This window comes from Nocardiopsis sp. N85 (assembly GCF_028882275.1).
In the GTDB taxonomy this organism is placed as follows: Bacteria; Actinomycetota; Actinomycetes; order Streptosporangiales; family Streptosporangiaceae; genus Nocardiopsis; species Nocardiopsis lambiniae.
The window spans coordinates 1-57671 of record NZ_JARBUT010000018.1; the positions used below are offsets into that span (position 1 = coordinate 1).

54 protein-coding genes (1 of these 54 running past the window's edge) are annotated in these 57671 nt (G+C 71.3%); 27 read left to right on the forward strand and 27 right to left on the reverse strand.

Features of this window, described 5'->3' with window-relative positions; all coding sequences use genetic code 11:
• Positions 1-128 precede the first annotated feature (128 nt).
• On the reverse strand, positions 129-1076 hold the full coding sequence (ctaC, locus tag PWG71_RS21735) for an aa3-type cytochrome oxidase subunit II (protein ID WP_446725075.1): 948 nt from the start codon (positions 1074-1076) through the stop codon (positions 129-131).
• 460 nt (positions 1077-1536) lie between these two features.
• Here ctaC and PWG71_RS21740 point away from each other — a divergent pair, with 460 nt between their 5' ends.
• Complete coding sequence (locus PWG71_RS21740) at positions 1537-1779, forward strand: sulfurtransferase TusA family protein (RefSeq protein ID WP_397221850.1); 243 nt, start codon at positions 1537-1539, stop codon at positions 1777-1779.
• 149 nt (positions 1780-1928) lie between these two features.
• On the opposite strand, the gene rpsD is transcribed toward PWG71_RS21740, so the two are convergent.
• The 7 genes from rpsD to PWG71_RS21775 all read right to left on the reverse strand — a co-directional run bounded on the left by rpsD (position 1929) and on the right by PWG71_RS21775 (position 7945).
• On the reverse strand, positions 1929-2540 hold the full coding sequence (gene rpsD / locus PWG71_RS21745; RefSeq protein ID WP_274811782.1) for a 30S ribosomal protein S4: 612 nt from the start codon (positions 2538-2540) through the stop codon (positions 1929-1931).
• A gap of 301 nt (positions 2541-2841) precedes the next feature.
• The gene (locus PWG71_RS21750) at positions 2842-3813 is read right to left on the reverse strand and encodes a carbohydrate kinase family protein (protein ID WP_274811783.1); all 972 of its coding nucleotides are present in this window, start codon (positions 3811-3813) and stop codon (positions 2842-2844) included.
• 277 nt (positions 3814-4090) lie between these two features.
• Complete coding sequence (locus PWG71_RS21755; RefSeq protein ID WP_274811784.1) at positions 4091-4438, reverse strand: HesB/IscA family protein; 348 nt, start codon at positions 4436-4438, stop codon at positions 4091-4093.
• Positions 4439-5129: 691 nt separating this feature from the next.
• A complete protein-coding gene (gene pspAB, locus PWG71_RS21760) occupies positions 5130-5726 on the reverse strand; it encodes a PspA-associated protein PspAB (protein ID WP_274811785.1) in 597 nt (198 codons plus the stop codon).
• 31 nt (positions 5727-5757) lie between these two features.
• Positions 5758-6678, reverse strand: a complete 921-nt coding sequence (gene htpX / locus PWG71_RS21765; protein WP_274811786.1) for a zinc metalloprotease HtpX — start codon at positions 6676-6678, stop codon at positions 5758-5760.
• A gap of 227 nt (positions 6679-6905) precedes the next feature.
• Positions 6906-7184 (reverse strand): PspA-associated protein PspAA, encoded by a 279-nt coding sequence (gene pspAA / locus PWG71_RS21770; protein WP_274811787.1) that lies wholly within the window; start codon positions 7182-7184, stop codon positions 6906-6908.
• Positions 7181-7945, reverse strand: coding sequence for a PspA/IM30 family protein (locus PWG71_RS21775; protein ID WP_274811788.1), 765 nt, complete (start codon positions 7943-7945; stop codon positions 7181-7183). Before PWG71_RS21775 ends, pspAA begins: the two co-directional genes overlap by 4 nt.
• Positions 7946-8062: 117 nt before the next feature.
• Here PWG71_RS21775 and PWG71_RS21780 point away from each other — a divergent pair, with 117 nt between their 5' ends.
• Entirely contained in the window at positions 8063-8707 is a 645-nt protein-coding gene (locus PWG71_RS21780) for a DUF3043 domain-containing protein (RefSeq protein ID WP_342455998.1), read from the forward strand.
• Between the two features lie 160 nt (positions 8708-8867).
• Entirely contained in the window at positions 8868-9872 is a 1005-nt protein-coding gene (locus PWG71_RS21785; RefSeq protein WP_274811790.1) for an aldo/keto reductase family protein, read from the forward strand.
• Positions 9873-10066: 194 nt separating this feature from the next.
• Here the strand turns inward: PWG71_RS21785 and PWG71_RS21790 are convergent, their stop codons facing one another.
• Positions 10067-10273, reverse strand: a complete 207-nt coding sequence (locus PWG71_RS21790; RefSeq protein WP_274811791.1) for a hypothetical protein — start codon at positions 10271-10273, stop codon at positions 10067-10069.
• 212 nt (positions 10274-10485) lie between these two features.
• Between PWG71_RS21790 and PWG71_RS21795 the strand changes: the two genes are divergently transcribed.
• The 10 genes from PWG71_RS21795 to PWG71_RS21840 all read left to right on the forward strand — a co-directional run bounded on the left by PWG71_RS21795 (position 10486) and on the right by PWG71_RS21840 (position 22130).
• Positions 10486-11475, forward strand: coding sequence for a bifunctional adenosylcobinamide kinase/adenosylcobinamide-phosphate guanylyltransferase (locus tag PWG71_RS21795; RefSeq protein ID WP_274811887.1), 990 nt, complete (start codon positions 10486-10488; stop codon positions 11473-11475).
• Positions 11472-12260 (forward strand): adenosylcobinamide-GDP ribazoletransferase, encoded by a 789-nt coding sequence (locus tag PWG71_RS21800; RefSeq protein ID WP_274811792.1) that lies wholly within the window; start codon positions 11472-11474, stop codon positions 12258-12260. The genes PWG71_RS21795 and PWG71_RS21800 overlap by 4 nt, the downstream gene beginning before the upstream one ends.
• A 299-nt stretch (positions 12261-12559) precedes the next feature.
• The gene (locus tag PWG71_RS21805) at positions 12560-14074 is read left to right on the forward strand and encodes a leucyl aminopeptidase (protein WP_274811793.1); all 1515 of its coding nucleotides are present in this window, start codon (positions 12560-12562) and stop codon (positions 14072-14074) included.
• Positions 14075-14203: 129 nt separating this feature from the next.
• Positions 14204-15580, forward strand: coding sequence for a dihydrolipoyl dehydrogenase (gene lpdA / locus PWG71_RS21810; RefSeq protein WP_274811794.1), 1377 nt, complete (start codon positions 14204-14206; stop codon positions 15578-15580).
• Positions 15581-15684: 104 nt separating this feature from the next.
• The gene (gene sucB / locus PWG71_RS21815) at positions 15685-17457 is read left to right on the forward strand and encodes a 2-oxoglutarate dehydrogenase, E2 component, dihydrolipoamide succinyltransferase (RefSeq protein WP_274811795.1); all 1773 of its coding nucleotides are present in this window, start codon (positions 15685-15687) and stop codon (positions 17455-17457) included.
• Between the two features lie 142 nt (positions 17458-17599).
• Positions 17600-18187 carry an NADPH-dependent FMN reductase gene (locus tag PWG71_RS21820; RefSeq protein WP_274811796.1) on the forward strand — a complete coding sequence of 196 codons (588 nt, stop codon included), beginning with the start codon at positions 17600-17602 and terminating at the stop codon, positions 18185-18187.
• A gap of 317 nt (positions 18188-18504) precedes the next feature.
• Positions 18505-19437, forward strand: coding sequence for a TIGR01777 family oxidoreductase (locus PWG71_RS21825; RefSeq protein ID WP_274811797.1), 933 nt, complete (start codon positions 18505-18507; stop codon positions 19435-19437).
• A gap of 9 nt (positions 19438-19446) precedes the next feature.
• Entirely contained in the window at positions 19447-20154 is a 708-nt protein-coding gene (gene lipB / locus PWG71_RS21830; RefSeq protein WP_274811798.1) for a lipoyl(octanoyl) transferase LipB, read from the forward strand.
• An 85-nt stretch (positions 20155-20239) separates the two neighbouring features.
• Positions 20240-21187, forward strand: a complete 948-nt coding sequence (lipA, locus tag PWG71_RS21835; RefSeq protein WP_274811799.1) for a lipoyl synthase — start codon at positions 20240-20242, stop codon at positions 21185-21187.
• 223 nt (positions 21188-21410) lie between these two features.
• Entirely contained in the window at positions 21411-22130 is a 720-nt protein-coding gene (locus tag PWG71_RS21840) for a DUF4191 domain-containing protein (RefSeq protein ID WP_274811800.1), read from the forward strand.
• An 80-nt stretch (positions 22131-22210) separates the two neighbouring features.
• On the opposite strand, the gene PWG71_RS21845 is transcribed toward PWG71_RS21840, so the two are convergent.
• From PWG71_RS21845 to PWG71_RS21865, 5 genes are all read right to left on the reverse strand, one after another.
• Positions 22211-22444, reverse strand: coding sequence for a helix-turn-helix domain-containing protein (locus tag PWG71_RS21845; protein WP_274811801.1), 234 nt, complete (start codon positions 22442-22444; stop codon positions 22211-22213).
• Positions 22444-23097 (reverse strand): DUF2975 domain-containing protein, encoded by a 654-nt coding sequence (locus tag PWG71_RS21850; protein WP_274811802.1) that lies wholly within the window; start codon positions 23095-23097, stop codon positions 22444-22446. The genes PWG71_RS21845 and PWG71_RS21850 overlap by 1 nt, the downstream gene beginning before the upstream one ends.
• A 136-nt stretch (positions 23098-23233) precedes the next feature.
• Positions 23234-24640 (reverse strand): LCP family protein, encoded by a 1407-nt coding sequence (locus PWG71_RS21855; protein WP_274811803.1) that lies wholly within the window; start codon positions 24638-24640, stop codon positions 23234-23236.
• Between the two features lie 221 nt (positions 24641-24861).
• Positions 24862-26286, reverse strand: coding sequence for an LCP family protein (locus tag PWG71_RS21860; RefSeq protein WP_274811804.1), 1425 nt, complete (start codon positions 26284-26286; stop codon positions 24862-24864).
• A gap of 152 nt (positions 26287-26438) precedes the next feature.
• Positions 26439-26909, reverse strand: coding sequence for an RDD family protein (locus PWG71_RS21865; protein WP_274811805.1), 471 nt, complete (start codon positions 26907-26909; stop codon positions 26439-26441).
• 399 nt (positions 26910-27308) lie between these two features.
• Here PWG71_RS21865 and glnA point away from each other — a divergent pair, with 399 nt between their 5' ends.
• Both glnA and PWG71_RS21875 read left to right on the forward strand, forming a co-directional pair.
• Positions 27309-28733, forward strand: coding sequence for a type I glutamate--ammonia ligase (gene glnA / locus PWG71_RS21870; RefSeq protein WP_274811806.1), 1425 nt, complete (start codon positions 27309-27311; stop codon positions 28731-28733).
• Between the two features lie 216 nt (positions 28734-28949).
• Positions 28950-31979, forward strand: a complete 3030-nt coding sequence (locus PWG71_RS21875) for a bifunctional [glutamine synthetase] adenylyltransferase/[glutamine synthetase]-adenylyl-L-tyrosine phosphorylase (protein ID WP_274811807.1) — start codon at positions 28950-28952, stop codon at positions 31977-31979.
• On the opposite strand, the gene PWG71_RS21880 is transcribed toward PWG71_RS21875, so the two are convergent.
• A complete protein-coding gene (locus PWG71_RS21880; RefSeq protein WP_274811808.1) occupies positions 31967-33076 on the reverse strand; it encodes a sensor histidine kinase in 1110 nt (369 codons plus the stop codon). The genes PWG71_RS21875 and PWG71_RS21880 overlap by 13 nt on opposite strands.
• Entirely contained in the window at positions 33073-33747 is a 675-nt protein-coding gene (locus PWG71_RS21885; RefSeq protein WP_274811809.1) for a response regulator transcription factor, read from the reverse strand. Before PWG71_RS21885 ends, PWG71_RS21880 begins: the two co-directional genes overlap by 4 nt.
• A gap of 170 nt (positions 33748-33917) precedes the next feature.
• Between PWG71_RS21885 and PWG71_RS21890 the strand changes: the two genes are divergently transcribed.
• A complete protein-coding gene (locus PWG71_RS21890; protein WP_274811810.1) occupies positions 33918-34517 on the forward strand; it encodes a D-alanyl-D-alanine carboxypeptidase family protein in 600 nt (199 codons plus the stop codon).
• 102 nt (positions 34518-34619) lie between these two features.
• Here PWG71_RS21890 and PWG71_RS21895 read toward each other — a convergent pair whose 3' ends face one another.
• From PWG71_RS21895 to PWG71_RS21905, 3 genes are all read right to left on the reverse strand, one after another.
• On the reverse strand, positions 34620-36419 hold the full coding sequence (locus PWG71_RS21895; RefSeq protein ID WP_274811811.1) for a carbohydrate-binding module family 20 domain-containing protein: 1800 nt from the start codon (positions 36417-36419) through the stop codon (positions 34620-34622).
• A gap of 366 nt (positions 36420-36785) precedes the next feature.
• Positions 36786-37127, reverse strand: a complete 342-nt coding sequence (locus PWG71_RS21900) for a hypothetical protein (RefSeq protein WP_274811812.1) — start codon at positions 37125-37127, stop codon at positions 36786-36788.
• Positions 37128-37200: 73 nt separating this feature from the next.
• Complete coding sequence (locus tag PWG71_RS21905; RefSeq protein WP_274811813.1) at positions 37201-37848, reverse strand: hypothetical protein; 648 nt, start codon at positions 37846-37848, stop codon at positions 37201-37203.
• Positions 37849-38111: 263 nt separating this feature from the next.
• Here PWG71_RS21905 and PWG71_RS21910 point away from each other — a divergent pair, with 263 nt between their 5' ends.
• The 3 genes from PWG71_RS21910 to PWG71_RS21920 all read left to right on the forward strand — a co-directional run bounded on the left by PWG71_RS21910 (position 38112) and on the right by PWG71_RS21920 (position 41926).
• Positions 38112-38300 (forward strand): hypothetical protein, encoded by a 189-nt coding sequence (locus PWG71_RS21910; RefSeq protein ID WP_274811814.1) that lies wholly within the window; start codon positions 38112-38114, stop codon positions 38298-38300.
• A 361-nt stretch (positions 38301-38661) separates the two neighbouring features.
• The gene (locus PWG71_RS21915) at positions 38662-38868 is read left to right on the forward strand and encodes a hypothetical protein (protein ID WP_274811815.1); all 207 of its coding nucleotides are present in this window, start codon (positions 38662-38664) and stop codon (positions 38866-38868) included.
• 67 nt (positions 38869-38935) lie between these two features.
• Positions 38936-41926: a helix-turn-helix transcriptional regulator gene (locus PWG71_RS21920; RefSeq protein WP_342455999.1), complete on the forward strand. Its 2991-nt coding sequence runs from the start codon at positions 38936-38938 to the stop codon at positions 41924-41926.
• Between the two features lie 108 nt (positions 41927-42034).
• Here PWG71_RS21920 and PWG71_RS21925 read toward each other — a convergent pair whose 3' ends face one another.
• The 3 genes from PWG71_RS21925 to PWG71_RS21935 all read right to left on the reverse strand — a co-directional run bounded on the left by PWG71_RS21925 (position 42035) and on the right by PWG71_RS21935 (position 45406).
• Positions 42035-42943: a hypothetical protein gene (locus tag PWG71_RS21925; protein ID WP_274811817.1), complete on the reverse strand. Its 909-nt coding sequence runs from the start codon at positions 42941-42943 to the stop codon at positions 42035-42037.
• Positions 42940-43527: an RNA polymerase sigma factor gene (locus PWG71_RS21930; RefSeq protein WP_274811818.1), complete on the reverse strand. Its 588-nt coding sequence runs from the start codon at positions 43525-43527 to the stop codon at positions 42940-42942. Before PWG71_RS21930 ends, PWG71_RS21925 begins: the two co-directional genes overlap by 4 nt.
• A 100-nt stretch (positions 43528-43627) precedes the next feature.
• Positions 43628-45406, reverse strand: coding sequence for an NAD+ synthase (locus PWG71_RS21935; RefSeq protein ID WP_274811819.1), 1779 nt, complete (start codon positions 45404-45406; stop codon positions 43628-43630).
• A gap of 244 nt (positions 45407-45650) precedes the next feature.
• Here PWG71_RS21935 and PWG71_RS21940 point away from each other — a divergent pair, with 244 nt between their 5' ends.
• Complete coding sequence (locus PWG71_RS21940) at positions 45651-47012, forward strand: glutamine synthetase family protein (RefSeq protein ID WP_274811820.1); 1362 nt, start codon at positions 45651-45653, stop codon at positions 47010-47012.
• A gap of 131 nt (positions 47013-47143) precedes the next feature.
• Here PWG71_RS21940 and PWG71_RS21945 read toward each other — a convergent pair whose 3' ends face one another.
• Positions 47144-47641, reverse strand: a complete 498-nt coding sequence (locus PWG71_RS21945) for a hypothetical protein (RefSeq protein WP_274811821.1) — start codon at positions 47639-47641, stop codon at positions 47144-47146.
• A 272-nt stretch (positions 47642-47913) separates the two neighbouring features.
• On the opposite strand from PWG71_RS21945, the gene PWG71_RS21950 reads away from it, so the two are divergent.
• The 4 genes from PWG71_RS21950 (at position 47914) to PWG71_RS21965 (ending at position 50551) form a co-directional block, all read left to right on the forward strand.
• Positions 47914-48768, forward strand: coding sequence for a Rieske 2Fe-2S domain-containing protein (locus PWG71_RS21950; protein WP_274811822.1), 855 nt, complete (start codon positions 47914-47916; stop codon positions 48766-48768).
• A 204-nt stretch (positions 48769-48972) separates the two neighbouring features.
• Positions 48973-49296: an ArsR/SmtB family transcription factor gene (locus PWG71_RS21955; RefSeq protein WP_274811823.1), complete on the forward strand. Its 324-nt coding sequence runs from the start codon at positions 48973-48975 to the stop codon at positions 49294-49296.
• Positions 49296-49556 carry a hypothetical protein gene (locus PWG71_RS21960; protein WP_274811824.1) on the forward strand — a complete coding sequence of 87 codons (261 nt, stop codon included), beginning with the start codon at positions 49296-49298 and terminating at the stop codon, positions 49554-49556. Before PWG71_RS21955 ends, PWG71_RS21960 begins: the two co-directional genes overlap by 1 nt.
• A gap of 5 nt (positions 49557-49561) precedes the next feature.
• Complete coding sequence (locus PWG71_RS21965; RefSeq protein WP_274811825.1) at positions 49562-50551, forward strand: NAD(P)-dependent alcohol dehydrogenase; 990 nt, start codon at positions 49562-49564, stop codon at positions 50549-50551.
• Positions 50552-50793: 242 nt separating this feature from the next.
• On the opposite strand, the gene PWG71_RS21970 is transcribed toward PWG71_RS21965, so the two are convergent.
• The 4 genes from PWG71_RS21970 to PWG71_RS21985 form a co-directional block, all read right to left on the reverse strand.
• Positions 50794-51003: a response regulator transcription factor gene (locus PWG71_RS21970; RefSeq protein ID WP_446725076.1), complete on the reverse strand. Its 210-nt coding sequence runs from the start codon at positions 51001-51003 to the stop codon at positions 50794-50796.
• A gap of 63 nt (positions 51004-51066) precedes the next feature.
• Positions 51067-52245 carry a globin domain-containing protein gene (locus PWG71_RS21975; RefSeq protein WP_274811888.1) on the reverse strand — a complete coding sequence of 393 codons (1179 nt, stop codon included), beginning with the start codon at positions 52243-52245 and terminating at the stop codon, positions 51067-51069.
• 226 nt (positions 52246-52471) lie between these two features.
• A complete protein-coding gene (locus PWG71_RS21980) occupies positions 52472-52927 on the reverse strand; it encodes an RrF2 family transcriptional regulator (RefSeq protein WP_274811826.1) in 456 nt (151 codons plus the stop codon).
• 96 nt (positions 52928-53023) lie between these two features.
• On the reverse strand, positions 53024-54625 hold the full coding sequence (locus PWG71_RS21985; RefSeq protein WP_274811827.1) for an MFS transporter: 1602 nt from the start codon (positions 54623-54625) through the stop codon (positions 53024-53026).
• Between the two features lie 409 nt (positions 54626-55034).
• On the opposite strand from PWG71_RS21985, the gene panB reads away from it, so the two are divergent.
• The 3 genes from panB to PWG71_RS22000 form a co-directional block, all read left to right on the forward strand.
• Positions 55035-55880: a 3-methyl-2-oxobutanoate hydroxymethyltransferase gene (gene panB, locus PWG71_RS21990; protein WP_274811828.1), complete on the forward strand. Its 846-nt coding sequence runs from the start codon at positions 55035-55037 to the stop codon at positions 55878-55880.
• Positions 55881-56022: 142 nt separating this feature from the next.
• A complete protein-coding gene (locus tag PWG71_RS21995; RefSeq protein WP_274811829.1) occupies positions 56023-56913 on the forward strand; it encodes a sulfurtransferase in 891 nt (296 codons plus the stop codon).
• 314 nt (positions 56914-57227) lie between these two features.
• Positions 57228-57671: the start of an LLM class F420-dependent oxidoreductase gene (locus PWG71_RS22000; RefSeq protein WP_274811830.1), read on the forward strand. 603 nt of this gene lie beyond the right edge of the window; only the first 444 of its 1047 coding nucleotides appear in the window; the start codon lies at positions 57228-57230; its stop codon lies beyond the right edge, outside the window.

Below are 57671 nucleotides of genomic sequence, written 5' to 3' on the forward strand. Positions count from 1 at the left end.
CGAGGTGATCAGGTACATGTACCCGATGACCTTGTGGTCGGTCGACGTCAGCCAGCTGACGATCTTCGAGCCCTTGTGGGTCGTCGCCCCCTGGCCTTCGGTGTGTGTCGGGGTGGTGGTCGTGCTCATTACTCGTTGGTCTCCTCGGCCTCGTCGGCGCCGGAGCCCGTGCCTTCGGCATTGGAACCCTCGGCGCCGGTGTCCTCGCCGGAGTCCGGGGTGTCGGGGGTCTCGGCGGCCTCGGTCTCGGCGGCCTCGGTCGCCTGCTCCTGCTCGGTGGCCCAGGACTCGTAGTCGCCCTCGGACAGGACCTGGACGTTGAAGAGCATGCGGGTGTGGTCCACACCGCACAGCTCGGCGCATCGGCCGATGTACTCACCGGCGGTGTCGTCACCCAGGTTCACCTGGAACGCGTTGTCCCGGCCGGGGATGACGTCCATCTTGAACCCGAACTCCGGGACCCAGAACGAGTGGATGACGTCCGGGGAGTGGAGGTCGAAGTGGACGACCGCGTTCTCCGGAAGCACCAGGGTGGCCTGGGTGGAGGGGTCGGCGGTGCCGTCCGGGTTGGGGATGCCCACCTCGGAGAACAGCACCTGCCCGCCCTCCTCCTTGGGGGCGTCCAGGTAGTTGAACTGCCAGGCCCACTGGAAGGCGACGACCTCGACGTGGACGTCGGCCTCCTGCTCGGTGTCCAGCAGGTAGTTCTGATCGCGCGCGGTGAAGTAGAAGAGCACCGCGACCACGACGATCGGAAGAACGGTGTAGAGCGCCTCGATGGGCATGTTGTAGCGCACCTGGGGCGGCAGCTGCTCAGAGCGCTTGCGGTGGAAGATGACCGACCAGATGATCAGTCCCCACACGAGAATGCCGACCGCGAAAGCCGCCACCCAGGAACCCTGCCAGAGCGAGAGAACACGCTCGGCCTGCTCGGTGATCGGCTCCGGCATGCCCAAACGAGTGAGCTCGTTCGACGCGCAGCCGGTCGCGGCCAGCCCCAACACGGCGAGCGCGGCGCCGCGTGGTGCCCATCGGCGCAGACTTGAACGCCGATTTTCTTGGCGGGTCGGACTCACGGATTGCCTTCCCAGCGGTGTAGCCCGTGGATCTCCACGGGCGGCCTAAGTATCCAAAGCTTGTCAGGGGGAAACATTATCGCGAACCGCCCAGGGTCCCGTTCATGGGCTTGCCTGGTCAGCGTGTTGCCGAAGGCCCGTGTACGGGACACTCGGTGGTCCGTGGAGCCGGGCCCGTCGGCCCCGTCGGGGATGACCCCTCCCGGCGGACGGCGAGGCGCGGCCCGGCGTTCCCCCGGGCCCTCCTCCATGAGGTCGCCGACCCGCCTGAGCGGGTCCCGGGCGGTGCCCGCGTCCACTGCGGGGGCGGCCCGGAGGCGTCTCACGAGGAGAGAACAAGGTGAGCGTATCGCTGGGTTCACGACACCCTTAACCGGGTTCGCCTTACCGCGCGGGACGGGTCAAGATTGGGACACGGAACGACAACGCACAGGGGGTTCCCGTGTCCGATCGACGGCCGATCCCGCGGCCGACGGCGCCGTCGGTGATCGTGGAGGCGGTGGGCCGCAAGTGCCCGATCCCGATCATCTGGGTGGCCCGGCGGCTGCACGAAGTGCCCATCGGAGGGGTCATCGCGGTCACCGCGGACGACCCCGCCGCCAAGGCGGACATCCCGGCATGGTGCCGGATGAAGATGCACGAATTCGTCGCGGAGGTGCCCCTCGCCCGGGGTAGCGCGTTTCACATCCGCCGCATGTACTGAGCCGTTCCCGGTTCCGGTTCCGTTGGCGTAACGATTAGGACACGCCGAATTCCGGGATGACGCGGACACGGCGAAGGCCGCGCGGACACGGGGTCCACGCGGCCTTCGCGTGCTCGCACGGGACACCCGCGAGGGCGTCCACGGGGGTGCTAGCGGGCGTAGAACTCGACGACGAGCTGCTCGTCGAAGGGCACCGGGATCTGCTCACGCTTGGGGCGGTCGACGACCGCGATGCGCAGGTCCTTGTGGCTGACCGCCAGGTAACCGGCGATCTTGTCGTCGGCGTGGACGCCCTCGGCGGCCTCGACGAACGGCACCATGCTGCGGGACTTCTCCCGCACCGCGATGATCTGGCCCGGCTTGACCTGGTACGACGGGATGTCGACCTTCTTGCCGTCCACGGTGACGTGACCGTGGTTGATGAACTGACGCGCGGCGTAGATCGACGCGGCGAGACCGGCGCGCAGAACGACCGTGGCCAGACGCAGCTCCAGCTCGGCGAGCATCTCCTCACCGGTGCGGCCGGTGCGCTTCTTGGCGTTCTCGTAGATCCTGAGCAGCTGCTTCTCGGTCAGGTCGTAGTACCAGCGCACCTTCTGCTTCTCGGCCTGGCGAACGGCGAAGTCGCTGCTGTTGCGGCGAACGCGACGGCCGTGCTCACCGGGCGGGTAGGGGCGCTTCTCGAAGTAGCTGACCGCCTTACGGGTCAGCGGCATTCCGGCGCGCCGCGACAACCGCACCTTGGGTCCGGTGTAGCGCATGCAATGTCCTTTCACGGGGAATGCGGGGAATCCCAGGTAAGGCTGACCTAGAACTGGGAGGCGTCCCGTGGACGCCCGGGCTCCGGGCACGTCCGTCGGACGTGGACCGGAGCGGGTTCCCCACCGTCGCGGTGACCCTGCGCTGACGGTTCGGGCGATACACCGACACGCGTTTCAGCGCATCGGCGGGCACGGAGGATCCACCGAACGAGGCGGTGGGGATCCGTGCGAATCGTGTCCCGGGCACGCGAGTGCTCGGGACACGGGGTCACGACGATCTACTCTACGGGGTCCGGACGACCTAGACGAACGGGCGGACCTCAGCGGCGACCTCCGCACCGTAGGAACGCTCCAAACGCTCCAACAGGGAGGCGCCGGTGAGCATGTACTCCTGAGGGCCGTCGACCTCCAGGCAGTGGACGGCGGTGGCGTTGCCCACCTGGGCGGCGCGCTCCAGGGCCAGGCCCCAGGAGTGGGCGGCCAGGAAGCCGGCGCGGAAGGCGTCGCCCATGCCGGTGGGGTCGACCAGGTCGCCGACGGCGGCGGCGGGCACGTGGACGCTCGGCTCGCCCTCGCGGTCGATCCGGGCGCCCTTGGCGCCGAGGGTCGTGATGCGGGTGCCGACCTTGGTCAGGACCTCGGTGTCGGACCAGCCGGTCTTCTGCTCGGCCAGAGCCTTCTCGTACTCGTTGGTGAAGAGGAAGGTCGCCCCCTCGATGAGGGTGCGCACCTGCGGCCCCTCCATCCGGGCGAGCTGCTGGGAGGGGTCGGCGGCGAAGGCGATGCCCCGGGCCCGGCACTCCTCGCTGTGGCGGACCATGGCGGCCGGGTCGTCGGCGCCGATGAGCACCAGGTCCAGTCCGCCCAGGCGATCGGCGATCGGCTGGAGCTCGATGTTGCGGGCCTCGGCCATGGCGCCGGCGTAGAACGACGCGATCTGGTTCTGGTCGCGGTCGGTGGTGCAGATGAACCGGGCGGTGTGCCGAAGCTCGGAGATGTAGACGTGGGAGGTGTCCACGCCGTGGCGGTCCAGCCAGGCGCGGTAGTCCTCGAAGTCGGCACCGGCCGCGCCGACCAGGACCGGGGACAGCCCGAACCCGCCCAGTCCGAAGCAGATGTTGGCGGCGACGCCGCCGCGTCGGACGTCCAGCTCGTCGATGAGGAAGGAGAGGGACAACTGCTGGATCTGCTCGGGGATGATCTGCTCCGCGAACCGCCCCTCGAAGGACATCAGGTGATCGGTGGCGATGGATCCGGCAACCGCGATACGCACGGGACGGGGGCTCCTTGCTCGGGACGCACCGGTCGGGGACCGGACGTGGTTCCGGGCACGTCGACGACGCGCCCGCTCGGACCGACCCAGGGTATCCGGCCCCTCACTCCCGCCGGAAGGAGGGACCGCGCCCGGGCACGACGAAGGGAGGGCGGACCGGGTCCGCCCTCCCTCACGGGCCCACCGGCCGGCCGCGGGCCGGCCGCGGTGGGCCGGGGGCGTGTCCTGCGCGGACGCCCACCCCGCCGCACGACGGGGGACCTCCACGGAGAGCGCCCTAGTTGAACGAGTCGCCGCAGGCGCAGGAACCGGTGGCGTTGGGGTTGTCGATGGTGAAGCCCTGCTTCTCGATGGTGTCGACGAAGTCGATGGTCGCGCCGATGAGGTAAGGGGAGCTCATCCGGTCGGTGACGACCTCGACGCCGCCGAAGTCGGTGACGACGTCGCCGTCGAGCTCGCGCTCGTCGAAGTAGAGCTGGTAGCGCAGACCGGAACAACCGCCGGGCTGGACCGCGACGCGAAGGCGCAGGTCGTCCCGGCCCTCCTGCTCAAGCAGAGCCCGGATCTTGTTGGACGCGTCGTCCGTGAGGTTGATCCCCTCGGTGGTCTCGCTCTGAACCGTCATCGTGTAAAGCTCCTCATGGAAAGGGGTTGCGGCCCGCTTGCGCCCGCGGCCCCGGACTGGCCCCGTCCTAAGAACGGATGTCCTCTTCAACGGATGCCAACGCCCGGCGCCGGCGCCGCATTCCAACGCGCCGCCACCGTGTCCGTCCGACCTCGCGGACCCTGGCGAGGGTCCGGTACGGGCTGACTTGCGCGTGTTCCACCAGGGTACCCATCCGGCCCGGCCACCACACCGCGCGTCGGGGCCGATCAGCGCGCCCGGCGGACCACGCCGGCGGCCGGAGAGCGCGGTTCCTCGGCGGGGCGTTCCATCGCCGCCGCCACCGATCCGGCCGGCTCGGCGAGGACGTGGGTCTCGGTGCTCCCCGAGGCGGCGGCCCGTGCCGGGAGCGAGGTCGACCCCGTCGGCTTCCACCGGGGCTCCGCCGTCCCAAGAGGGGATCGGCGGAGGCGGCGCCCTGGGCGGCGAGCAGCCCGGTGCCGGCGTCGTTGGCGGAACCGACACCCGGGCCGACCACGACGGTGCGGGCGCCGTCGGCCCGGGCGGCCTCCGAGGCGCTCAGGGTTCCGGCGAACGTGTCCGGTGCGATCACGATGCGCACGTGCTCGGTGTGCTGCGTCACGTGGCCCGGCACCAGGGTTCGGTATCAAAAAAATTCACATTATGGATTTTTAATTCCATTATGTGAAAATCAGAGACCGGGTGCCCCGTACACCGGGAACCAACGCGACCGATCGGCCTCCATCGGCAGGTCCCCGCCGATGGCCGCCTCCGCCTGGAGCTCCAGGGCGTTGTCCCGCCGCTGCCCCGGCAGCGGTGCGAACGGGTAGAAGGTACCGCGCTTGTAGAGGTAGACCAGGGCCAGCGAACGTCGCCCATCGGTGAACCCCAGCAGCGAGCACAGCAGCGAGGGCCCGTACCCGTTCTCCTCCAGGGTGGAGTTGACCGCGTGGAGTGAGGTGACCAGCCCCGTGATGTCGGGATCGGTCACCTCGCCCTGTTCCGCCGGCGGGTGGTCGGAGCGCACCACCAGCCACGTGTACCCGTACTCGTCGGTGACCTGACCGACCGGCGGCCCGTCCCCGACGTCGAGGAGCGCGGTGATGTCCTTCTCCAGATCCGCGAAGGCCGCGCCCTCCGCCGAGCGGAAGGCCACCGACCCGGTCCCGGTCGGCCGGAATCCGGCCGAGGCGCGCAGGGTGACCGCGGCCGACGGCAGCCCGAACAGGGCGTCCAGGTCGGGCTCGACCGGCTCGGATCGGCCCAGCAGGGCCCGCCAGAAACTCACGATGTCTCGACTCCCATCGGGATCGTTGTGCTCAGGCCCCCCGGCCCAACTGGCGGGAGATCTCCGAGAGCTGCTCCAACCGCTTCTCCACCGGGGGGTGGGTGGCGATCAGGCTGTTCAGACTGAACCCCTTGGCGAAGGCGGGGGCGAAGAAGAAGGCGTTGAACGGTTCCACCTGCCGCAGGTCCCGGCTCGGGATGCGGGCCATGTCGCCGGTGATCTTGGTGAGGGCGCTGCCCAGCGCCGACGGGCGGCCGGTGAGGTGGGCGGCGGCGCGGTCGGCCGCCAGCTCCCGGTAGCGCGACAGCGCCCGGGTGAGAAGGAAGCTCAGCCCCCAGGCGATGGCGCTGACCACTACCACCAGCAGGGCGACCACGGCCGGGGCGGGTCCGTTGTTGTTGCCACCGCGGCTCGCGCCGGCGAAGACGGCGAAGCGCAGTCCGGCCTGGGTGAGGAACCCGGCGACGATGCCCAGGAACCCGGCGACCGTCATGACCGTGACGTCGCGGTGCGCGACGTGGGACAGCTCGTGGGCCAGGACCGCCTCCAGCTCCGGTCCCTCCAACCGACGCAGCAGCCCGGTGGTGACGCACACGACGGCGGTCTTCTGGCTGTGCCCGGTGGCGAAGGCGTTGGGGACGTCGGTGTCGGCGATGCCGACCCGGGGCTTGGGCATGTCGGCCATGGCGCACAGCCGGTCGATGAGGGCGTGCAGCTGGGGGGCCTGCTGGGGGGTGACCTCCTTGGCGCCCATCGCGAACATGGCGATCTTGTCGGAGGAGAAGTAGCTGAACAGCGCGAACGCGGCCACGATGATCAGGACCAGCCAGATGTTCAGCCCCACCGCGACGAGACCGACGATGAACGCCACGTACACCAGGACCAGCAGGAACATGGTGAGGGCCATCCGACCCGTCAGTCCTCGGTCCGGTGCGAATCTGGAACCCGCCATGCGTTACGTCCTCCCCTGGTCGGGACGATTCGGAGTCTAGTTCGCGAAGGTGAGAAAAGGGTGAAGAGAAGACGTGAACACGCCGGGGCCGCCACGACGCGGAAAGGTCGTGGCGGCCCCGGTGCGATGTGCGCGCGCAGGAACCGGGCCGGTCCCGCCCGGACGGTGGAGGCGGGCCCGGTCGGTCGGTCCGGGTACGGGGGTCGGACCGCGGGGGTCCGGGTCCCCTAGCCCGGGATGAGGCCGTCGTCCTGCAACATCTGACGGACCTCGTCCATGCCGGCTTCGGCGTGCGGAAGGATGAACTGCGAGGGCTCCAGCGCGTCGGGCGGCAGCGGTGTGCCGTGCTCGCGCACCTTGGCCAGCAGGTCGTGCAGCGCCTTGCGGAAGGTGTCCTCGTCGCCCGCCTCGATCGCCGACTCCAGGGCGGAGTCGAAGGAGTTGAGCAGGTCGAGGTCGGCGTCGGTGAGGTCGAGCTGTCCCTCACCCATGATGCGGACGATCACGCGCCCTCCCCACGACCGGTGGTGCCGTTGCCCCGCTCGATCTGCGGGGTGGCGCTGCCGCCGCCCAGCTCCATCCTCATCCGTTCCAGTTCGGCCTCGACACCGGTGGTGCTGGCCATGCGGTCGAGCTCGGCCTGGATGTCGTCGCGGGGACCGGAGCCGGTGACGTCGTCGAGCGCGCCGGAGGCGAGCAGTTCGTCGACGGCCCCGGCACGGGCCTGGAGCTCCGCGGTCTTGTCCTCGGCCCGCTGTATCGCCATGCCGACATCGCCCATCTCCTCGGAGATGCCGGTGAAGGCCTCGCTGATCTGGGTCTGGGCCTGGGCCGCGGTGTAGGTGGCCTTGATGGTCTCCTTGCGGGTGCGGAACGCGTCCACCTTGGCCTGGAGGCGCTGGGCCGCCAAGGTGAGCTTCTGCTCCTCGCCCTGGAGGTTGGAGTGCTGCTGACGCAGGTCGTCGATCTGCTGGCTGAGACCGGAGCGACGGGTCAGGGCCTCGCGGGCGAGGTCCTCCCGCCCCTGCGTCAGGGCGGCACGGCCCTGGTTCTCAAGCTTGGAGGACTGCTGCTCCAACTGCTGTATCTGCAATTCGACCCGCTTGCGGGAGGTCGCGACGTCGGCCACACCACGTCGGACCTTCTGCAGGAGTTCGAGTTGTTTCTGGTACGAGTAGTCGAGGGTCTCCCTGGGGTCCTCGACCGAGTCCAAGGCCTTGTTGGCCTTGGACTTGAAGATCATCGAAAGTCGCTGAAACACGCTCATCGGCGTGGCCGTCCCCTTCTCGGTGCGTACATCGGCTGTTCCCAGCGGGCGCTTCGCCCAACCCTACGCGGTCTGGCCCGCGGTCGCCATAAAGCTGTGACCGGCTACCCTGTGGGTGTGTTCCGACGTCGCTCCGCTTCCGCAGACACGGATTCGCAGTCCACCGAATCCGCCAGCCCCGAGGCCTCTGAGGCCACCCAACCTAAGGGATATACCCCCAAGAAGGGTGTCCCCACCCCAAAGCGCAGGGAATCAGAGCCCAACCCGCGCAAACCGATCAAGGCCCCGGAGACCCGCAAAGAGGCCTACCAGGCTTACCGCGCCCGTCTCGATCGTCAACGAGGCGTGAGCAAGGTCAGTTCCGGGGGCCTGAAGGGCGTTCCGCAGGACGAGGCCCGGTTCTACCGCCCGGCCGACCTCGGCCCGGCCCGCCGGTACGCCCGTGACCTGGTCGACTCGCGCCGTTCGGCCAGCGAGTTCTTCCTGCCGTTCTCGATCGGCATCATCATGTTGCTCTTCATCCCCAACCCGATCTTCCAGATCGGCGTCGCCTACGTCGCGTGGCCGCTGATGATGGTGACGCTGGTGGCCGAGGGCGTCTTCACCTCGCGGCGGGTCAAGCGCCTGACCGCCGAGCACTACCCGAACGACGATCTGCTGCGCGGCATCGGCTGGTACGCGACCATGCGCCAGCTCCAGTTCCGCCGGCTGCGTCTGCCCAAGCCCAAGGTGAAGGTCGGCGAGGCGCCCGTCCCGCACTGACCACGGGTGTTCGCATCCCCCTACGGCCACCCGGGGCCGGCGCCGAGCGCCGGCCCCCGACCTTTTCCCGGCTTCCCGGCCCGCCGGAGGCACGGGAGCGTTCCCAACGCGATCGGACGAACCTCGCGAACGGACACGATCTCCCACTAGAGTGCTCGCCATGGACTTTCGCCATCTGGGCACGAGCGGTCTCGTCGTCAGCGAGATCGCCTACGGCAACTGGATCACGCACGGTTCCCAGGTCGAGGAGGACGCGGCGGTCGCCTGCGTTCGCGCCGCCCTGGACGCCGGCATCACCACGTTCGACACCGCGGACGTCTACGCCCGCGGCAAGGCCGAGGAGGTCCTCGGCCGGGCGCTGAAGGGCGAGCGCCGGGACGGTCTGGAGATCTTCTCCAAGGTCTACTGGCCGATGGGCCCGGGCAAGAACGACCGGGGCCTGTCCCGCAAGCACATCATCCGCGGCGTGGAGGACACCCTGCGCCGCCTGGGCACCGACTACCTGGACCTGTACCAGGCCCACCGGTTCGACCACGGGGCCCCGCTGGAGGAGACCCTGCGCGCCTTCGAGGACCTGGTCCGCCAGGGCAAGGTGCTGCACGTGGGCGTCTCCGAGTGGAACGCCGAACAGATCGAGCGGGCCCTGAAGATCGCCGACGAGTCCGGGTTCGACCGCATCGTCTCCAACCAGCCGCAGTACAACATGCTGTGGCGGGTCATCGAGTCGGAGGTCGTCCCCCTGTCCCGCCGCGAGGGTCTGGGCCAGGTCGTGTGGTCGCCCATCGCCGGCGGCATCCTCACCGGCAAGTACAAGCCGGGCGCGCCGCTGCCCGAGGGCACCCGGGCCACGGACCCCGACAGCAAGCACTTCATCGCCGACCGCGTCGACGACCGGGAGCTGCTGGAGCGGGTGCAGAACCTGGCCCCGATCGCCGCCGAGGCGGGTCTGAGCCTGCCCCAGCTCGCGGTCGCCTGGGTGTTGCAGAACGACAACGTGTCCACCGCCATCATCGGCGCCTCCCGGCCCGAACAGGTGCAGGACAACGTCAAGGCGGCCGGGGTGACGCTGGACGCCGAACTGCTCGCCCGGATCGACGAGGTCCTCGGTGACAGCGTCGACCGCGACCCGACGCTCACCCGCAGCCCCGAGGACATCCGCGCCTGAGGCCTGTTCTTCGTGTGCTCTTCCGTGGCCTGAGGTCGCGAGGCCGCCCACGGGGTTCTGGAGGCCGGCGGAGTGACCGTCCGAGGAACGAGGACGTTCACGCAGCGGCCGAAGGTTCCCGTTCCACGGGCACCCGAGACGACACGCGAGCACGAAGCCCCGGCCCTCTCGGAGGGCCGGGGCTTCGTGTCATCTCATTCGGCGGGCTCCAGGGACATCGTGTAGACCTTCTGGTCGTCCTCCAGCAGGACGACCCGGTCCACCCCGCCCTCGGTGAGCTCCTGCCAGTTCTCGCCGAGCCAGCTCTCGGCGTCCCCGCGCGAGGTGAACGACTCGGAGGGGAGGTCCCCCGCGAGCGCGTCGGCACCGTCGGCCTCGTGGTACCGCCAGGTCCACGCCATCGTCGAACGCCCTTTCCGTCGAGGAAGGTCGCGGCCTACGGGTCGCCGCGATCCCGTGCCGAGCTTAACCAAGCCTGGGCGGGGCATGCGGTTTACTTCTTCAGGTGCGAATCCGATTCTCGGGAACGGCGGGCCACGCCGGTTGGCCCGCCCCTCAGTGCACCTGCTCCTCCTGCAACAAGGCCCAGGGGGAACGCCGGCTGCCCTTGCGCGTGACCGTCGACGACCGGTTCCGGCTGCGCGAGAACGGCGCCGTGGGCCCGGTACCCCGGGAGTACTCGGTCAGCCGGACCTCCGACGGCGTCCTGGTCGAGAGCGCCGGCGGCGGGCGTCTGCTCTACGCCCGTTCCGTCCCCGGGCCGCTGCCCGCGGTGCCGCCGGTGGAGGCCGCCTCGGCCGGTCACGGGTTCGCCTCGGCCCCGCCCCAGCGGGTGGACATGGTCATCGTGGACGCGGCCCAGCGCCCGGAGACCATCGGCGAACTGCGCCGCAGCGGCGTGATCGGGGTGACCACCGCCGTCGTGGCGGTCGGGGGCGACCATCGGGTCCGATCCCCGCAGGAGTTCGCGCGGCGGGCCCTCCTGTGGGGCGCGTTCGCCCCAGGGGACGGTCACGTCATGTCGTGTCCGCCGGCGGTGTGGCCCGGGTCCCGGCCGCACGGCCCGCACCGGGTGCTCATCACGGGCGGGGCCCGCTCGGGCAAGTCCGTCGAGGCCGAACTGCGCCTGCTCACCGAACCGCAGGTGTCCTACGTGGCGACCGGGGAACCCTCGGACCCCGGCCGCGACGCCGAATGGGCGGAACGGGTGTCCGCGCACGTCGCCCGAAGACCCTGGTGGTGGACGACCGAGGAGACCCGTGATCTGTCCTCGCTGCTCGAACGGAGCCGGGGCGCGGTCCTCATCGACTGTCTGGGCACCTGGCTGACCGCGATCATGGGGAAGCACGGCCTGTGGGAGGAGGACCCGCCGGTCGACGCCGAGGAACGGGTCGAGGCCGAGGTCCACTCCCTGTTGGAGGCCTGGCGGGCCACCCGGGCCTACGTGGTGGCCGTGACCAACGAGGTCGGTTCGGGCGTGGTGCCCGCGACCCGGTCGGGCCGCCTGTTCCGCGATCACCTGGGACGGCTCAACCAGTGGGTGGGGGCCGAGTCGGAGGAGGTCGTCCTGGTCACGGCCGGCCGTGTACTGGAGTTGCCGTGAGGGGTGCCGTCGGTGCCGGGGCCCGTCTGGCGGTGGGGACGCTCACGGTGTTCCCGGTCCGGGTGGAGCGGGTGGATCGCGTCACGGCCGGGTCGGCGATGCTGTGGGCGCCCGGGGTGGGGGCCCTGCTGGGGGCGCTGACCGGTGCGGTGGCGGTGCTCGGGACGTGGTCGGGACTGCCGACCGCGCTGGCCGCGCTGCTGGGGGTGGGCGCGGCCGCGCTGCTCACCCGGGGGCTGCACCTGGACGGGTTGGCCGATCTGGCCGACGGTCTGGGCAGTGCCCGGCCGGCCGAGGGGGCGCTGGAGGTGATGCGCCGTTCCGACATCGGGCCGTTCGGTGTGATCACCCTGCTCGTGGTGCTGGGCGCGCAGACGCTGGCCCTGGGCGGGTTGGCGGAGGCCTCTCCGTGGGCGGCCCTGGCGGGCGCGACGGTGGCGGGCGCCGCGGGACGGTTGGCGATCACGTGGGCGTGCACGCCCGGGGTGCCCGCGGCACGGCCGGAGGGACTGGGCGCGTTGGTGGCCGGGACGGTCCCGGTGGCGGGCGCCGTGGCGGCGAGCGCGGGCGCGGTGGCACTGTGCGCCCTGGGACTGGTCCGCTCCCCCGGTTTCGCGGTGGCCTGCGCGGTGGCGCTCGCGGTCGGTTCGACGGCGGCGGTCCTGTTGCGACGGCGTGCCGTGCGCCGGTTGGGCGGTGTCACCGGGGACGTGCTGGGCGCGTTGTCCGAGACGGGGGCGACGGCGACGCTGATCGTGGCCGCGGGGGCCGTCGCGTGGGTGTGAGTCCGGAGGCGGCGCCCCACCGGGCTTTTTGTACCGATGGGTAGCATCAGCACGCGCACAATGTAGCCATCATCACATTTCTTCACACGAGGTTTCACCGATACCCACCTCGGGCACCGCGCCGCCCTCCCCGCGCCCCCGTGCGACACCTCCGGTCGGCGTCCAGAGGCGCCCTCTCGGCCCGGCCGGACCGGGGCCGATCCCGGACACCCCCGGAGTCCGCGCCGCACCCGGGGGCGCTCTCGCACCCCGGGGTGCCACGTCACCGAGCGGAGCACGAGGCGACTAGCATCGTGGATGTGAGCACGACGTTGTCAGTACACACGGAGTCCCCCAGTTCGCTCGACGCCGACGCCCTCGTCGTCGGTTACCACTCCGGGGGCGACGCCCCGGAACCCGCGTCGGGCGCTCATGACGTCGACGCCGCCTTCTCCGGCGGCCTCGCCCGGACCCTGTCGCTCCTGGGAGCGAGCGGCGCCGCCGAGGAGGTGCGCACCCTCGCCTCCCTCGGAGCCGTCACGGCCCCGGTGATCGTCACGGTCGGTCTCGGCCCCGCGCCCGCCGACGGTCCGGTCGACCCCGACGTCCTCGCCCGCGCCGCGGGCGCGGCCCTGCGCGCCCTCAACGCCCGACCGGAGGGTGCCGGGCGCGTCATCCTGGCCCTGCCCTCCGACACCGCCGCCGAGGCCGGAGCCGTCGCGGTCGGCGCCCGCCTGGGCACCTACTCCTTCGACCGGTACCGCACCGGTGAGAAGGCCGAGAAGAAGGCCGCCCGCCCCGACGTCGAACTGCTCCTCGTGAGCGGTGCCGAGGACGCCCCGGCCGCCGTCGAGCGCGCCGCCGTCCTGGCCGACGCGGTCGACCTGACCCGCGACCTGGTCAACACCGCGCCCTCGGACCTGGTCCCCGAGGACCTGGCCGCGGCCGCCCAGGAGATCGCCAAGCAGGCCGGTCTGGACATCGAGGTCCTCGACGAGCAGGCGCTCGCCGAGGGCGGCTACGGCGGCCTGACCGGTGTCGGCCAGGGTTCGGCCAACCCGCCGCGCCTGGTCCGCCTGTCCCACACCCACCCGGAGGCCACCCGCACGATCGCCTTCGTCGGCAAGGGCATCACCTTCGACTCCGGCGGCCTGTCCCTCAAGCCGGCCGGCGGCATGGACGCGATGAAATCCGACATGGCCGGCGCCGCCTCCGTGCTCGCCGCCATGCGGGCCATCTCCTCCCTGGGCCTGAAGGTCGATGTCGTCGGTTACCTGGCCGTCGCCGAGAACATGCCCAGCGGCAACGCCCAGCGTCCCTCCGACGTCCTGAGCATCTACGGCGGCAAGACCGTCGAGGTCCTCAACACCGACGCCGAGGGCCGCCTGGTCATGGCCGACGCCCTGGTCCGCGCCCAGGAGGACGACCCCGACCTGGTCGTGGACATCGCCACGCTGACCGGCGCCCAGATGGTCGCGCTCGGCACCCGCGTGTTCGCGGTCATGGCCAACGACGACGACGCGCGCGAGCGGATCGTCGCCGCGGCCGGCGAGGAGGGCGAGGCCGCCTGGCCGATGCCCCTGCCCGCCGAGCTGCGCGCCGGCCTGGACTCCTCGGTCGCCGACATCGCCAACGTGGCGGGCGAACGCTGGGGCGGCATGCTCTCCGCCGGTGTCTTCCTCAAGGAGTTCATCGGCGAGAACGTCACGTGGGCCCACCTGGACATCGCCGGCCCGTCCTTCAACCAGGGCGGACCGCACGGGTACACCCCCAAGGGCGGCACCGGCGCCGGCACCCGGACCCTGATCCGGATCGCCGAGACCTACGCCGAATAGTTCCACCCCGGGGCGGGCGGCGCTCCATGAGCCCGCGCCGCCCGCCCCGACCGCGGACCCCGCAGGGACTCCCCGATCCGCGGTCCCACCACCTGAATCACCAGCCACCACAACAAGGAGTTCGTTCCCGTGAGTGAGAGCGGCGGCACCTTCGACCTCGTCGTCCTTGGCGGCGGCAGCGGCGGCTACGCGGCGGCACTGCGCGCCGCGGAGCTCGACATGAGCGTCGTGCTGATCGAAAAGGACAAGCTCGGCGGCACCTGCCTGCACCGTGGCTGCATCCCCACCAAGGCCCTCCTGCACTCGGCCGAGGTCGCCGACTCCGCCAAGGAGAGCGAGAACTTCGGTGTCAAGGCCACCTTCGAGGGCATCGACATCGAGGCCGTGCACAAGTACAAGGACAAGGTGATCAACGGCCTGTACAAGGGCCTCAGCGGGCTGATCAAGTCCCGCAAGATCACCGTCGTCGAGGGCGAGGGCCGCCTCACCGGCAAGGACGAGGTCACCGTCGGCGACGCCGTCTACAAGGGTGGGAACATCCTCCTCGCCACCGGCTCCAAGCCCAAGACCCTGGGCCTGGACATCGACGGCGAGAAGGTCATGACCAGCGACCAGGCCCTGGGCCTGGACCACGTCCCCGCCTCCGTGATCGTCCTGGGCGGCGGCGTCATCGGCGTGGAGTTCGCCAGCGTGTGGCGCTCCTACGGCGCCGAGGTCACCATCGTCGAGGCCCTGCCGCACCTGGTCCCGGTCGAGGAGGAGTCCAGCTCCAAGCTGCTGGAGCGCGCCTTCCGCAAGCGCGGCATCAAGTACGAGCTGGGCACCCCCTTCGAGTCGGTCAAGACCACCGACTCCGGTGTCACCGTCACCCTCAAGGGCGGCAAGACCCTCGAAGCCGAGGTGCTGCTGGTCGCCATCGGCCGCGGCCCCGTCTCCGAGGGCCTGGGCTACGAGGAGCAGGGGATCACCCTGGACCGCGGCTTCGTCACCGTGGACGAGAACCTGCACACCGGCGTCGGGAACATCTACGCCGCCGGCGACCTGATCCCCACCCTCCAGCTGGCCCACGTCGGCTTCGCCGAGGGCATCTTCGTCGCCGAGCACATCGCCGGTCTCAACCCGGCCGCCATCGACTACGACGGCGTCCCCCGCGTGACCTACTGCGAGCCCGAGGTCGCCTCCGTGGGCCTGACCACCAAGGCCGCCGAGGAGCGCGGTCTGGAGGTCGTCGAGATGAACTACAACCTGGCGGGCAACGGCAAGAGCCAGATCCTCCAGACCCAGGGCGCCGTCAAGGTCATCGCCGAGAAGGACGGCCCCGTGCTGGGCGTCCACATGGTGGGCAGCCGCGTCGGCGAACTCATCGCCGAGGGGCAGCTCATCTACAACTGGGAGGCCCTGCCCTCCGAGGTGGCCCAGCTCATCCACCCGCACCCGAGCCAATCGGAGGCGCTGGGCGAAGCGCATCTCGCGCTGGCGGGCAAGCCGCTCCACGTCCACGACTGACCGCACCCGGGGGCGGGCCCACGGCCCGCCCCCGTCGCCGTACGACCGCGCTGCCCATCAACGGGATCGGGCAGAACACCGCGCCCATATCCAACGAGGAACCCATGCCGACATCCGTTTCCATGCCCGCCCTGGGTGAGAGCGTCACCGAGGGAACCGTGACCCAGTGGCTGAAGAACGTGGGCGACACCGTCGAGGTCGACGAGCCGCTCCTTGAGGTGTCCACCGACAAGGTGGACACCGAGATCCCGTCCCCGGTCGCGGGCGTGCTCACCAAGATCCTCGTCCAGGAGGACGAGACCGTGGAGATCGGCGCGGAGATCGCCGTCATCGGCGGTGAGGGCGAGGACGCCGAGGCCCCGGCCCCCGCCGCCGAGGAGGAGCAGGCCGAGCCCGAGCCGCAGCCCGAACCCGAGCAGAAGGCCGCCGAGCCCGAACCCGAACCCGAGCCGGACCCCGAGGCCGCCGCCCCCGACGCCCCGGTCGCCACCGGACCCGAGACCTCGGTGACCATGCCGGCCCTGGGTGAGAGCGTCACCGAGGGTACTGTCACCCAGTGGCTGAAGAACGTGGGCGACGCCGTCGAGGTCGACGAGCCGCTCCTTGAGGTCTCCACCGACAAGGTGGACACCGAGATCCCGTCCCCGGTCGCGGGCGTGCTCACCCAGATCCTCGTCCAGGAGGACGAGACCGTGGAGATCGGTGCCCGGATCGCCGTCATCGGCGGTGAGGGCGGCGAGGGGGCCGCTCCCTCCGAGACCCCGGCCGAACCGCCGACCCCCACCACCTCGGAAGCGGCGACCACGGCCAAGGCCGCCGAGCCCGAGCCCGAGCCCGCACCGAAGCCCACCCCTGAGCCGGCGCCCGCCGCCCACGGCACCGGGGACGAGAGCCCCTCGGTGGACATCGGGACCCTGAGCGGGACCGGCCCCTCGGGGACCGACGCCGGCGTCGAGGGTTACGTGACCCCGCTGGTCCGCAAGCTCGCCGCCGAACACCGCGTGGACCTGGGCCGGGTGCGCGGCACCGGCGTCGGCGGTCGCATCCGCAAGCAGGACGTGCTCAAGGCCGCGGAGGAGCTCAAGGCCGCCTCCGCGCGCGCCGCCGCTCCCACCACGCCGTCCTCGGCTCCGCGCGAGCAGGCCGATGACGACCTCGCGCTGCGCGGTCGTACCGAGAAGCTGAGCCGGCTGCGTCGGTACATCGCCGACAGCATGGTGGAGTCCCTGCACGTCTCGGCGACGACCACCCAGGTCACCGAGGTGGACGTCACCAAGATCGCGCGACTGCGCGAGCGGGCCGCCGAGCACGGCGGATCGGCCCCGGACTTCTTCGCCTTCTTCGCCCTGGCCACCGTGGAGGCGCTGCGCGCCCACCCCAAGCTCAACGCGGTGATCGACGCGGACGGGCAGGAGGTGACCTACCACGACGTCGAGAACCTGGGCGTGTCGGTGGACACGGAGCGCGGTCTGCTCGTCCCGGTGGTCAAGGACGCGGGCAAGCTGAACCTCGGCGGTCTGGCCGGCAGCATCGCCGACCTGACCGAGCGGGCCCACACCGGCCGGCTGGGCCCGGACGAGCTGGGCGGGGGCACGTTCACCCTCACCGAGACCGGTGGTTCCGGGGCGCTGTTCGGCACCCCGATCATCAACCAGCCCCAGGTCGCGATCCTGGGCACCGGCGCGGTCGTCAAGCGGCCGGTCGTGGTCGAGGACCCGGCCATGGGCGGTGAGGTGATCGCCGTGCGTTCGATGGTGTACCTGTCGCTGGCCGTCGACCACCGTCTGATCGACGGGGCCGACGCCGGCCGCTTCCTCCAGGCGGTGAAGAGCCGGCTGGAGGAGGGCGAGTTCGAGACCGAGATCGGTCTGGGCTGAGTCGCCGCCGCATCACGCCGAAGGGCCGGACGCCGTACGGTGTCCGGCCCTTCGGCGTCGGTGAGATCACATCCACTTGACCTCTACCGCTGTTGAGGTCTTAGCGTTGGTGCATCTACAGCACGGCACGAGGACCTCATACATGGACAACCTTCGGATCGCGGTGATCCTGGGCACGAACCGGAACGGACGCACGGGGCCGGCGGTCTCCCGCTGGTTCGTGGACCTGGCCCGGACCCGGGCGGACATGGAGATCGACGTCCTGGACGTCGCCGACCTCGCCGACCTGGCCGACCTGGCCGCCGAAGAACGGTACGGACACGGGCACGGCGCCCCGTTGGCGGACTTCGGCCCCCGGGTGGCGGCGGCCGACGGGTTCGTGGTGCTCACCCCCGAGTACAACCACGGATACCCGGGACCGCTCAAGAGCGCGATCGACTCGGCCCGCCGGGAGTGGTTCGGCAAGGCGGCGGGGTTCGTCTCCTACGGAGGGATGTCGGGCGGCCTGCGCGCGATCGAACAGTTACGGCTGGTCTTCTCCGAGCTGCACGTGGCGACGATCCGGGACACGGTGAGCCTGCACAACGCGAGCGCGATGTTCGCCGATGACGGGTCCCCCACCGGAGACCTCTCGGGGGCCGAGTCCGCGGTGAAGCTCCTGTTGGACGAACTGCGCTGGTGGGCCCTGGCCCTGCGCGAGGCCCGCGAACGACGCTCCTACCCCGCCTGAGGCGCGCGGAGGGGCCGGGAACGGTGGACGGGGCGGCGCCTCACGGCACCGCCCCGTCTTTCTACCCCACCAATCACCATCCCCTGATGATCCCCATCATCAAAGGTCTGTTGGGTGGACGCGACAGCCAGCCCGACAGCGCGTCGCCCACGGTAGCCCCGCACTGACGCGGAGTTCCATGTCCCACGTTCAAAGTAGAAGACCCCGGGCCCGCTCCGCAGGACTTTGGCGAAAAACCCCGAGAAAAAAATCCCGGCGCACCGGCAAGGGCACCCCGGCACCCGGTACTCGCTCCCGTGGGGGGTAGACACCAGAGCATGAAAGTGGCGATCACGGGCACTTCGGGACTCGTCGGCAGGGTACTGGTCGAGTCGTTGCTCGCCGACGGGCACACGGTCGTGCGCATGGTGCGGCACGCGCCCCGACCCGTCTACCGTTCACGGCTGGAGGAGGCGGAGTGGCGTCCGGAACAGGGGCGCGTGGACACCGTGGCCCTGCACGGGGCCGACGCCGTGGTGCACCTGGCCGGCGCGCCGTTGGGCCCCTCCCTGTGGACCCGGCAGCGGCGGGCGCTCATCCGCCGCAGCAGGGTGCGCGGAACCAGGACCCTGGCCAAGGCCCTGGCCGGGATGGACACCCCTCCCCCACGGCTGCTGACCGCCTCCGGGATGCAGTACTACGGGGACACCGGCGGCCGGGTGGTCACCGAGGCGGATCCGCCGGGCGCCGGCTTCCTGGCGGACATCTGCCGGGACTGGGAGGGGGCGGCCGCCCCCGCGGTGGCCGCCGGCATCCCCACCGCCCACCTGCGGTTGGCGGTGGTGCTGGACCGCTCCGGCGGCTACCTCAGATCGGTGCTGCCGCTGTACCGGGCGGGACTGGGCGGCCGGATCGGATCGGGGGCCCAGTACATGACGTGGATCGCGATGCGCGACGCCGTGGGCGTGATCCGGTTCCTGCTGGAGCGCCCCGGGATCACCGGTCCGATCAACACCTGCGCGCCCGAACCGGTGAGCAACGCCGCCTTCACCGAGGCGCTGGCGGGCGTCCTGGACCGGCCGGCGATCCTCCGGGTGCCGGCGACGGCGCTGCGGGCGACCCTGGGCGACTACGCGGAGGAGACCGCCCTCCTCGATCTGAGGGGGCGTCCGGAACGTCTGCTCCAGGCGGGTTATTCCTTCACACTTCCCACCATCGACAGTGCGCTATCCGACATCCTGGCCAGACCGGTGTCCTCGCCCGGCGCGTAAAGTGAGTGTGTGAGTGATCTCGTTTACGCATGGCTCGGCGACACCCCCGTCCCTTACCACCAGGGCTGGGACCTGCAAAAGCGGCTCCACGAGCGCCGCGTCGCCGACGAGGTGGCCGACACCGTCCTGCTCTTGGAGCACGAACCGGTGTACACGGCGGGCAAGCGCACCGGGAAGTGGGATCGTCCCATGTCCGACCCCGGCGCGCCGGTCGTGGACATCGACAGGGGCGGCAAGATCACCTGGCACGGACCCGGCCAGCTCACGGTGTACCCCATCGTGCGGCTGTCGGACCCCATCGACGTGATCGCCTACGTCCGGATGCTGGAGGAGGCGATCCTCCGCACCATCGCGGAGTACGGCCTCACCGGCCGGCGGGTCGAGGGGCGCACCGGGGTGTGGCTGGACGCCGACCCCGAGCGCGGCCTCGCCGAACGCAAGATCGCCGCGATCGGCTGCCGGATCGCCCGCGGGGTCGGGATGCACGGGCTCGCCGTGAACTGCAACAATGACATGTCGTGGTTCGACCGGATCGTCCCCTGCGGTATCTCCGACGCCGGGGTCACCTCGCTCACCGCCGAACTCGGCCGTGACGTCACGGTCGCCGATGCGCGGCCGCTGATGGAACGCCACCTGGCGGACGTCTTCGGTGCGAAGGAGTACGGCCACATCGACGGCGCCGGACTGTTGGCCGGTCCCGTCACCGCCCGAGGATGACACACCACACCATGAGCCGGTCCCCGCACCCCGCCCTCACGAAGGGCATCCGGGTCCGCGGGGCACAGAAGGGAACGGGTTCACGTTGACCATCGCTCCTGAGGGTCGCCGCCTGCTGCGCGTGGAGGCGCGCAACAGTGAGACCCCCATCGAGAAGAAGCCGCCGTGGATCAAGATCAAGGCGCACATGGGGCCCGAGTACACCGAGCTGCGCTCACTGGTGAAGACCGAGGGTCTGCACACGGTGTGCCAGGAGGCCGGCTGCCCCAACATCTACGAGTGCTGGGAGGACCGCGAGGCCACCTTCCTCATCGGCGGCGACCAGTGCACCCGTCGCTGTGACTTCTGCCAGATCGCCACCGGCAAGCCCAGCGCGCTGGACCGCATGGAGCCGACCAAGGTCGCCGAGTCGGTCAAGACCATGGAGCTGCGCTACGCCACCATCACCGGCGTGGCCCGGGACGACCTGGAGGACGGCGGCGCCTGGCTGTACGCCGAGACGGTCCGCAAGATCCACGAGCTGAACCCGGGCACCGGCGTCGAGTTGCTCATCCCGGACTTCAACGCCGACCCCGACCAGTTGGCCGAGGTCTTCGGGTCCCGCCCGGAGGTGCTGGCGCACAACGTGGAGACGGTGCCGCGGATCTTCAAGCGCATCCGCCCCGGCTTCCGCTACGAGCGCTCCCTGGAGGTCATCACCAAGGCGCGCGAGGACGGTCTGGTCACCAAGTCGAACCTGATCCTGGGCATGGGCGAGACCCGTGAGGAGATCGGCGAGGCGATGCGCGACCTGCACGAGGCCGGCTGCGACCTGCTGACCATCACCCAGTACCTGCGTCCCTCCAAGCTGCACCACCCGATCGACCGGTGGGTCAAGCCGCAGGAGTTCGTGGAGCTGGGCGAGGAGGCCGAGGAGATCGGCTTCGCCGGGGTCATGTCCGGTCCGCTGGTGCGCTCCTCCTACCGCGCCGGACGCCTGTACCAGCAGGCGCGTGAGAAGCGTGACGCCGAGGCCGCCGCACTGACGAAGTAGCACGTAACGGGCTTTCCGCCCGAGTCGTGACCAAGCTGGAACGGTGGCCCCAGGGCCACCGTTCCGCGCACCCGGGTCCCGACGCATATCCTGGTGGTCCGGAGGCGCCCGAAAGTGGCGCCGGAGGGCGCCGCACGAGGTCGACCGCGTAGAAGGAGGCAAGGCAGCTTCGGGATCTCCGTCCCCGCCGACCGTACGTCGGTGCGCGCTGCCTGAGAGCACGATGGCGAAAAAGGGTTCCGAGAGCACAGCACCCGCAGAGGGCAAAGAGAAGAAGGAGCCCGGTCGGCTCAAGCAGATCGGCATGGTCGCCAAGGTCGTCCATCGCCAGAGCCCCCGCAGCATTCCGCTCGCCGCCGGCGTGGCGGCCGTCATCCTCGCGGTGTTCGTCGGCATCGGCATCTGGACCGGCTCCTGGATCCTGTGGCCGCTGACCGGCCTGCCGATCGCCCTGCTGGTCGGTTTCATCATCTTCACCCGTTCGGCACAGCGCGTGCAGTACCAGATCCTGGACGGCCAGCTGGGCGCGGGCGCGGCGATCCTGGACAACATGCGCGGCAACTGGGTGACCGAGTTCGCCGTGAACGCCAACCGCCAGCAGGACGTGGTGCACCGTGTGGTGGGCCGCCCCGGCATCATCCTGATCGGCGAGGGCGAGCCCGGCCGGCTCAAGTCGCTCATCGCCGCCGAGAAGAAGCGCGTCTCCCGGGTGGCCTACGACATCCCCATCTACGACTACAAGGTGGGCAACGGCGAGGATCAGATCCCGCTGTCCAAGTTGCAGCGCACGCTGGTCAAGCTGCCGCGCAACCTGGACAAGAAGGAGGTCACACAGCTCAACTACCGGCTGCGAGCGCTGCCCGCCAAGATGCAGATGCCCAAGGGCCCGCTGCCCAAGAACGCCAAGATGCCCCGCGGCATGCGCGGTCAGATGGGCGGCTGAGCGCCCCCGGCCTCGCGGTTCGAAGGGGGCGGCGCACCGGTTCCGGTGCGCCGCCCCCTTCCGTGTGCCCCCGGACGGCCTCAGGACCGTTCGGCGGGCGCGTAGTCGATGAGGTCGCCGGGGCGGCAGTCCAGTTCCCGGCACAGGGCGGCCAGGGTGCTGAACCGGATCGCCTTGGCCCGCCCGTTCTTGAGCACCGACAGGTTGACGACGGTGATCCCGACGCGGGCGGCCAGTTCGGTGAGGGTGATCCCGCGCTCGGCGAGCAGTTCGTCGAGGTGGACGACGATGCCCTCGGCCTCCTCCGGAGGCATCAGACCAGCCCTTGCACGTCGTCGCGCATCAGGGTGCCGCGTCGGAAGATCTCGGCCAGTCCGGCCAGCAGCAGCCCGACGAAGACGAAGGTGAACCGGATGCCGCCCTCGCCGACGAGGACCACGGAGGCCTCCAGGGTGCCGCTCCCCAGCGCGGCGGCCGTGAGCACGTCGTTCCGGAACATCTCCACCACCGGGACGAGGATCGCCCCGAGGAGGACGGTGAAGGCGATGATCCGCAACCGGCGGACGTTGGCACGGACGAAGGGGTCCCCCGCGTCGAGGCTCCGGACGATCCCCAACAGGCCGGCCATCACCACGAGGGTGGCGATCATGGCCAGCAGCGAGGGGAGCACCAGGAGGAGCCGCTGCGCCGTCGTGGGGTCGTGGAAGACGAGGGTCATGGTCCCGGCGGCCTCGACCGTGTGGTCGGCGTCGGCCGTGCTGACGGGGGGTGCGGTGTCGGGGACGCCGTCGGGGATCGGAACGGTGATGGCGTTGATCGGCACGCCGCCCCCGGCGGGCAACAGCGGGGTGATCCACACCAGGGCGTAGAGGGTGGCCAGGCCGGCGAACACGAGGCCGATGACGAGAACGCATCGAGTGATGACCGCATCGCTGCGGCTCCATCGGAGAGGCGACCTCTCGGACATGCCCCACTCCCTTTCTTATCGTTTTTCGATATTAACGATAAACGATAAGTGGAGTGGTCGCCACCCCCGGACACGGACGAGGCCCCCGGAGCGTCCGTGGACGCCCTGAGGGCCTCGATCGTGCTGGGGAGGGGCGCTATCCGCAGTCGACCCTCTCCTCGGCCGAGGTAACGCCCAGGCCGGCCAACGGGTCCTCCTCGGACTCCTCGTCGTCACCGCCGCCGGAGTCCGCACCGTCCGGTTCGACGCTCTGCCAGTCGGAGCCCATCACGAGTTCCAGCGAGCCGGAGAGGTCGGTGGCCTCCTCGATCGCGGCGCCGCTGACGAGCACGTCGGCGAGGGCCGCGGCCTTCGCCTCCTCGCCGGGAGCGTGGTAGACCGTGGTCTGCCCCGGGGCCCGCGTCGTGGGGTTGCCCGATCCGGTGACCGTGAAGCCGAGGCCGGCCAGGAGCGGCTCGACCTGGGCGGCCAGCCCCGGGGTGCCCTCGTTGTTGACGATGTGCACCGACACCTCGGAGGGGGAGACGGACTCCTCGGCGGATTCTCCGGCCTCCTCCCCGCCCTCGTCCTTCTCCTCCGGATCGGAGGTGGCCTCTCCGGCGGCGATCGCCCCGAACAGCTCCGACGCCTCCGGTTCCCGGAGCTGGACCTTGTCCCTGTTGTTGACGTAGTCGTCGACGGGGACCATCACCATGTTCATCCGGCCCAGGTCCACGTCGCGCATGGCGATGGCCAGCTCGCCCATCTCGTCGACGGTGAACCCGTCGTCGGTGATGAGACTGTCGGTGACCGAGGCGAAGAAGTCGTAGAGCGTGGTGGGGCTGGACATGATCTCGCCGGTGGTGACCTTGCGCAGGATCGCCCCGATCATCTCCTGCTGGCGCTTGATGCGGTCGAGGTCACTGCCGTTCTCGGTGGTGTCCCGGGAGCGGGCCAGGGCCAGGGCCTGTGTGCCGTCCAGGGTCTGCTGACCGGCCGGGAGGTCGAGCTTGGCGTTCCTGTCCTGGAGCGGCTCGGGGATGCACATGTCGACCCCGCCGATGGAGTCCACGATGGCCTGGAAGCCGGCGAAGTCGACGATCACCATGTGGTCCAGGTGGACGTGGGTGATGTCCTCGATGGTCTTGCCCTGACAGTCCAGTCCGCCGAAGAACATGGCGTGGTTGAGCTGGTCCACCGTGCCGGCGGTGACACCGGGCTTGTCCTCGGCGGGATCGCAGCCGGGGCTCGTGACCATGAGGTCGCGGGGCAGGTTGACCATGGTCACCCCGCCCTTGTCGACGTCGATGTTGACCAGGATCAGCACGTCGGGCCGGATGCCGTTGGCCTCGTTGAACGCGGCGTCCTCGCCCGCCCGCTCGTCGGTGGCCAGCAGCAGGATGTTGCGGATGCCCTCCACCTGCGCGGGGCGGTCGCCCCAGGCGTCGGTGTTGATCTGCTCCGTCTGCACCGCCAGGGCGTCGCGGTAGCCGACGTATCCGGTCAGGCTCGCGGCGATGACCACGCCGGTCATACCGCAGGCCACCCACTGGCCCGGGGACATCTTCGCCTTCGCGGCCTTCGACCTCGCGGCTTTGGACACGTGTCTGGGAGCCAAAAGGGCACCTGCGATCCGTTCAGGGACAAGGGAGGGGGGCGACCGAGACCGGCGCGCAGCGGGGGATCACGCCGAGATCACGGTCGAGCGCTAGCACGGTACGCCTTGGGACAGGTTTCGGTCAAGTGAGGGCAATGAGCCCCAATGACCGGAACACCCCTCGCGGGTCAGCAGACGCTCTCCGGCTCCTCCTCCGCGGTGATCCCGCCCAGGTCCTCGGTGACCGAGAGCCCCGGTCCCGTCGCGTCGCCCTTGAAACCGCTCCAGTCCGGGCCGATGACCAGCTCCAGGGTCCCGGTCAGCCCGGAGGCCTCCTCGGTGACCGCGTTCTCCAGCGACTTCGCCAGCAGGTCGGCGGCGGCCTCCTGGCCGGTCGCGTAGTAGACGGTCGTGACCGAGGGGAAGCGCACCTCGGGGTTGCCCGTGCCGGTGACCACGTAGCCGTCGGAGGTCAACCGATCGGCGGCCTGGCCGGCCAGGCCCTCGATGTCGGTCCCGTTGAGCACCTGCACGGAGGTCTCGGCGGGAGCGGGCGCCGCGGGCGCGTCATCGCTCTCCTCCTTCTCCTCCTCGCCGACGTCGGAGAGGTCCGTTCCGGAGTTGATCGCCTGGAAGAGCTCGGTGGCCGCCGGCTCGCTGAGCGCCAACCGGTTGGGGTCGGCCGGGTGCTGACCGTTGGGCACGGTGACGAACTGGACCTTCTTCAGATCGACCTCGCGCATGGAGATCGCGAGGTCGGTCATCGTGTCGATGGTGAGCCCGTCGTCGGTGGTGACCGAATCGGTGACCGCGCCCAGGAAGTTGGTGATCGTCAGCGGGCTGGTCATCACCTCGCTGCTGAGGACCTGGCGCAGCATGGCGCCCATGAACTGCTGCTGGCGCTCGATGCGGGACAGGTCGCTGCCGTCGCCCTGTCCGTACCGGGAGCGCACGTACCCGAGGGACTGCTCGCCGTCGAGGGTCTGCTCACCGGCTTCGAGCGTCAGGTGGGCCTTGGGGTCGTCGATCGGCCCGGGGATGCACATGTCGACGCCGCCGAGGGCGTCCACCATGTCCTTGAACCCGGTGAAGTCCATCATCACGAAGTGGTCCAGGTGCACCTCGGTGACCTGCTCGACCGCGTTCCACTGGCAGCCCACGCCGCCGAAGGTCATCGCCGAGTTGATCATGCCGCTCTGGGCGACCATCCCCTCGTAACCCTCGGTCGCCTCACAGCCGGGCAGGTCCACGACCAGGTCGCGGGGCAGGTTGACCATGGTGACGGTGCCGTTGTCGACGTTGATGCTGGCGATGAGCATCATGTCGGGGCGCGCGCCCTCGACCACCCCGTAGTTGGCGTTCTCCCCCGAGCGCACGTCGGAACCGATGACGAGCAGGTTCATCACGCCCTCGACGCTGGTGGGCCGGTCCCACTCGTCGGTGTCGACCTGCGTCGTGGTGATGTTGTTGACGATGCCCTGGTACCACATGTAGCCGCCCAGGCTCGCCATGATCGACAGCGCGGTGACGGCACAGGCGACCCACTGGCCCGCGGACAACCGGATGGTGTCGAGCACGCCGGCGGGGCGGGGGGCGGAACGTTTTCCAGCCATGCGAACCTTCGAGGGTGCGGTGAGGCCCGGGAGGGAGCGGACGCGCGGCGCCCGATGAGGGGGTTCACGACCGTCCCGGCACGATGTGACCGAATTCGGATGCTAACAGCACCGGAGGTGCCGTGAATCCACTCGTGACCTGGGTCGGTACCTCAGAAACGGACGGAGACGGTACCGGCGGCACGGTCGTGCAGCCCGCGGGTGTCGCGATCGTAGATGACGGCGGGGATGACCAGGCAGAGCAGGAGGGTGCGAACGGTCATCGACACGAACCACGGCCAGGAGCGCTCTCCGGTGGCCTTGACGCCGACCCCGACGAGGCGGCGGCCGACCGAGGTGCCGAACAGGGTGAGCAGCAGGATGTTCGACACCGCGAACACGACCATCGCCATGTTGCTGATCAGGGTCGTGGCCTGCTGCTCGTCGGTGACACCCGCGCCGATGAGGCCCGCGCGGTACAGTCCCCAGGCGATGAGCAGGGCGAGCGTCCAGTCCAGGATCAGCCCCACGAGGCGACGGCCGACGCCGGGCACCGATCCGGAGCCGTTCTCGGGCAGGCCGAGCCGGTTGCCCCGGTATCGGAAGTCGTCGGTCGCGGCCGCTCCGCCCCTGTCGTCGCTCATGTCCTCAACGGTAGCGACCCTCGTGAGCGTTTCCGACCCGCCCCACCCGTCATCCCGGGGCCTTCGGGCACGCCCCTCCCCGAGCCGTCGCCCTCGACGGGGCGTCCGGGCGCGGTTCCCGGGCGAACACGACCGACTCCACCGGAACGGTGGCGCGGAACACATTCGACTTCCCTGATGTCCGGTTTTCGCCCTGAACACGGTGGAATCACCGGGTCAGGCGGGGTGGTCTGCGAAAACACCGGGCTCCGTAACATACAGGAAACAATGGAGACATGGCACGGAAATCACCCGCTCCTAGCTTCGACACCGAAGCCGGGAGACGCCGCGATGGTCCGACGTGGCCGCGATGGAGCGGGCGCGGACCCGTCGTCTCAGCCACCTGCACGGAGGTTCGTTTTGTTCAGCAGCGTCGACGAGGTGCTCGCTTTCATCCGAGATGAGGACGTCAAGTTCCTCGACGTCCGTTTCACGGACCTGTTCGGAGGCGTGAACCACGTTACCCTCCCGACCGAGAACGTCGACGCCTCGACGTTCACCGACGGTCAGATGTTCGACGGTTCGTCGATCCGTGGCTTCCAGGCCATCCACGAGTCCGACATGCTGCTGCTCCCCGACCTGAGCACCGGCGTCCTGGACCCGTTCCGCAAGTACAAGACGCTGAACATGACGTTCTTCGTCCACGACCCGCTCACCCTGGAGTCGTACAGCCGCGACCCGCGCAACGTCGCCCGCAAGGCCGAGGCGTTCCTGCGCGGCTCCGGTGTCGCCGACACCGCCTTCTTCGGCCCCGAGGCCGAGTTCTACATCTTCGACGACGTCAAGTTCGAGACCCGGTCCAACACCGGTTTCTACGAGATCGACTCCATCGAGGGCGCCTGGAACACCGGCTCGGCCCTCGAAGGCGGCAACCGCGGCTACCGCCCCCGGTACAAGGGCGGCTACTTCCCCGTCGAGCCGGTCGACCACTACAGCGACCTGCGCTCCACCATGGTCCGCACGCTCATCGAGTCGGGCATCGAGGTCGAGCTCCAGCACCACGAGGTCGGCACCGCCGGCCAGGCCGAGATCGGCATCAAGTTCGGCACGCTGCTCCAGCAGGCCGACCGCGTGCAGCTGTACAAGTACATCGTCAAGAACGTCGCCAACGAGGCGGGCAAGACGGCGACCTTCATGCCCAAGCCGCTGTTCGGTGACAACGGCTCCGGCATGCACTGCCACCAGAGCCTGTGGAAGGACGGCGAGCCGCTGTTCTTCGACGAGTCCGGCTACGGTCAGCTCTCCGACACGGCCCGCTACTACATCGGCGGTCTGCTCAAGCACGCCCCGGCGCTGCTCGCCTTCACCAACCCGACGGTGAACTCCTACCACCGCCTGGTGCCCGGCTACGAGGCCCCGATCAACCTGGTCTACAGCCAGCGCAACCGCTCCGCGTGCATCCGCCTGCCGCTGACCGGCTCCAACCCCAAGGCCAAGCGCATCGAGTTCCGCGTGCCGGACCCGTCGGCCAACCCGTACCTGGCCTTCTCCGCCATGCTGATGGCCGGCGTCGACGGCATCAAGAACAAGATCGAGCCGCCGGAGCCCATCGACAAGGACCTGTACGAGCTGCCCCCGGCCGAGGCCAAGGCCATCAAGACCGTCCCGGCCTCGCTGGACGACGCGCTCAACGCGGTGGAGGAGGACCACGAGTTCCTCCTGGAGGGCGGTGTGTTCACCAAGGACCTCCTGGAGACCTACGTGGACTTCAAGCGCACCGAGGAGATCGACTCCCTGCGTCTGCGTCCCCACCCGCGCGAATTCGAGCTCTACTACGACATCTAGGTCGTAGGCACAGCTCCTCGGAGTGACGCGCCCGGTGGGCGCGCCCTCCTCCTCGGGGCCGGTATCCGCTCGGATACCGGCCCCGAACCGGTTCCGGACCATCCCCTGGCGAACCCAACGGCGGGAGCGTGTGGAGGTGTTCCGGCCCGCCACCGTGCGGTCCACCATCGGCCGTGCGGCTACCGTTGACGCGTGGCAAGGGACGGAAGAGACACCATGACGGCAGGCGCGCTCGCTCGGCGCGGGTTCAGTGACAGTCCGCGGGCTCTACGGCTGCTGTCGGGGGCGGGGCTGGACGCCTCCTCCGACACGGTCGTCATCGACTCCCTGGGGGCGGCCCCCGATCCCGATCAGGCCCTGCTGGGGCTGATACGGATCCTGGAGACCGACCCCGACCCGGCGGGGCTGCTCGACGACCTGCGCGAGGACCCCGCCCTGCGGGACCGCCTGTGCCGGGTCCTGGGCACGGGAACCGCCCTCACCGACCACCTCGTGCGCCACCCCGGCGACTGGCGGGAGCTGCGCGGCGCCGACGCCGCCCGCACACCCGAACCGGAGGAGCTGCGCCGAGGGCTGATGCACACCGTGGGCGCCGACCCCTACGCGTCCACCCCCGTCGCCGCGCTCTCCGACGCCGACCCGCGCCATGCGCTGCGCGTCGCCTACCGCCGCCGGGTCCTGCGGCTGGCCGGGCGCGACCTGACCGGCCTGGTCAGCATGGAGGCCGTCGCCGCGGAGCTGTCCGACCTGGCCGCGGCCCTACTGGACGCCGCCCTGGCGGTGGCCCGCGCCGAACACCCCGAGGACGCCGCCCGGTGCCGGTTGGCGGTCATCGGCATGGGCAAGTGCGGCGGCCGCGAGCTCAACTACGTCAGCGACGTGGACGTCGTGTTCGTCGCCGAACCCGCCGAGGTCCCCGAGGGCGACGAACCGGTGGACGACCAGGCGGCGATGCGCTCGGCGACCCGGTTGGCCACCGCCATGATGCGGGTGCCCGTCGAGACCGACGCCGAGGGCACCCTGTGGGAGGTCGACCCCGCGCTGCGCCCCGAGGGCAAGAACGGACCGCTGGTGCGGCCCCTGGCGGGGCACCGCGCCTACTACGAGCGCTGGGCCAAGACCTGGGAGTTCCAGGCCCTGCTCAAGGCGCGCCCCATCGCCGGGGACGCCGAGCTGGGCAGGGCGTACATGGAGGTCATCACCCCCATGGTGTGGCAGGCCTCGTCCCGCAAGGACTTCGTCGAGGACGTCCAGGCGATGCGCCGCCGGGTCCTGGAGCACATCCCCGCCGACCAGACCGACCGGGAGCTCAAACTGGGCCCGGGCGGGCTGCGCGACATCGAGTTCTCCGTGCAGCTGCTCCAACTGGTGCACGGGCGCGCCGACGACCGGCTGCGCTCGGGTACCACCCTGGTGGCCCTGACCTCCCTGTCCGAACACGGGTACGTGGGCCGGCAGGACGCGGTCGGGCTCGCCGACGCCTACCGGTTCCTGCGCCGCCTGGAGCACCTGTTGCAGTTGCGGCGGCTGCGCCGCACCCACCTGATGCCCGCCGCCGACAGCGCCGACGCGCAGTCGGAGCTGCGCCTGCTGGGCCGGGCCCTGGGGTTCACCGCCGACCCGGTGCGGGAGCTGACCGAGGCGCGCCGACGGGTCGCCGCCGAGGTGCGCCGCCTGCACGAGAAGCTGTTCTACCGTCCGTTGCTCAACGCCGTGGCCAAACTGCCCGGTGAGGAGGCGCGCCTGTCCCCCGAGCAGGCCCGGGACCGGCTGGAGGCCCTCGGATTCGCCGACCCGGCCGGGGCACTGCGCCATCTGGAGTCGCTCACCTCCGGGGTGTCGCGACGCGCCGCCATACAACGCACCCTGTTGCCCGTGATGCTGGGCTGGTTCTCCGACTCCCCCGACCCCGACGCCGGACTGCTCGGGTTCCGTCAGGTCAGCGAGGCGCTGGGGACCACACCGTGGTACCTGAGGCTGCTGCGCGATGACGTGCGGGTCGCCGAGCGCATGGCGTGGCTGCTGGGCACCAGCCGTTACGTCACCGAACTGCTGCTGCGCGCCCCCGAGGCGGTGGCGATGCTCGCCGACGACTCCGACCTGGTACGCCGCGATCCCAAGGTCCTGGCCACCGAGGCCGACGCGGCCCTGCGCCGCTACGACACCGCCGAGGAGTCGGTGTCGGCGGTGCGGGCGCTGCGCCGCCGCGAACTGCTGCGCACCGCCGCCGCCGACCTGTTGGAGGTCTCCAACGTCCAGGAGGTCGGCGCGGCGCTCACCGACATCGCCGCGGTGACCATCGACGCCGCCCTGCGCGTGGCCGCCGCCCGGGTCCTGGAGTCCGAGGGCGAGTCGCTGACCCGGGTGTGCGTGATCGCGATGGGCCGCTTCGGCGGCGGCGAGCTGACCTACGCCAGCGACGCCGACGTGATGTACGTGCACTCGCCGCTGCCCGGGGTGGACGGCACCAAGGCGACCCGGCAGGCCATGGCGATCGTTCGGGAACTGGCGCGGCTGCTGGAGATGCCCGCCGCCGAACCGCCGTTGAAGGTCGACACCGATCTGCGCCCGGAGGGCAAGAGCGGACCGGTGGTGCGCACTCTGGACTCCTACGCCGCCTACTACGGTCGCTGGTCCCAGGTGTGGGAGAGCCAGGCACTGCTGCGGGCCCGGCCGGTGGCCGGCGACCCGGAGCTGCGCACGGCGTTCACGGCGCTCATCGACCCGATCCGTTACCCGTTGGGCGGCGTCGACGCCTCGGCGGTGCTGGAGATCCGCAAGCTCAAGGCCCGGATGGAGGCCGAACGGCTGCCGCGCGGCGCCGACCCCACCCTGCACACCAAGCTGGGACGCGGCGGGTTGTCGGACGTGGAATGGGTGGTGCAGCTGATCCAGTTGCGGCACGCCCACGAGTACCCGGACCTGCGCACCACCGGCACCCTGGAGGCGTTGGGGGTGGCGGTCGCCCACGGGCTCCTGACCGCCGACGACGGCGCCGTCCTGGAACAGGCCTGGCGGTTGGCCTCGCGGGTGCGCGGCATGGTGATGCTGGTGCGCGGCCGGAGCGGCGACTCCCTGCCCTCCGACCTGCGGATCCGTGCGGCGCTGGCCAACGCCATGGGCTGCCGCAGCACCCAGGACGAGGAGGGCGTGTGGGAAGGGCCCGCCGAACAGTTGACGGAGGCCTACCTGCGCACGACGCGCCGGGCGCGGGCCGTGATGGAGCGGGTCTTCTACGACGACTGAGCGCGGCCGGGCAGGCGCACCGTGACGGTGAGCCCTCCCCCTTCGCGCGGGGTGACGTCGAGCGCCCCCTCGTGGACGTCGACGACCCTGGCGACCAGGGGCAGGCCCAGGCCGTACCCGTCCCCGTCGCGTCGGGTGCGGCCCTCACCGCGCAGGAAGGGTTCGGTGAGCCGGGCCGCCCCCTCGGCGGTGTGCGCGGTCCCGGTGTTGGTGATCCGCAGTAGGGCCGAGCCGTCGCGGTCGCGGCCGACCGTGACCGACGCGTTCCCGCCCCGGACGTTGTGGCGGACGGCGTTGCGCACCAGGTTGTCGGTCAGGCGCAGGAGCAGCTCGTCGTCGCCGAGCACCGGGGCCGGGAAGGCCGTGAGGTCCAGGGCGACGTCGCGCTCGCGGGCCTCCTCCTCCGCGTCGGCGACGGCGCGGCGGGCGATGCCCGCCAGGTCCACGGGGACGGACGCCGCGGTCACGGCGTCGACGTCGGCCAAGCGCAGCAGCGCCTCGGTGAGTCCGACCGCCCGGGCGTTGACCGCGCCCAACCGTTCCAGCAGCACGGTGTGGTCGTGGCCGGGGTCGCGGCGGGCGACGTCGATCATGGTGGCGGTGATCGCCAGCGGGGTGCGCAGCTCGTGGGAGGCGTTGGCGGCGAACCGCTCCTGGGCGGCGAAGGCGTCCTGGAGCCGGTCGAGCATGTGGTCGAAGGCGTCGGCGAGACGTCGGAACTCGTCGTCGGGGCCGGTCGGGTGGATCCGGTGATCCAGCCGGCCGGCGGCGACGACGCGGACCGCCGCGTCGATGCGGTGCAGGGGGCGCAGCACCCATCCGGCCAGGAACCAGCCACCGGTCAGGCCGATCACGGCGAGCGCCGCCAGCACCCACAGGGAGATCTCCACCAGTACCCTCAGGATCTCCCCTCGGGCGGTGATGGAGACCTGATCGCGCAGGCTGGGATCGTCGGTGGTCAGCGGGTAGGGAGGGATGAACCGCACGACGACGTACACCCCGACCAGGACCGCCAGTCCGGCCACGACCAGGAACACGGCGTAGCCCAGGGTGAGCCGCGACCGGGCGCTGATCCGCACCCCGGGGCGCCGGTTCACCGTTCCTCCCCGGGGTCGACGAGGCGGTACCCGACGCCCGGGACGGTGATGATGGGGTCGGGGTCGCCCAGCGCCTTGCGCAGGTGGGACACCGTGACCCGGGGCGCGCTGGTGAAGGGGTCGGTGTGCTCGTCCCACACCTTCTCCAGCAGGGTCTCGGCGGTGACCACCGCCCCGTCCGCACGCATGAGCAGTTCCAGGACGGCGAACCGCTTGCGGGGCAGACGCAGGGGCCGGCCGGCCCGGTGGGCCTCGCGCCGGTAGGGATCCAGGCGCAGGTCGCCGACCCGCAGGACGGGATCGACGGCGGCGGCGGGACGGCGGGCCAGCGCGCGCAGGCGCATCACCAGTTCCTCCAGCGCGAACGGTTTGGTGAGGTAGTCGTCGGCGCCCAGGGTGAACCCGTCGACCTTGTCGCGGAGCCGTCCGGCGGCGGTGAGCATGAGCACCCGGGTGCCGGGGTGGTCGCGGACCAGGACGGCGCACACGTCGTCTCCGTGCACACCGGGGATGTCGCGGTCCAGGACGACGGCGTCGTAGTCGTTGACCGCGATCCGTTCCAGCGCCTCGTCGCCGTCCAGGGCGATGTCGACGGCGATGGTCTCCTGACGCAGCCCCGTCTGGAGGGCCTCGGCCATGAAGGGTTCGTCCTCGACGACCAGTACGCGCATGGATGTCCCCCGTTCGGCGGGCCGCTCCCCCGGCGGTCCGGATCCGAGTCTAGGAGGACACCGTGTTGCGCGAGTGTTGCGCGATCGTCCGACACGGGCGCAACACCCCTCCTGGTGGCCTGGGACCCGTCGACCGGGCACGGGCCCGGTTCCGGAGCGAGGGGGAGACCGTGGGCGCATCGCGTCGGTTCGCGGCGATCGCCGCCGTGGCGGCCGTGCTGGTGTCGGGTGGTTGTGCGGTCGGGACCGCGGAGGGCCCCGCGGGGGACGCCGGCGGGGAGGGGGCCACGGTGTCGCGGACGCCGGTGACCCGGTTCACGCCGCTGACCGAGGACGACGGGTACGTGCCGGAGGGCGAGGGGCTCGACGTCGACGCGGACGTGCCCGCCTTGACGGGCCTGGACGCGGATCTGCTGGCGGCGGTGCGCGAGGCGGCCGAGGCCGCGGAGGCCGCCGGGGTCGAGGAGGTGGTGGTGATCAGCGGCTGGCGCAGCGAGCGGTACCAGGAGTTCCTGTGGGACGCGGCGGTGGACCTGTACGCGAGCGAGGAGGAGGCCCGCCGGTGGGTGGCGTCCCCGGAGGGGTCCGCCCACGTCACCGGGGAGGCGGTGGACATCGGCCGTACCGAGGCCGCCTACTGGTTCTCACGGTTCGGCGGCGAGTACGGGCTGTGTCAGACCTACGCCAACGAGGTGTGGCACTACGAGCTGGTGGTCGAACCGGGCGAGGAGTGTCCCCCTCCGGCCGACGACGCCTCGGTGAGGCGATGAGGGGACAGGGGACCCGGTGAACCGCCGGTCCCGACCCGGACGGGGGGGCGCCCCCGCGCCGAAGGAGGAGGGAGCGCGGGGGCACCGGTATCGAGGGGAGGATCAGCCGTTGTTCCAGGTGACGCTGGCGGCGGGGCCGATCCGGTTGGACCCCGACTCCCACTGCGCGTTCCCGGAGCCGTCGACCTTGACGAGCTTCCACTCGGTGTCGGCTCCGATGGTCACCGTGCCGGCCCAGGTGGGGTAGGTGGTGGCGTCGGTGGACAGTTTCACGCCCTGGTGCGGGTTCCAGGACCCGAGCGCCGGGGTGGAGCCGACCACGTACACCTCCTGTCCCCAGTTCGTGTAGACCACGGCGGAGAGCTCGCCGCCGGGGACGACCGGGTCGGTGCCGCCGCAGTCGTCCTCGCACTCGCCGTCGACGTGCAGGGCCACGGCGCCGTTCGCGGGCACCTGGACGGTGACCCGACCCCCGGAGACGGTGGCGGTGCCGCCGCCGGCGGCGTTGTCGTAGGTGCCGTCGGGCAGTGAGGTGTCGGCGGTCAGGCTCCAGGCGCTCCCGGTGGCGTTGAACGCGGCGAACCCGCGGGAGCCCCGGTCGAAGGCGAGGCGGCCGTTGCCGTCGGTGGCCCGCTGGGTCAGCCCGGCGTTCCCCGCGGAGGCGCGGAAGGCGGCCATGCCCGCGACGGTGGGGTGGCGGTGGGAGCAGACCCACTCACCGGTGGAGCAGTCGGTGTCCTCGGTGATCCAGCCCGCCGGGTTGCCCCCGACGGCGCCGATGTTGGGCGGGCCCTCGGTGACGTTGGTGCCGAAGTCGTAGCCGGCGGTCACCACGGGGGTGCCGTAGGGGTGGGCCAGCATGAACGCGGTCGCCAGGTGGTAGCGGTCCCCGTCCTTGTAGGTGAGGGTCGGGTGGTAGCGCTGGGTGTCGTGGTTGTCGATGAACACCGTGGCCTGGTCGGAGGTCAGGCCACCGTGGTTCGGGATCTGGGCGAGCCCGGAGATGTTCCCGTCCTTGAACTTCCCGGCCAGGTCGCGCTGGTAGTCGAAGTTGGTGACCTCGCCGTAGGGGGCGTAGGCGGTGTAGGGGACGGTGGCGTCGCCGTAGACCTCGTGGAAGACGCGCGGGGTGCCGCCGAAGCCGGGCACCGTGTTCAGGTCTCCGAAGATGTCGGCGATGTGCGCCTCGGGGACGTGTTTGGCGGCGTCCACCCGGAAGCCGCCGACCCCGAGGTCGACGAGCCCGTTGAGGTAGCGCTTGATCTGGTCACGGACCCGCGGGTCGGCGGTGTTGAGGTCGGCCAGACCCACCAGCTGGCAGTTCTGGACCTCCTCCTTGTCGTTCCAGTTCGCGATCTCCTCGTAGCAGGGTCCGAAGTCCGCGTGGGAGTAGCCGGCGGTGCCGTCGCCGAAGAGATCGGGGTGGTCGTACTTGGCCCACGCGGTGCCGGCGCTGCCCACACCGTCGCCGTCACCGGTCATGTGGTTGACGATGGCGTCGACGTAGATGCGCACGCCGTTGTCGCGGCAGGTCGCGACCATGTCGGCGAACTCCTCGGCGGTGCCGCGCCGGGTGTTGTCGAGCTTGTAGGAGACCGGCTGGTAGTCCTGCCACCAGGGGTGGTTGCCGCCTTCGGCGAAGGGGATGACGACGTGTTCCTGGGGCGGGGAGACCTGGACCCCGGAGAAACCGTTGGGGCCGAGGAACTCCTCGCATTCGGTGGCGACGGAGTTCCAGTTCCACTGGAAGAGCTGGACGAGGGTCTCGTCGTTGGGGGTGACCGGGGCGGCGCCCGCCTCAGCGGGGACGGGCAGGGGTGCCGCGGACGCGGGGAGGGCGGCCAGTGGCAGAAGAAGGAGGGTCGCGGCGGCGGCCGCTCGGAGGGGGGTGCGTCGGTGCATCGGCGCTCCTGGTTCACTTGTGCGGAGGTCGCGCATGCTCTTGCGATAAACGCAAGATTTTGCGTGATGCCGAGCACATTACCGACCCGTGTCGGCTTTGTGAATACACCTGAACCCGCGCGTAAAAAAGGGACTCGGTCCCCGGGCCGGCGAGGAACGGTGCCGATTCCAGCGCGTGACGGCCCGTCACCGGGGTGGATCGCGCAAGAAGTTGCGTCACCCGGCAAAGCGAAAGGCCGGCGGGGCGCGGATCACGGGTTCCGCACCACCACCGGCCTCGAAGGGGACGTCGCCCCTCGGTTCTCGGGTGTTCCTGTGAACCTCCGCTGCGCTTCGGTTCGTGCGAGGGCGCCCGAAGGACGGGACCTAGCCCCAGAAGACGGCGACACCGATGTTGACGATGGCGAGCACGCCGGCGATGATCGCCAGGTTCTTGGCGGGCCTGCGCAGGTTGAGCACACCCAGGACCACGATGGCCAGCGCGATCACGAGCTTGACCGCGACCTTGATGTGGTCCGGGTCGTAGAGGTCGGCCATCTCGGCCACGCCCACCAGGGCCAGGCCGGTGACGAACTGGAGGAGGGAGCTGTGCAGCAGGACCTTGGGGGATTTGGGATGGTCGGTCATCAGCTGCATGAGGAAGCCCGCGATGATGCCGGCGAGCCCGAGCATGTGCAGGAAGACGAGCGCGGAGTAGAAGATGTCCATGCGACTAGAGTACTACCGCGCGTAGTACTCGAATGCTTTTTACTGACACCCTGACGTAACGATCGGGTGGACTTCACCGCGTCCCGACACGACGCCGCCACACCGTCCATCCCAGCCCCACCAACAGCACCGCCCCCGCCATCCGGGCCAGGGCCCCGCCGTTCATCGCCTCCGACATCCGCGACATCACCGTCGGGGAGGCCACCACCACCGTGTCGCTGGCGCACGCCGTCGGGTCGGCGTCCCGCTCCAGCAACAGGCAGGCGGTGCTCATCAACCGCTCCGTCCCCTCGGTGTCCTCGCCCACCCGCACCCGCACGGTGTAGACCTGCTCCCCGCCCGCCGGCACGTCGACCCGCCAGTTGACGATGCCGCCCGCCAGGACGCCCTCGCCGTCCACCTCGACCACCTCCAAGTCGTCGGGCACGTGCTGGGCCAGGTGGGCGCCGCGCACCTCCCCCTCCGGGTCGCCGTTGGCCACCGTCGTCCGCAGCACCACCTCGTGTCCGGGCAGCGGCGTCCCCCCGCCCTCCGCCACCAGGGAGAGGCCGACGAAGGCCTCCTGCCCCGGCGCCGCCGCGGACGGGTCCGCCTCCGCTCCCTCCCGGACGGGGTCCGCGAGCGCCGCCGGGGCGACGGCCAGGAGGCCCGCCCCCACCAACGCGGCCACCCCGGTGGCCCGCCACCGACCGCGTCGATCGTCCTCGATGTTCACCATCATCCGAGTCCTCCGTCCGTACGGATCCGACACGGATCAAGCCAACTATGAGTAAGTGTCCGATCGCCTTGAGTGACACGCCCGAAGTGCCCCTCCATCCGCTCGACGAGCCCCCCGAACCCGACTAAGGCGCCCGTGCCCGCCTAAGACCACGAGAACACCCGGAAGCGGGGATTTCTCCCGATGCGCCCTCCCTCGCCTCAGACCGATCGTGGAGGTGAAGGCGGCGGGCGTACCCCGTCGCCGCCCCTCAGAAGGAGGAGACCGTGTACCACGAGGCCCTGTTCCCGACCCACGCCCGATCCCTGACCGAGGAGGACGTCCGCCGCATCGCGCACCGCGCCGCCGCCCGTGCGGCGCGGGCCAGGGCACGCGCCGAACGCCGCACCGCGCGTCGTGCCGAACGCCGGAGGCGCCGCGAGCGGGATCCGCGCTCCTCCGACCGCGCCGCTTGAACCGATGGGGACGAGGGTGCCCACGGCCCTTCTCCCGGCGGCGTTGCGCACACCCACCGCCGCCGCACCGACGGCGTCCCCCGCGCCGGCCGCCGCCGACCCGCCGGTCCGGCGAGGTCCCGACCGGTTCCGCGACCCGCCCCGGACCATGGTCGCCCGGATCGCCGCCGAGCGTTCCGGGGGGTCCGGAACCGGCCCGCGCTCAGGGCGGACCCGTGATGTCTCAGACGCGACCCCGATCCGCCGGGGTCGGGCCCCCGATGTCTTAGACACGGTCCGCGGCGTGCCGGACGCCCCCTGCGGAAACAGGGTTTTCTCCCGATGCGGAGGTGGGGTTCTCAGCGGGATCGTGGAGTCGTCGGTGAGGGACACCGACGGACACCACCGCTTCGAGGAGCACCCCGTGATGAACACCGAACTACTCGGTCGGACCGCCCGCGCCATGCACGAGGAGCGTCTGCGCGACGCCGGGATCCGACGTGAGGCCGCGCGTCGCCGCGACGAGGCCCGCGACCGGGCCAAGGTCGAGAACACCGGTGGGAAGGGGCGTTTCGGCCGGGCCGCCTAAGGCGTGTTCCGGCCCGCCCCCGCGTAATTTCCCGACAAAGTCATACGAGGTTGGCATAATGAGCGATATGCCCCTTCTTGTCGACAACGGGTCGGTGTTCATCGGCCGTGAGGCCGAGCTTCGCGCCTTGAGCGACCACGCCCACCGCACCCGCACCTCCACCCCCGGCATGGTCCTCGTCGGCGGTGACGCGGGCGTCGGCAAGAGTCGGCTCATCAGCGAGTTCGCCGCCACCCTCCCGCAGGGCGCGGTGTACGTCGGCGCCTGTCTCCAACTCGGCGGCGACGGCCTGGCCTACGCACCCTTCACCGCGATACTGCGCCAGCTCCTGCGCGCACACGGGCCCGAGATCTTCACGGCGGCCGCCCCCGGCGGTACCGGCGAACTCGCCCGTCTCCTTCCCGAACTGGGCGAACTCTCCATCGGCCGGCCCGAGAACCGGGGCATCCTCTTCGAACAGGTCCTGCGCCTGCTGCACCACAGCGCCGGCGACACCGGCGTCACCTTCGTCCTCGAAGACCTGCACTGGTCCGACAGCGCCACCCGCGACCTGCTCGTCTTCCTCATCCGCAACCTCGAACTCCCCGGTGTGCAGATCGTCGCCACCTACCGCAGCGACGACCTGCACCGGTCCCACCCGCTGCGCCGGCTGCTCCCCGAACTCGAACGCGTCCCCGGCGTCACGTCACTGCGTCTGGCCCCGCTCACCCTCACCGAGACCGGCGACCACGCCACCGCCCTGCGCGGCGGCCGCCCCCTCTCGCCGCACGACCTCGAAGAGCTCTACCGGCGCACCGAGGGCGTCCCCCTGTTCGTGGAGTCCCTGGCCACCGCTCCCGCCACCGAGGACGACGTGTCCGACCGGTTCCGCGACCTGCTCCTGGAACCCCTCCACCGGTTCGACGACACCGCCCGGGCCGTCCTGCGCACGGCGTCGGTGGGAGCCGTCTCCGGCGGCATCGACCACGAAGTGCTGCGCCACGCCGCCGACCTGCCCGACCGCGACCTCGAAACCGCCCTGCACACCCTGGTCGACGCCAACGTCCTCAAGGTCCACGGCGACGGCTACCGGTTCCGGCACGCCCTGCTGCGCGACGCCGTCCACGGTGAACTCCTCCCCGGCCCGCACACCCGCCTGCACCTGCGCTTCGCCCTGCTCATCGACGAACGGCCCGACCTGTTCCCCTTCGACCGGCGCGCCGCCGAGGAGGCCCACCACTACATGGCCGCCCGGGAACTGCCCCAGGCGCTGGAGTCGGCCTGGTGGGCCGCCGTCCGCGCCGGCGACATCCTCGCCTACAGCGAGGAACTCGACATGCTGGAACGGGTCCTGTCCCTGTGGGACAAGGTGCCCGACGCCCACGAACGCGTCCAGGGGCAGACCTGGGCCGAGGTCGTCTCCCGGGCCGCCGGGGCCGCCGTGGAGGCCGGGCGCGACCGCCGCGCCCTCGAACTCGCCGACGAGGCCCTGGCCACCCTCCCCGAGACGCCCTCCGACGAGCACACCCGCGCCGTCAAGGCCACCCTGCTGCGCCGCCGCGGCCTGGCCCGCGCCCTGAGCACCTGCGGCGGAGGCATCACCGACCTCGTCAAGGCCCTGGAACTGCACCCGCCCCACATGCCGGGCTACGCCCCGCTGCTGTCCACCCTGGCCCGCGAGAGCCTGCGCCACCGCGCCGACCGCGTCGTCCCACCCGACCAGGAGCAACTGCGGGACCTGCGCGAGGCGGGCTACTCGGCCCGCGAACTCGCCGAGAAGGCCATCGCCCTGGCCGAGACCGCCGAGCCCGCGGACCGGTGCGCGGCCGCCGACGCCCGCATCACCCTGGGCAGCCTCCACATCGGCGACGGCGACATGGACCGGGGGCGCCCGCTCATCGAGGAGGGCATGGAGATCGCCGCGAAGCTCTCCCAACCCTCCCTCCAGGCCCGCGGCGCCGGCAACCTCGGACACTTCCTCCGCGAACTGGGCCGCCACGAGGAGGGGCTGCGGGTCCTGGAGGAGTCCCTGGCCCGCCACGAGGAGATGGGCTGGGCCTCGGTCCACAAGACGTTCAACCACCAGAACCGCGCCGAGATCCACTTCGAGCTCGGCGACCTGCGCCAGGCCCGCGAGATCTGCGAGATGATCCTGCGCACCCGCGCCACCGTCAAGGACCGCTCCTACGTGGACGCGGTACTGGCCCGCAGCGCCGCCGCCACGGGGGACCTGGAGACCGCGCGCAGGGTCTCCGGCTGGGCGCGCGAGGACCGAGTCCTGGACGCCCAGCGCATGAACGTCGTCCAACTGGACCTGCTGGCCAAACTGGAGACCGGTCTGGCCGAAGGTTCGGTGGACGCCGTGCTCGTCCTGTCCGAACGGGCCTTGGAACAGCTGGAGCTGGAGGCCTCGCGCGGCTACACCTGGCCCCTCGTCGACGTGATGGTCGAGGCCGCCCTCCGGGGGATCGAGCCCGGCCGCCCCGAGGAGACGGCGGCCCGCGCCCGCCGTGTCCTGATCCTGGCGGTGAAGGTCGTCGAGGCCATGAAGATCACCGGCACCCCCCAGCGCGCCCACCGGGCCCGCGTCCTGGCCGGGGCCGCCGAGATCGACGACACCGGAGCCGCCGAGCGGCTGGAGCTGTGGACCGAGGCGGTCACCGCGTGGGAGGCCACCCCCATGCCCCTGCACCTGGCCTCCGCTCGGCTGCGGGCCTCCGTCGCCGCGATGAACGCGGGCCACCGCGACCGGGCCCGCGACTGGGTGCGCGCCGCCCACGCGACCGCCGCCGACCTGGGCGCGGTCCCCCTGGCGGCGTCCGCCGCCGACCTGGCGCGCCGTATCGGCGTCGGCCCCACCGGCGATACGTCCGCCCCCGCGGCCCCGGCCGGACTGACCGCCCGCGAAGTGGAGGTCGCCCGGCTGCTCGCCGCCGGCGGCACCAACGCGCGCATCGCCGAGGAACTGTTCATCTCCACCAAGACCGCGAGCGTGCACGTGTCCAACATCCTGGCCAAGCTGGGCGTACCCAACCGCGCCACCGCCGGTGCCCGGCTGAGGGAGCTCGGTCTGGGCTGAGGTCCCGCTCCCCGCGGGGCCCCGTCCCCTCATCGCCCGTGTGCGCCCCGGCCCGCCGTCCTCGGGCCGGGGCGGAGAGACGGCCCTCGTTCGAAGGCCCCCTCGCGGTCAGGACTCCAGTTCGATGTACACGCCGCCCGGGGACTCCAGGATCACGTCCACCACGATGCGGTCGTCGCCGACCTCCCCCTCGGAGAGCACCGCCATCTCATTCTCCCCGTACCCCTCGGCGCCCTCCGGCGGGGGCGCGATGTAGAAGCCCACATCGAGACCCCGTTCGCCCAGTACCGTGCGGATCTCTCCCACGGTGACCCCCTCCAGTTCCACGCCCTCCAAGGGCTCGCCGGGGGCGTTCGCCGCCTGCGACATGGAGTAGGGCTCGTCCGGACGGGCCTCACGGCCGAAACCGATCACCACCGGCGTCGGGTGCCCCACCGGGATCCGGACGACCGCCGGGCACCCGTCCTCGATCGAGCACTCCCCCAGGGGTTCCTCGACCTCGATACCGCCGCCCTCCTCCAGGCTCTCGGTCCCGGCGTCGGTGTCCAGGTGCACCAGCTCGCCCACCATGCCCGGGGACACCGGTTCGAACACGATCCGCGCGTCCACCCCGTACTCGGCGAACTCGGCCCGATAGTCCGCGGGCTCGGCGTCGGCGCGCAGCAGCCTCGCGGTGACGAACCCGTCCTCGACGACGATGTCCGCCACCGGAGGCCCGGCCGGGGTCAGAGTGCGGATCAGCTCCTGACGCTCATCGGGGGCCAGGACCAGGAACGTACCGGCGACCACGGACGCGGCCACCCCCAGGGCGACCGGCATCGCCCACAGCGCCCGACCCCGCCGGGGGCGCCGTGCGAGATCCGGATCCCTCGGATCCGCCATGATCAGGGTCGCCAGTTCCCGGGCGCCCGGGGAGCGGGCGGGATCGATCCCGTCCACGCCGCGGACGGTGGGCCGCAGGGCCTCGACCGCACGATCGATCGGATGGCCGGGCCGGTGGGACGGAACGGTGTTCATCGGGTCGCTCCCTTCAGAGCCGTGGAGGTGGCGGCGCCGGAGGGGACGACGCCCGGATCGATATCGGCCCCGCGCAGGGCCTTGGCGAACCGCGACCGGGCCCGGTGCAGCCGCACCCGGGCCGTGCCCCGGGCACACCCGAGCACGACCGCGATCCGCCCCGCGTCGAGGCGTTCCCACCCCGCCAGGGTGAGGACCTCCCGGTCCTGTTCGGACAGCGACCGGAACACCCGTCCGATCTCCCCCATGCCGTGCTCCGGGGACGGCGGTGAGACCGTCACCCCCGCCAGTTCGGCGCGCAACCGCATCGCCAGCGCCGACCGGCGGCGGTCCCCGCGCCGGTGGTTGGCGAGCACGTTGCGCGCCACGCCGAACATCCAGGGCCGGGCCTCCTCGCCCGACGGAACGTCGTCGATCCGGGACCAGACCGCGGTGAACACCTCCGCGACGAGGTCGGCGGCCCCCTCCGGATCCTGTGTGCGACGCAACAGGTAGCCCAGGACGTCACGGAACGTGGCCTCGTACAGTTCCTCGAACCGGGCGACGTGTTCCTCGCGCGACCGTGTCCGATGTTGTCGGGGCAATGGTCGACCCTTCTTCTTCGGTGATCGATCCTTACGACCCCGTACATGTCCGGACCCCGCCGTGCGTTACGGCGGGGTCCGGAGAAAGAGGGAAGGAGGGTCAGACCGTCCAGCGGTTGGTGATCGGCAGCCGCCGGTCCCGCCCCAGGTTCCGGGCGCTGATCTTGGTGCCCGGCGCGGACTGGCGGCGCTTGTACTCGGCCCGGTCCACCAACCGGATCACCTTGCGCACCAGCTCCGGGTCGTACCCGGCGAAGATCAGCTCGGCCTCGCCCTTGTCGGTGCCGATGTAGGCGTCGAGCACCGCGTCCAACATCGTGTAATCGGGCAGCGAGTCGGTGTCGAGCTGGTCCGGGCGCAGTTCGGCGCTGGGCGGCTTGCCGATGGAGTTCTCCGGGATCGGCGGGGTCTCACCCTGGCGCGACGCCTCCGCGTTGCGCCACCGGGACAGCTCCCACACCAGGGTCTTCCAGCAGTCCTTGATGGGCGCGAACCCGCCCACCGAGTCGCCGTACAACGTCGAGTAGCCGGTGGCGGCCTCGCTCTTGTTGCCGGTGGCCAGCACCAGATGGCCCTCCTCATTGGACAGGGCCATCACGAGGGTGCCGCGCACCCGGGCCTGGAGGTTCTCCGCCGCCAATCCGCCCAGGCGGGCCTCCGCCTTCTCCGTGGCCGCCTCGAAGGCGTCCACCATGGGCGCGATCGCGATGGTCCGGGCCGCGAACCCCTGCCGCCGGGCCAGTTCCTCGGCGTCGGTGATGGAGTGGTCGCTGGAGTGCGCGCTGGGCAGCAGCACCCCGTGCACCCGGTCGGCGCCGACCGCGTCGACCGCGATGGTCGCGGCGAGCGCGGAGTCGATCCCCCCGGAGATCGCCACCAGCACGGACGCGAACCCGTTCTTGGCCGTGTAGTCGCGCAGACCGGTGACCAGTGCCCGGTACACCTCACCGACGTCGGAGAGCGGATCCGGACGGGGGGTGACGACGTTCTCCAGCGGCTCGTAGGGCTCGACGGTGTCGGCCGACACGGTGTGCCGCACGATGGTCAACCCGTCCACCACGTCGCCGTCCCGAGCGGCCCGGGGGTCCCGCCCCGCCTCCGGCAGCTCCAGGTCGGCCACCAGCAGGGTCTCGGTGAACTGGGGGGCGCGCGCCACCAGCTCCCCCTCGGCGTCGACCACCAGCGAGTCGCCCTCGAAGACCAGCTCGTCCTGGCCGCCGACCATGTTCACGTACGCCAGCGCCGCCCCCACCTCGCGGGCGCGCCGCCGGCACAGCTCCAGGCGCACGTCGTCCTTGTGCCGTTCGTAGGGGGACCCGTTGAGCGACAGCAACAGCCCCGCCCGGGCCGCTCGGGTGGCCGTGACCGGGCCGCCCTCCTGCCACAGGTCCTCGCAGACCGCGATCGCCACGTCCACCCCGCGCACCCGCACCACCGGCAGTGTGTCGCCGGGCACGAAATTGCGGAACTCGTCGAACACCCCGTAGTTCGGCAGATGGTGCTTGGCGGAGGTGAGCGCCACCTCGCCCCGGTACAGGACGGCCACCGCGTTCTGGGGGGCGCCCGCCGGTTGGCCGTAACGGGCACCGGGCCCTTCCCGCCGCGACAGGAAACCCACCACCACCGGCAGGTCGCCGAGGCCTTCGGCGACCAGGTCGGCGGCCAGTCGGTGCACGGACTTGACCGAGGCCGAGACGAAGGAGTTGCGCAGGGCCAGGTCCTCCACCGGATATCCGGTGACGACCATTTCGGGCAGGGCGAGCAGGTGCGCGCCCCGCTCCCGGGCCTGCCGCGCGGCGTCCACGACGATGGACCGATTGCCTTCCAGGTCCCCCACCGTCGGGTTGACCTGGGCGAGTGCGATTCTCAGCTGTGCCACGGCACCGAGCCTAACCGGAGGGTTCCCTCCGGTCTCGGAGCGGGTAGGCCCCGGGACGGGTCGAAGGACCCCCGCCACCGGCCATAATGCGAGTACAGGGGAGGAACCGGACGGCCCGGAGGGCGGCTGCGGAAATACCCCGGAAATATGCGCACGGCACACTGGGGCCGGGACACCCAGCCCGGCCGGGCTCCGAGAACGTCGGACCGTGACACGGGACGACCGCCATCGAGGAAGGTTGATCGTGAATCGACAGCAGGAATTCGTGCTCCGCACGTTGGAGGAGCGCGACATTCGGTTCGTGCGGCTGTGGTTCACCGACGTGCTCGGGTACCTCAAGTCCGTGGCGGTGGCCCCCGCCGAGCTGGAGGCCGCCTTCTCCGAGGGCATCGGTTTCGACGGTTCGGCCATCGAGGGCTTCGCCCGCGTCTACGAGGCCGACATGCTGGCCCAGCCGGACCCGTCGACCTTCCAGGTCCTGCCCTGGCGCAACGAACCGCACGGCACCGCGCGCATGTACTGCGACATCCTCATGCCCGACGGGTCGCCCTCCTCGGCCGACCCCCGGCACGTCCTCAAGCGCCAGCTCAGCAAGGCCTCCGACCTCGGGTTCACGTTCTACACCCACCCCGAGATCGAGTTCTACCTGCTCAAGAAGATGCCCGAACTGGGCGAGCTGCCCGTGCCCAACGACTCCGGCGGCTACTTCGACCACACCCCGCACAACAGCGCCCACGACTTCCGGCGCAACGCCATCAACATGCTGGAGGCCATGGGCATCTCCGTGGAGTTCAGCCACCACGAGGGCGGGCCGGGCCAGCAGGAGATCGACCTGCGGTACGCGGACGCGCTGACCACCGCCGACAACATCATGACCTTCCGGCTCGTGATGAAGGAGGTGGCGATGGAGCAGGACGTGTACGCGACGTTCATGCCCAAGCCGTTCACCCAGTACCCGGGTTCGGGCATGCACACGCACCTGTCGCTGTTCGAGGGCGACCGCAACGCCTTCTACGAGCCGGGCGCCGAGTACCAGCTGTCCAAGGTGGGACGCGGGTTCATCGCGGGCCTGCTGCGGCACGCCGACGAGATCACCGCGGTGACCAACCAGTGGGTGAACTCCTACAAGCGCCTGTGGGACGACCCGGCCGCCTCGGCGGGCATGGGCGGCGAGGCGCCGGCGTACATCTGCTGGGGGCACAACAACCGCTCCGCCCTGGTGCGGGTGCCGATGTACAAGCCCGGCAAGTCCAACTCCAGCCGGATCGAGATCCGGTCCATGGACACGGCGTGCAACCCGTACCTGGCGTACGCGGTGATCCTGGCGGCGGGTCTGAAGGGCATCGAGGAGGGGTACGAGCTGCCCCCGGGCGCCGAGGACGACGTGTGGGCGCTCACCGACTCCGAGCGTCGCGCGCTGGGGATCCGGCCGCTACCGCAGAGCCTGGACGAGGCGCTGCGGTTGATGGAGAACAGCGAGCTGGTCGCGGAGACGCTGGGCGAGCACGTGTTCGACTTCTTCCTGCGCAACAAGAAGGCCGAGTGGCGGGACTACCGGCGCCAGGTGACGCCGTACGAGCTCCAGCGGTACCTGCCGACCCTGTAGGACTTCGCGTGAACGAGGCCCCGTCCCTTCCAGGGCGGGGCCTCGTCGTTCCGGGCCCGGACCCCGGTGCCCGGATGGGCGGCGCCGTTCCCCGGACCACCCTCCGGGCCACCCGGAACGGCGCCCCCGGCTCACTCGGCCGGCGGACGGGGCGCGGACGCCCGGTGGGCGAGCACGGCGGTGATGACGGCACCGACGAGGAGGAGCGCGCTCGCCGACCCGAACGCCATCACCGCCAGGCCGAGGCCGATGTTGGCGCCGATGACCGGCGCCGTGGCGATCATCCACGTCACCCCGGCCATCAAGGCGATCGGCACCAGCAGCAGGACGGCCAGCCCACGCAGCGGGGCGATCCTCCGGGTCGCCATTCCCCGGATGAACAGCGCCCCGGTCGCGACCATGAGCACCGGTGCCCCGATCCCGATCACCGTCTCGGCCCAGCCGGGCAGTGGAAGCGGCCGGATCGCGTAGTCGGCTTCGCTCAGCGGAAAGCCCTCGGCGGCGGCGACCTTCTCAGGCGGGGTGCGGGAGACCCACCAGGCCGTGATCGCGGAGGTGACCAGGAGCACGAGGCTCTGGAGGGCGAAGATCGGGCCGGAGGTGCAGGGGGCGTGCGCCGTCGTGTTCATCTCCCCATGTTCGTGCGCGCGGCGCGCGGGCGCATGAGTGCGGGTACTCACGGGGATCCGCCGCCCCCGCGCCCGGGTCCACCGTCGATCCCACCGCGCGACGGGGCGGACGGGAGCGGCCCGGACACCGCCCCGGGGTGACCGGGTCGCCGGAGGCTCCACGGGGAGGCGGCCGCGCCCGGTTCCGCCGAGGCCGGGGAAAGGCCGGTTCAAGCTTGTGCGAGGTGCCCCGTGGCACGCGTGACGCGCCGCGGTCCGGGTAGCCGACCATCATGAGACTCGGTGAACGCATCCGTGAGATCGAACGCGACGACCGCCTCGACCCGGCGGTCTCCCGCTTGAAGAGGCTCGCCGAACGCCTGCCGTCCGGCACGGTTCGCGACATGCTGCACGGCGTGCAGCTCGGCCACCCCACTCACCCGATCCTGGTGCAGCTGCCCATCGGTACGTGGACGGCCGCGACCCTGTTGGACATGCTGCCCGGCGACCACCGCCGCAGCGCTCACGCGCTGATCGACATCGGCCTGTTGACCACCCTGCCCGCCGTGGTCAGCGGCCTGGCCGACTGGTCGCAGCAGCACGAACGCCAACAGCGCGTGGGGGTGGTCCACGCGGCGACCAACGGTGTGGGAACACTGCTGTTCTGCGTCTCCTCGTTGGCGCGGGCGCGGGGACGTGAGGGGTGGGGGAGGTTCCTGGCCTTGGCCGGGATGGGCGCCGTCGGTCTCAGCGGATCGTTGGGCGGGCACATCGCCTACTACCGTGCGAGCGGCGCGAACAGCGCCGACCACCTCTCCGACCTGGTGCCCCAGGGATGGCACGACCTCGGTCCGCTGAACGGCTTCCCCGACGGGGGGATCGGCGAGAGCGAGGTGGGCGGCGTCCCGATCGTGGTGGCGCGTACCGGCGCATCGGCGTCCGCGCTGATGGGCACGTGCCCGCACATGGGCGCGCCCCTGGCGGAGGGCGAGCGGGTGGACGGGTGTGTGCGCTGCCCGTGGCACGGAAGCGAGTTCCGTCTGGACGACGGGGTGGTGATCCACGGACCCGCGACGGCGTCGCCGGAGACGTTCGAGACGTCGGTCGTGGACGGCCGCCTGATGGTCCGCCTGCGGTCGCCCGAGTAGCGGCGACCTTGCGGCGCGGGCCGGGAGGGGGCCGTCTTCTCAGGGCCGGCCCCCTCCCGGTCACCTCCCTGCCCCTGCCCCCACGCCCCCGGAGCACCGGCGCCGTCGCGTCCCGCGGTGATACGGGCCCGCCGGGGCTTGCGGATGCACAGGGGCACGTCTATCTTTCATGTGTAAGTGTTTTCTTACACGCATAGGAAAGACATGACACAGCGCGATCTCTCCGGCGACGAACTCGTCGAGTCGCTCGCCGCGCTCGCCAACCCGATCCGCCTGCGGATCATCGCGACGCTCACCGGCGGCCGCGACTACGTGAGCAACCTCGCGCGCGTCATCGGCATCAGCCGCCCCCTCCTCCACATGCACCTGCAACGCCTCGAAGCGGTCGGCCTGGTCACCGGCTCCCTGGAGCTCTCGGAGGACGGCAAGGCGATGAAGTACTTCGAGCTCACCGACTTCGACATCGGTCTCACCCCCACGACGATCGCCGCCGCGGTCGAGACCCTCACACGCAAGGAGAAGAACTGATGGACTGGCCAACGGTCATCCTCATCCTCGGCCTGGGCGCGATCGCCACCTTCATCGGTGTCGTGGTCGTCTCCAGCCGGCACGAGTTCCGCAAGACCGCCGTCGACGCCGCGCGCAACGACGAACTCCGCCGCCTGGTGACGCGGTACGAGGAACTCGCCTCGACCACGCTCGACGCCCAGCAGCGCACCGCGGCCGACGTCGCCGAGCTGCGCGCTCGCACCACCTCCATCGAAAAACTCCTGAGAACGGTGGAATGACCGCCATGAACCGCACCATGAAGGCGATCGCACACGACGAGTACGGCGAGGCCGCCGATGTGCTGGCGCCGCGTGAGGTCCCCGTCCCCGAGCCCGGCCGAGGCGAGGTACGCGTCAAGGTCCACGCCGTATCGCTCAACGCCGCGGACGTGTACATCACGCGCGGCGAGCCGACCATCGGCCGACTCGCCTTCGGGTGGCCGCGACCGAAACGGACCATCCGGGGACGGGACGTGGCCGGCGTCGTCGACTCCGTGGGCCCGGGGGTCACCGAGTGGTCCCCGGGCGACCGGGTCGCCGCCGAAGGGGAGGAGTCCCTGGCCGAGTACACCTGTGTGAAGGCCTCCCTGCTGGCACGCGTGCCCGACGGGGTCCCGCTCACCGAGGCGGCGGCGGTGCCGCTCGCCGGGGTGACGGCCCTCCAGGCCGTGCGCGTCGGCGAGGTGAAGGCCGGCGACCGCGTTCTCGTCAACGGCGCCTCGGGCGGCGTCGGCACGTTCATCGTCCAGTTGGCCACCGCGGCGGGCGCCGAGGTCACCGGCGTGTGCGGGGCGGGCAACACCGACCTGGTGCGGTCGCTGGGCGCCGTCCACGTCGTCGACTACGGCGTCGAGGACTTCACCGAGGCGAAGGAACCCTACGACGTCGTCATCGACCTGGCCGGCAACCGGAGCCTGCGCGAGCTGCGGAGCGCTCTCGCGCCGGGTGGAACGCTGGTGCTGACCTCGGGCCATGGGAGTCGGGCCATGGGACCCCTGTGGCGCAACGCCGCGGCGTCCCTCACCTCGCCGTTCGTACGGCAGCGGCTGCGCCCGTTCCTCGCCCGCACCGGGGTGGACGGCGAGGTCGAAGGACTCCTGGAGCGGGTGGCGGCGGGGACCCTGCGGCCCGCGGTCGGGCGGACGTACCCGTTCGAACGGGCCGTCGACGCGCTCGCGCACGTCTCTCGGGGGCACGCGCGCGGGAAGGTCGTGGTGGTCCTGCGGGAGGGGTGAGGCGCGCCGCGCGCCGTGACCGCGAGCCCCTCCTCGCGGTCACCCCTCCCACGCGTCGGGTGGGCCGCGCACCGAGGCGCGCGGCGCGGGCGGCATCGACCGTGGGCGATCCGGGGCCGGCCACGGCCGACGAACACCGGGAGGACCCATCACCCCGCCGGGTACGCCCGGATCGGTCGTCGGGCAGAGGACCGAGAGCCCGACCTTTACGTCATAGATCACACATGGGACGAAAAGGACGCTCAGTCGACGCCCAGGCCCCTGGCCCGCACCGCCGTCGCGTTGCGGTCGGACACCCCGAGTTCGCCCATGAGGTTCGACGTGTGCACGCTCACCGTCTTCGCCGAGATGAACAGCCTCTCCCCGATCTCCCGGTTCGTCAGCCCCCGGGCCACCAGACGCAGCACCTCCGCCTCCCGGGGCGTCAGCCCGGCCGGTGCGGCCCCCTCCACCGGGACGCGCGGACGGGCCGATCCGTGGCGGTCGCGGACACGGCCGGCGGCGGTGGCGGATCGTCAGTCGGTGCCCTGCCACAGGTCGGGGCCGAACACCTCGTAGCGGATACGGCGGGCGGGCAGGCCGGCGGCCGACAGCCGGACGCGCACCCCGCGCATGAACGGGAGCGGCCCGCACAGGAACGCCTCGGCGTCGACGGGGATGTCGACCCCGGTGAGGTCCATACGGCCGGTGAGGTCTCCGCCGCCCCGTTCGTACCAGGTGAGGGCGCGGGCGTCGGGCAGTCCGGCGACCAGGGCGGCGATCTCGTCGCGGTGCGCGTGATCCTCGGGGGACCGGTCGGCGTGCAGGACCAGGACGGGTCGGGTGTCACCGCGTTCGGCCAGGCCGCGCAGCATGGCGACCATCGGGGTGCAGCCGATTCCGGCGGAGGCGAGCAGGAGCGGGTGGTCTCCGTCGGGCAGGACGACGTCCCCGGCGGGCACCGAGACCATGACGGTGTCGCCGGGGCGTGCGGTCTCGTGGAGATGGGTGGAGACCTCGCCGGCGGGCGTGTCCCCCGCGCGCAGGCGTTTGACGGTGATGCGGCGGCGGGTGCCGTCCCAGCCGGTGAGGGAGTACTGGCGGGCCTGGCGGACGCCGTCGGGCATGCGGACCCGGACACCGACGTACTGGCCGGGGTGGGGGTCGGGGGCGTCGCCATCGTCGGGTTCGAGGGTGAGGCTGACGGTGTCGGGGGTCTGTTCGCGGCGTTCGGTGATGGTCCAGGGCCGCCACACGTCGTGCCCGGTGTGCCCGGTGGCGGCGTACAGGCGGGCCTCCAGGGCGATGAGGGCGCCGGCCATGAGCCAGTAGACCTCGTCCCAGGCGGCGACGACGTCGGGGGTGGCGGCGTCGCCGAGGACGTGGGCGATGGCGCCGAACAGGTACTTGTGGACGATGACGTACTGGTCCTCGGTGACGCCGAGGGAGACGTGCTTGTGGGCGATGCGGGAGAGGAGGGCGTCGGGCCGCTCGTCGGGGTGGTCCAGAAGGCCGACGGCGAAGGCGGCGACGGCGCCGGCCAGGGCGCGGCGCTGTTCGCCGGAGGCCTGGTTGCCGCGGTTGAAGAGACCGTCGAGGAGTCCGGGGTTCTCACCCAGCATGGTCCCGTAGAACCGGGCGGTGATGGCGTCGAGGTGTTCGGCGATGACCGGAAGGGTGGCCCGAACGGTGGTGGCGGATTCGGTGGAGAGCAATGCGACCTCCTCGCACTCGATAATGTGCATCTGAAATGCACATTAGGCGCGGCCTCACGGCCCTCTCCTCCGGGTCCCGTCCCCGCGCGGCGCGTGATGGACCCCGCTGCCGGATCGACGGCGGCACGGCCAGGGCCCTTCGGTCCCCGCGGGCCGGGCCCCGGGTCCCGCGCATGGCCGGGAGAGCCCTGCGAGGGGCCGGGAGAAAGCCGGGGAGAGAGGTCGATCACACTTCGGGGCGGGACGTCCGCGGGTGCGACAGGGTCAGGGTCTCGCGGGCCGGTGCGGAGGCCACCAGGGACTCCACGGACACCTCGTCGAGGGAGGCGTGGAAGGCCTCCCGGGCCCGGTGCAGAGCGCCCCGCAACCGGCAGGCCGCGCGCAGCGGACAGGGCGGATCGTCCTCGCAGCCGGCCAGGTCTCCCCCGCCCTCCAGTTCCCGGACGATCGACCCCACCGAGGCCCGGCGGCCCCGCTCGCTCAGGCGCAGCCCGCCGCCCCGGCCCCGGCGTGCCTCCACCAGGCCCAGGTCGGACAGGCGCGCCACCGCCTTGGCCATGTGGGTGTAGGGCACGGAGGTCGTCTCCGCCACGGCGCGGGTGGTGAGGAGTTCGCCCTCCCCCGCCACCGCGAGCCGCATGACGAGGCGGAGGGAGACGTCGGTGAAGGCGGTCAGGCGCATGTCCGCGAGCGTAGTCGGCGGCGGGGGTCGGCCGCGTCGGAGGCCCGAGGCGGGACGGCCGGAGGCGGGACGCGTCCTCCGGGCCGGGCGGTGACGTCAGTTGTGTTCGTCGAGGTCGGGGCTCTGCTCGCGGGGTTCCGCCGCGGCCCGGTGGGCGACGGTGTCACGCGGCATCCACACCAGTACCACGATCACCCCGACAAGCCCGCAGCACAACGACACCAGGGACGCGGTGTGCAACCCCGCCAGGAACGCCTCCTTGGCCGGGGCGACCAGGACGGCGCCCTGTTCCCCCAGGCCGCGGGCGACCGCCAGGGTGGCCTCGATCGACTCGCCGGCCGTGTGCAACCCGCTCCCGCTCAAGTGGGCGGCGGCGCCCTCGTCGCTCTCCGCGAACCCCTCCAGGGTGGGCGTGATGTCGGCCCGGTAGCGGAAGGAGATGATCGCGCCGAGGACGGCCACGCCCATCGCCGTGGCCACCTGACGGACGGTGTTCTGCGTCGCCGAGGCCGCGCCCGCCTTGCCCGGCGGTACCGCCGAGACGATCGCGTCGGTGGAGGGGGTGAGCACCACCGCCATCGCGGCGGCCTGGGTGAAGAAGAAGATCAGGATGAGCCAGACCGGGGTGTCCACCTTCAGGAACGAGAAGAACGCGAAGCTCGCGCACACGGTCCCGATGCCGACGGCGGCGACCGCGCGCGGCCCGAACCGGCGCACCAGGGCGGGGCTCAGCGGGGCCAGGAGCATCTGCCCGACGGCCGCCGGCAACACCAGCAGCCCCGCGATGAACGGCGAGAACTCCCGGACGCTCTGCCAGTAGAAGCTCAGGAAGAAGATCAGCCCGGACATGCTGAAGAACATCAGCATGATGGTGGCGATGGCGACGCTGAACCTCGGGTTCTTGAAGAACCGCACGTCCAGTGAGGGTTCGGGGGTGCGCGCCTCGTGGATCAGGAACAGGGTGATGACCGCCAGGCCGCCCAGCAGCGCGCCCCACACGTCGAGGTCGGCCAGGGAGGAGCGTTCGCCCGCGGTGATGATCCCGTAGATGAGCAGGACCAGCCCGGGGATGGACAGCAGCACCCCGAGCACGTCGGGCCGACCGGGGGCCTCGTCACGGGTCTCGGGGATGAGGAAGAACATCAACGCCAGGCCGAGCAGCACGAACGGCACGTTGACGAGGAAGATCGACCCCCACCAGAAGTGCTCCAGCAGCAGGCCGCCGGCCGACGGTCCGATCGCCATCGCCAGGCCGACCGAGCCCGACCACAGGCCGATGGCGCGACCGCGTTCCTCGGCCGGGAAGATGTTGGTGATGATCGACAGCGTCTGCGGCATCACCATGGCCGCTCCGAAGCCCATGACCGCGCGGGCGGCGATGAGCTGTTCGGGGTTCTGGGAGTAGGCGGACAGGGCCGACGCGGCACCGAACACCACGAGTCCGGCGGTGATCATCCGGCGCCGCCCCCAGCGGTCGCCCAGGACGCCGAAGGTGAACAGCAGCCCGGCGAAGACGAGGGTGTAGGAGTTGATCGCCCAGGCCAGTTCGGACTGGCCCGCGCCCACTCCCAGTTCGGGGTCGGACAGGGTGCGCAGGGCGACGTTGAGGATGGTGTTGTCGGCGACGATCACGAGCAGGCAGATGATGAGGACCGCCAGTCCGCCCCACCGCCGCCGATAAGCCGTCCGCGCGTCCACGTGAGCACCCTCTTCCACGAACCGGTCCGCACCGGGGGCCGACGCGTCCCGGGGCCGGGAACCGCCATCGTAACGGCCGCCCGTCCCTGATTCCCGTTTCGCCCCCGATCATCGGATGTGTCCGTTCAGGGCCTCCCCGCGCCGTCCGAGAGATCCGGGTACGGGGGGAAGTTCCCGGGGCGCGTTCCGGTTGTATCCCGAGGGAAGCGGACGCGCGGGGCCCGTGCGATGATGCTCGCACGACACGCGGACCCGGCCTTCCCATCCGTCGTACACGGCGGCCGGATCGTCGACCGTCCTCCAGGTCCCTCGGGGCCACCACGACCGCGTTCGCGCGGCGCACACCATCATTTCGTCCACACGTCCGGGGACACCCACGCGGTGCTTCGAGACAACGGAGGAAGACATCATGAGCACCACCGACAAGACCACCGCCGCCCTGTACGGCGGGGTCACCAACCGGCGCGTCACCATCCGCGACCTGGCCGCCGCCAAGGAGCGCGGCGAGCGCTGGCCGATGCTGACCGCCTACGACGCGCTCACCGCGCGGGTGTTCGACGAGGCGGGCATCCCCGTCCTCCTCGTCGGCGACTCCGCCGCCAACGTCGTGTACGGCTACGACACCACCGTCCCGGTCACCGTGGACGAACTCCTCCCCCTCACCGCCGCGGTCGCGCGCTCCACCAAGCGGTCCCTGGTGGTGGCGGACCTTCCCTTCGGCTCCTACCAGGCCTCGCCGCGTCAGGCCCTGGAGACCGCCTCCCGGTTCATGAAGGAGGGCGGCGCCCAGGCGGTGAAACTGGAGGGCGGCCACGCCGTGGCACCGCAGGTGGAACTGCTGGTGTCGGCGGGCATCCCGGTGATGGCGCACCTGGGGCTCACCCCCCAGTCGGTGAACACGCTGGGCGGCTACCGGGTGCAGGGGCGCGGTGAGGCCGCCGCGGGTCTGCTCAAGGACGCCAAGGAGCTGGAGCGGTCGGGCGCGTTCGCGGTCGTGCTGGAGTGCGTGCCGAGTGAGCTGGCCGCGCAGGTCACCGAGCAGCTGAACATCCCGACCGTGGGCATCGGGGCGGGCAAGGCCACCGACGCCCAGGTCCTGGTGTGGCAGGACATGGCCGGGTTGAGCCCGCGTGTGGCCAAGTTCGTCAAGACCTACGCCAACCTGCACGAGACGCTGCGCGAGGCCGCGTCGGCCTACGCCGACGAGGTCGTCGGCGGCGCCTTCCCGGAGGAGCGCCACTCCTACGCGAGCTGATCGCCTGCGGAGAACGCCGGTCGGGGCCGTGCCCCGGCCGGCGTTCCACGCGTCGTCCCGAATGGAGCGGGCCGGAGAGGGTAAGGGGAGGGGCGTCGGAGTAGCCGACACCCGCTCTTCCCGCTCACGAAGGGGTCATCCCGTGTCCGCTCGCATCGCCCCGGTCGTCGACGCGGCCTGGCTGGCCGCCCACCTCCATGACGGGGACCTGGTGGTGGTCGACGCCACGACCCTGACGGGCGCCCCGGGCGGGGGGCCGCACGCCGTCGGGTCCGGTCGGGCCGGCTACGAGGCCGAGCACGTCCCCGGTGCGCTGTTCGCCGACCTGACCACCGACTTCGCCGACACCGAGGCCCCCGAGCCGTGGACGGTGCCCTCCTCGGAGAAGTTCGCCGTCCAGGCCGGGCTGCTCGGCATCGGCGTGGACAGCCGTGTGGTGGTCTACGACCGGAGCACCGGTTTCTGGGCCACCCGCCTCCACTGGCAGCTGCGGCTGGAGGGGTTCGACGACGTCGCGGTGCTCGACGGCGGCCTGCGGGCCTGGAAGTCCGCGGGCGAACGGGTGACCGCCGATCCCACGCCCGACCCGATCGCCGCCGCCTTCCAGGCCGAGCGCCGCCCCGAACTGCTGCGCTCGACCGAAGAGGTGGCGAAGTCGCTGGACGACCCCGGAACGGTGCTGGTCGCCGTGCTGGACCCGGACGCCCGCCGGGGTGAGGTGCGCGCCTACGCCCGCGAGGGTCACATCCCCGGCAGCGTCGTCCTGCCCCCGGCGGAGATCCTGGACCCCGCGACCGGCGGCCCGCGACCGGTGGGGGAACTGCGCGCGACCTTCGAGCGCGCGGGCCTGCTCGACCCGGGGGTGACCCCGGTGGCCTACTCCGGCCACGGCATCGCCGCGACCGGTGTGGCGTACGCGCTGGTGCTGGCGGGCCGGGACGACGTCGCCGTCTATGACGGTTCGATGGCGGCGTGGGCGGCGGACGACTCGCTGCCGTTGGTCACCGGTGACTCCCCCGGCGGCGACGCCTGACGGGACCGCCCGGTCGGCGTCCTCCCCGGATGCGTCGAGACCCGCGCTCCCCCTGACGAGGCGAACACGTGGTCGCACCATGCCCGCCCCGATGCCGCCCGGCATCGGCCGCACGGGGGCGTCCGGCCTCACGGGCCCCGGTCGCGGCGGGAGCGCGGACGGCGCTCCCGCCGGGACCGGTCCGGAGCACGAGCGCGTGGGACACGGGGCACTCGGTGTGAGGCGGGCCACGAACCGAACCGTACTCGGGAGTAGAGTCACCTCGTACCCAGCACCGACTCGGGCCGGGGTCCCCGGCCCTCACGGGAGGACGCATGCGCATCTCGATGCCGCTCCAGTACGCGGGCGACCCCAAGGCCGCCGTCGACCAGGTCATCGAACTGGAGAAGGTCGGCCTGGACACCGTCTGGGTCGCCGAGGTCTACGGCTTCGACGCCCCCACGCTCATGGGCTACATCGCCGCCCGGACCGAGACCGTCCAGATCGGTTCGGCCATCCTGCCCCTGTACACCCGCACGCCGACCCTCATCGCGATGACCGCGGCCGGGCTGGACGACCTGTCCGGCGGACGGGCGATCCTGGGGCTGGGCGCCAGCGGACCGCAGGTCATCGAGGGCTTCCACGGCGTCCCCTACGTCAAGCCGTTGGCCCGCACCCGCGAGACCATCGAGATCTGCCGCAAGGTGTGGAGGCGCGAGGAGCGCCTCACCCACGACGGCGCGGTCTTCCAGCTGCCGCTGCCCGCGGAGAGGGGCACC

What these genes read in the sequence shown, in the direction of transcription:
- rpsD (WP_274811782.1), bottom strand. Translation starts at nt 2,540, where the DNA reads ATGCGCTACACCGGACCCAAGGTGCGGTTGTCGCGGCGCGCCGGAATG.
- PWG71_RS21755 (WP_274811784.1), bottom strand. Translation starts at nt 4,438, where the DNA reads ATGACGGTTCAGAGCGAGACCACCGAGGGGATCAACCTCACGGACGAC.
- htpX (WP_274811786.1), bottom strand. Translation starts at nt 6,678, where the DNA reads ATGGCGGGTTCCAGATTCGCACCGGACCGAGGACTGACGGGTCGGATG.
- PWG71_RS21775 (WP_274811788.1), bottom strand. Translation starts at nt 7,945, where the DNA reads ATGAGCGTGTTTCAGCGACTTTCGATGATCTTCAAGTCCAAGGCCAAC.
- PWG71_RS21785 (WP_274811790.1), top strand. Translation starts at nt 8,868, where the DNA reads ATGGACTTTCGCCATCTGGGCACGAGCGGTCTCGTCGTCAGCGAGATC.
- PWG71_RS21790 (WP_274811791.1), bottom strand. Translation starts at nt 10,273, where the DNA reads ATGGCGTGGACCTGGCGGTACCACGAGGCCGACGGTGCCGACGCGCTC.
- sucB (WP_274811795.1), top strand. Translation starts at nt 15,685, where the DNA reads ATGCCGACATCCGTTTCCATGCCCGCCCTGGGTGAGAGCGTCACCGAG.
- PWG71_RS21820 (WP_274811796.1), top strand. Translation starts at nt 17,600, where the DNA reads ATGGACAACCTTCGGATCGCGGTGATCCTGGGCACGAACCGGAACGGA.
- PWG71_RS21825 (WP_274811797.1), top strand. Translation starts at nt 18,505, where the DNA reads ATGAAAGTGGCGATCACGGGCACTTCGGGACTCGTCGGCAGGGTACTG.
- PWG71_RS21840 (WP_274811800.1), top strand. Translation starts at nt 21,411, where the DNA reads ATGGCGAAAAAGGGTTCCGAGAGCACAGCACCCGCAGAGGGCAAAGAG.
- PWG71_RS21845 (WP_274811801.1), bottom strand. Translation starts at nt 22,444, where the DNA reads ATGCCTCCGGAGGAGGCCGAGGGCATCGTCGTCCACCTCGACGAACTG.
- PWG71_RS21850 (WP_274811802.1), bottom strand. Translation starts at nt 23,097, where the DNA reads ATGTCCGAGAGGTCGCCTCTCCGATGGAGCCGCAGCGATGCGGTCATC.
- PWG71_RS21855 (WP_274811803.1), bottom strand. Translation starts at nt 24,640, where the DNA reads ATGTCCCCGGGCCAGTGGGTGGCCTGCGGTATGACCGGCGTGGTCATC.
- PWG71_RS21860 (WP_274811804.1), bottom strand. Translation starts at nt 26,286, where the DNA reads ATGGCTGGAAAACGTTCCGCCCCCCGCCCCGCCGGCGTGCTCGACACC.
- PWG71_RS21865 (WP_274811805.1), bottom strand. Translation starts at nt 26,909, where the DNA reads ATGAGCGACGACAGGGGCGGAGCGGCCGCGACCGACGACTTCCGATAC.
- PWG71_RS21875 (WP_274811807.1), top strand. Translation starts at nt 28,950, where the DNA reads ATGACGGCAGGCGCGCTCGCTCGGCGCGGGTTCAGTGACAGTCCGCGG.
- PWG71_RS21885 (WP_274811809.1), bottom strand. Translation starts at nt 33,747, where the DNA reads ATGCGCGTACTGGTCGTCGAGGACGAACCCTTCATGGCCGAGGCCCTC.
- PWG71_RS21895 (WP_274811811.1), bottom strand. Translation starts at nt 36,419, where the DNA reads ATGCACCGACGCACCCCCCTCCGAGCGGCCGCCGCCGCGACCCTCCTT.
- PWG71_RS21900 (WP_274811812.1), bottom strand. Translation starts at nt 37,127, where the DNA reads ATGGACATCTTCTACTCCGCGCTCGTCTTCCTGCACATGCTCGGGCTC.
- PWG71_RS21905 (WP_274811813.1), bottom strand. Translation starts at nt 37,848, where the DNA reads ATGATGGTGAACATCGAGGACGATCGACGCGGTCGGTGGCGGGCCACC.
- PWG71_RS21920 (WP_342455999.1), top strand. Translation starts at nt 38,936, where the DNA reads ATGCCCCTTCTTGTCGACAACGGGTCGGTGTTCATCGGCCGTGAGGCC.
- PWG71_RS21925 (WP_274811817.1), bottom strand. Translation starts at nt 42,943, where the DNA reads ATGAACACCGTTCCGTCCCACCGGCCCGGCCATCCGATCGATCGTGCG.
- PWG71_RS21945 (WP_274811821.1), bottom strand. Translation starts at nt 47,641, where the DNA reads ATGAACACGACGGCGCACGCCCCCTGCACCTCCGGCCCGATCTTCGCC.
- PWG71_RS21950 (WP_274811822.1), top strand. Translation starts at nt 47,914, where the DNA reads ATGAGACTCGGTGAACGCATCCGTGAGATCGAACGCGACGACCGCCTC.
- PWG71_RS21955 (WP_274811823.1), top strand. Translation starts at nt 48,973, where the DNA reads ATGACACAGCGCGATCTCTCCGGCGACGAACTCGTCGAGTCGCTCGCC.
- PWG71_RS21960 (WP_274811824.1), top strand. Translation starts at nt 49,296, where the DNA reads ATGGACTGGCCAACGGTCATCCTCATCCTCGGCCTGGGCGCGATCGCC.
- PWG71_RS21965 (WP_274811825.1), top strand. Translation starts at nt 49,562, where the DNA reads ATGAACCGCACCATGAAGGCGATCGCACACGACGAGTACGGCGAGGCC.
- PWG71_RS21980 (WP_274811826.1), bottom strand. Translation starts at nt 52,927, where the DNA reads ATGCGCCTGACCGCCTTCACCGACGTCTCCCTCCGCCTCGTCATGCGG.
- panB (WP_274811828.1), top strand. Translation starts at nt 55,035, where the DNA reads ATGAGCACCACCGACAAGACCACCGCCGCCCTGTACGGCGGGGTCACC.